This window comes from Peribacillus sp. P4_D6 (genome assembly GCF_056401795.1).
On sequence record NZ_JBFUIQ010000027.1, the window covers coordinates 1 to 51,304 of the forward strand.

The 51,304-nt window shown below is 41.4% G+C and carries 44 protein-coding genes, 4 tRNA genes and 1 rRNA gene; 38 read left to right on the forward strand and 11 right to left on the reverse strand.

The features are described from left to right. The 8 genes from AC1DVB_RS11095 to dnaA form a co-directional block, all read right to left on the reverse strand. Positions 1-309: ribosomal RNA gene (locus AC1DVB_RS11095) — 16S ribosomal RNA — on the reverse strand; the annotation flags it as partial. A 742-nt stretch (positions 310-1,051) separates the two neighbouring features. Continuing rightward, the gene (gyrA, locus tag AC1DVB_RS11100; RefSeq protein ID WP_057278287.1) at positions 1,052-3,604 is read right to left on the reverse strand and encodes a DNA gyrase subunit A; all 2,553 of its coding nucleotides are present in this window, start codon (positions 3,602-3,604) and stop codon (positions 1,052-1,054) included. A 95-nt stretch (positions 3,605-3,699) separates the two neighbouring features. Next, the gene (gene gyrB / locus AC1DVB_RS11105) at positions 3,700-5,625 is read right to left on the reverse strand and encodes a DNA topoisomerase (ATP-hydrolyzing) subunit B (protein ID WP_057278321.1); all 1,926 of its coding nucleotides are present in this window, start codon (positions 5,623-5,625) and stop codon (positions 3,700-3,702) included. Positions 5,626-5,700: 75 nt separating this feature from the next. Then, positions 5,701-5,964 (reverse strand): extracellular matrix regulator RemB, encoded by a 264-nt coding sequence (gene remB / locus AC1DVB_RS11110; RefSeq protein ID WP_034316197.1) that lies wholly within the window; start codon positions 5,962-5,964, stop codon positions 5,701-5,703. Positions 5,965-5,976: 12 nt separating this feature from the next. After that, positions 5,977-7,095 carry a DNA replication/repair protein RecF gene (recF, locus tag AC1DVB_RS11115; RefSeq protein ID WP_034316194.1) on the reverse strand — a complete coding sequence of 373 codons (1,119 nt, stop codon included), beginning with the start codon at positions 7,093-7,095 and terminating at the stop codon, positions 5,977-5,979. Between the two features lie 21 nt (positions 7,096-7,116). Beyond that, the gene (yaaA, locus tag AC1DVB_RS11120) at positions 7,117-7,329 is read right to left on the reverse strand and encodes a S4 domain-containing protein YaaA (RefSeq protein WP_034316192.1); all 213 of its coding nucleotides are present in this window, start codon (positions 7,327-7,329) and stop codon (positions 7,117-7,119) included. Positions 7,330-7,548: 219 nt separating this feature from the next. Then, positions 7,549-8,685: a DNA polymerase III subunit beta gene (gene dnaN / locus AC1DVB_RS11125; protein WP_054398443.1), complete on the reverse strand. Its 1,137-nt coding sequence runs from the start codon at positions 8,683-8,685 to the stop codon at positions 7,549-7,551. A gap of 192 nt (positions 8,686-8,877) precedes the next feature. Beyond that, positions 8,878-10,227: a chromosomal replication initiator protein DnaA gene (gene dnaA, locus AC1DVB_RS11130; protein ID WP_034316187.1), complete on the reverse strand. Its 1,350-nt coding sequence runs from the start codon at positions 10,225-10,227 to the stop codon at positions 8,878-8,880. 931 nt (positions 10,228-11,158) lie between these two features. Between dnaA and rpmH the strand changes: the two genes are divergently transcribed. The 11 genes from rpmH (at position 11,159) to AC1DVB_RS11185 (ending at position 21,555) form a co-directional block, all read left to right on the forward strand. Then, complete coding sequence (rpmH, locus tag AC1DVB_RS11135; RefSeq protein WP_034316183.1) at positions 11,159-11,293, forward strand: 50S ribosomal protein L34; 135 nt, start codon at positions 11,159-11,161, stop codon at positions 11,291-11,293. An 80-nt stretch (positions 11,294-11,373) separates the two neighbouring features. Continuing rightward, the gene (rnpA, locus tag AC1DVB_RS11140; RefSeq protein ID WP_057278285.1) at positions 11,374-11,730 is read left to right on the forward strand and encodes a ribonuclease P protein component; all 357 of its coding nucleotides are present in this window, start codon (positions 11,374-11,376) and stop codon (positions 11,728-11,730) included. Positions 11,731-11,904: 174 nt separating this feature from the next. Further along, entirely contained in the window at positions 11,905-12,693 is a 789-nt protein-coding gene (gene spoIIIJ, locus AC1DVB_RS11145; protein ID WP_053537000.1) for a YidC family membrane integrase SpoIIIJ, read from the forward strand. Continuing rightward, complete coding sequence (gene jag, locus AC1DVB_RS11150) at positions 12,690-13,310, forward strand: RNA-binding cell elongation regulator Jag/EloR (protein ID WP_230135005.1); 621 nt, start codon at positions 12,690-12,692, stop codon at positions 13,308-13,310. The genes spoIIIJ and jag overlap by 4 nt, the downstream gene beginning before the upstream one ends. 335 nt (positions 13,311-13,645) lie before the next feature. Then, on the forward strand, positions 13,646-15,031 hold the full coding sequence (gene mnmE, locus AC1DVB_RS11155; protein ID WP_239859897.1) for a tRNA uridine-5-carboxymethylaminomethyl(34) synthesis GTPase MnmE: 1,386 nt from the start codon (positions 13,646-13,648) through the stop codon (positions 15,029-15,031). Between the two features lie 21 nt (positions 15,032-15,052). Continuing rightward, positions 15,053-16,939, forward strand: a complete 1,887-nt coding sequence (mnmG, locus tag AC1DVB_RS11160; RefSeq protein ID WP_230135002.1) for a tRNA uridine-5-carboxymethylaminomethyl(34) synthesis enzyme MnmG — start codon at positions 15,053-15,055, stop codon at positions 16,937-16,939. A 29-nt stretch (positions 16,940-16,968) separates the two neighbouring features. Beyond that, positions 16,969-17,685, forward strand: coding sequence for a 16S rRNA (guanine(527)-N(7))-methyltransferase RsmG (rsmG, locus tag AC1DVB_RS11165; RefSeq protein ID WP_230135001.1), 717 nt, complete (start codon positions 16,969-16,971; stop codon positions 17,683-17,685). Positions 17,686-18,065: 380 nt separating this feature from the next. After that, positions 18,066-18,926, forward strand: coding sequence for a nucleoid occlusion protein (noc, locus tag AC1DVB_RS11170; protein WP_034316169.1), 861 nt, complete (start codon positions 18,066-18,068; stop codon positions 18,924-18,926). Positions 18,927-19,186: 260 nt separating this feature from the next. Further along, complete coding sequence (locus tag AC1DVB_RS11175) at positions 19,187-19,948, forward strand: ParA family protein (RefSeq protein ID WP_034316249.1); 762 nt, start codon at positions 19,187-19,189, stop codon at positions 19,946-19,948. Beyond that, positions 19,941-20,801, forward strand: coding sequence for a ParB/RepB/Spo0J family partition protein (locus AC1DVB_RS11180; protein WP_477589258.1), 861 nt, complete (start codon positions 19,941-19,943; stop codon positions 20,799-20,801). The genes AC1DVB_RS11175 and AC1DVB_RS11180 overlap by 8 nt, the downstream gene beginning before the upstream one ends. 52 nt (positions 20,802-20,853) lie before the next feature. Then, complete coding sequence (locus AC1DVB_RS11185; protein WP_057278279.1) at positions 20,854-21,555, forward strand: DUF554 domain-containing protein; 702 nt, start codon at positions 20,854-20,856, stop codon at positions 21,553-21,555. Positions 21,556-21,604: 49 nt separating this feature from the next. Here AC1DVB_RS11185 and yyaC read toward each other — a convergent pair whose 3' ends face one another. Then, complete coding sequence (yyaC, locus tag AC1DVB_RS11190) at positions 21,605-22,240, reverse strand: spore protease YyaC (protein ID WP_053536995.1); 636 nt, start codon at positions 22,238-22,240, stop codon at positions 21,605-21,607. Positions 22,241-22,611: 371 nt separating this feature from the next. Between yyaC and AC1DVB_RS11195 the strand changes: the two genes are divergently transcribed. The 25 genes from AC1DVB_RS11195 (at position 22,612) to rlmN (ending at position 45,047) form a co-directional block, all read left to right on the forward strand. Next, positions 22,612-23,448: a mechanosensitive ion channel family protein gene (locus tag AC1DVB_RS11195; RefSeq protein WP_034316160.1), complete on the forward strand. Its 837-nt coding sequence runs from the start codon at positions 22,612-22,614 to the stop codon at positions 23,446-23,448. Between the two features lie 20 nt (positions 23,449-23,468). Next, the gene (locus AC1DVB_RS11200; protein WP_034316158.1) at positions 23,469-23,666 is read left to right on the forward strand and encodes a DUF951 domain-containing protein; all 198 of its coding nucleotides are present in this window, start codon (positions 23,469-23,471) and stop codon (positions 23,664-23,666) included. A 166-nt stretch (positions 23,667-23,832) separates the two neighbouring features. Then, positions 23,833-24,933 (forward strand): redox-regulated ATPase YchF, encoded by a 1,101-nt coding sequence (gene ychF / locus AC1DVB_RS11205; protein WP_034316156.1) that lies wholly within the window; start codon positions 23,833-23,835, stop codon positions 24,931-24,933. A 194-nt stretch (positions 24,934-25,127) separates the two neighbouring features. Continuing rightward, the gene (gene rpsF, locus AC1DVB_RS11210; RefSeq protein WP_034316153.1) at positions 25,128-25,412 is read left to right on the forward strand and encodes a 30S ribosomal protein S6; all 285 of its coding nucleotides are present in this window, start codon (positions 25,128-25,130) and stop codon (positions 25,410-25,412) included. A gap of 69 nt (positions 25,413-25,481) precedes the next feature. Beyond that, positions 25,482-26,006: a single-stranded DNA-binding protein gene (ssb, locus tag AC1DVB_RS11215; RefSeq protein WP_057278276.1), complete on the forward strand. Its 525-nt coding sequence runs from the start codon at positions 25,482-25,484 to the stop codon at positions 26,004-26,006. 48 nt (positions 26,007-26,054) lie between these two features. Next, entirely contained in the window at positions 26,055-26,294 is a 240-nt protein-coding gene (rpsR, locus tag AC1DVB_RS11220; protein ID WP_053348323.1) for a 30S ribosomal protein S18, read from the forward strand. A 237-nt stretch (positions 26,295-26,531) separates the two neighbouring features. After that, on the forward strand, positions 26,532-27,479 hold the full coding sequence (locus AC1DVB_RS11225; protein WP_477589261.1) for a YybS family protein: 948 nt from the start codon (positions 26,532-26,534) through the stop codon (positions 27,477-27,479). A 41-nt stretch (positions 27,480-27,520) separates the two neighbouring features. After that, entirely contained in the window at positions 27,521-29,491 is a 1,971-nt protein-coding gene (locus tag AC1DVB_RS11230) for a DHH family phosphoesterase (RefSeq protein WP_053536992.1), read from the forward strand. Continuing rightward, positions 29,488-29,937 carry a 50S ribosomal protein L9 gene (gene rplI, locus AC1DVB_RS11235; protein WP_034316140.1) on the forward strand — a complete coding sequence of 150 codons (450 nt, stop codon included), beginning with the start codon at positions 29,488-29,490 and terminating at the stop codon, positions 29,935-29,937. Before AC1DVB_RS11230 ends, rplI begins: the two co-directional genes overlap by 4 nt. Before the next feature lie 140 nt (positions 29,938-30,077). Beyond that, positions 30,078-31,442, forward strand: coding sequence for a replicative DNA helicase (dnaB, locus tag AC1DVB_RS11240; protein WP_034316139.1), 1,365 nt, complete (start codon positions 30,078-30,080; stop codon positions 31,440-31,442). A 281-nt stretch (positions 31,443-31,723) separates the two neighbouring features. Next, complete coding sequence (locus tag AC1DVB_RS11245) at positions 31,724-33,016, forward strand: adenylosuccinate synthase (protein ID WP_034316136.1); 1,293 nt, start codon at positions 31,724-31,726, stop codon at positions 33,014-33,016. 278 nt (positions 33,017-33,294) lie between these two features. Beyond that, positions 33,295-33,370, forward strand: a tRNA-Lys gene (locus tag AC1DVB_RS11250). 8 nt (positions 33,371-33,378) lie between these two features. Then, a tRNA-Glu gene (locus AC1DVB_RS11255) sits at positions 33,379-33,450 on the forward strand. Positions 33,451-33,473: 23 nt separating this feature from the next. Next, positions 33,474-33,549, forward strand: a tRNA-Asp gene (locus AC1DVB_RS11260). Between the two features lie 29 nt (positions 33,550-33,578). Continuing rightward, positions 33,579-33,651, forward strand: a tRNA-Phe gene (locus AC1DVB_RS11265). A 409-nt stretch (positions 33,652-34,060) separates the two neighbouring features. Continuing rightward, entirely contained in the window at positions 34,061-35,479 is a 1,419-nt protein-coding gene (locus AC1DVB_RS11270) for a peptidoglycan DD-metalloendopeptidase family protein (protein WP_477589264.1), read from the forward strand. Positions 35,480-35,760: 281 nt separating this feature from the next. Next, positions 35,761-36,468 carry a response regulator YycF gene (gene yycF / locus AC1DVB_RS11275; RefSeq protein WP_034316131.1) on the forward strand — a complete coding sequence of 236 codons (708 nt, stop codon included), beginning with the start codon at positions 35,761-35,763 and terminating at the stop codon, positions 36,466-36,468. Between the two features lie 5 nt (positions 36,469-36,473). After that, a complete protein-coding gene (gene walK / locus AC1DVB_RS11280) occupies positions 36,474-38,300 on the forward strand; it encodes a cell wall metabolism sensor histidine kinase WalK (RefSeq protein WP_249594637.1) in 1,827 nt (608 codons plus the stop codon). Beyond that, a complete protein-coding gene (locus AC1DVB_RS11285; RefSeq protein WP_454861991.1) occupies positions 38,297-39,634 on the forward strand; it encodes a YycH family regulatory protein in 1,338 nt (445 codons plus the stop codon). Before walK ends, AC1DVB_RS11285 begins: the two co-directional genes overlap by 4 nt. Continuing rightward, positions 39,621-40,415 (forward strand): two-component system regulatory protein YycI, encoded by a 795-nt coding sequence (locus AC1DVB_RS11290; RefSeq protein ID WP_454861990.1) that lies wholly within the window; start codon positions 39,621-39,623, stop codon positions 40,413-40,415. Before AC1DVB_RS11285 ends, AC1DVB_RS11290 begins: the two co-directional genes overlap by 14 nt. Positions 40,416-40,421: 6 nt before the next feature. Beyond that, on the forward strand, positions 40,422-41,216 hold the full coding sequence (locus tag AC1DVB_RS11295) for an MBL fold metallo-hydrolase (protein WP_034316123.1): 795 nt from the start codon (positions 40,422-40,424) through the stop codon (positions 41,214-41,216). A 271-nt stretch (positions 41,217-41,487) separates the two neighbouring features. Beyond that, a complete protein-coding gene (locus AC1DVB_RS11300; protein ID WP_187050312.1) occupies positions 41,488-42,708 on the forward strand; it encodes a S1C family serine protease in 1,221 nt (406 codons plus the stop codon). Between the two features lie 176 nt (positions 42,709-42,884). Then, positions 42,885-43,046 carry a CxxH/CxxC protein gene (locus AC1DVB_RS11305; protein WP_065310847.1) on the forward strand — a complete coding sequence of 54 codons (162 nt, stop codon included), beginning with the start codon at positions 42,885-42,887 and terminating at the stop codon, positions 43,044-43,046. A 372-nt stretch (positions 43,047-43,418) separates the two neighbouring features. Then, positions 43,419-43,898, forward strand: a complete 480-nt coding sequence (gene rlmH / locus AC1DVB_RS11310; RefSeq protein WP_034316119.1) for a 23S rRNA (pseudouridine(1915)-N(3))-methyltransferase RlmH — start codon at positions 43,419-43,421, stop codon at positions 43,896-43,898. 81 nt (positions 43,899-43,979) lie between these two features. Then, positions 43,980-45,047 carry a dual-specificity RNA methyltransferase RlmN gene (gene rlmN / locus AC1DVB_RS11315; RefSeq protein ID WP_095678798.1) on the forward strand — a complete coding sequence of 356 codons (1,068 nt, stop codon included), beginning with the start codon at positions 43,980-43,982 and terminating at the stop codon, positions 45,045-45,047. Positions 45,048-45,106: 59 nt separating this feature from the next. Here the strand turns inward: rlmN and AC1DVB_RS11320 are convergent, their stop codons facing one another. Further along, positions 45,107-45,439 (reverse strand): heme oxygenase, encoded by a 333-nt coding sequence (locus AC1DVB_RS11320; protein ID WP_057278265.1) that lies wholly within the window; start codon positions 45,437-45,439, stop codon positions 45,107-45,109. A gap of 293 nt (positions 45,440-45,732) precedes the next feature. On the opposite strand from AC1DVB_RS11320, the gene AC1DVB_RS11325 reads away from it, so the two are divergent. Continuing rightward, a complete protein-coding gene (locus tag AC1DVB_RS11325) occupies positions 45,733-47,181 on the forward strand; it encodes a DEAD/DEAH box helicase (RefSeq protein WP_477589268.1) in 1,449 nt (482 codons plus the stop codon). Positions 47,182-47,688: 507 nt separating this feature from the next. Further along, complete coding sequence (locus AC1DVB_RS11330) at positions 47,689-49,758, forward strand: catalase (protein WP_278089001.1); 2,070 nt, start codon at positions 47,689-47,691, stop codon at positions 49,756-49,758. 64 nt (positions 49,759-49,822) lie between these two features. On the opposite strand, the gene pepT is transcribed toward AC1DVB_RS11330, so the two are convergent. After that, a complete protein-coding gene (pepT, locus tag AC1DVB_RS11335; protein WP_477589271.1) occupies positions 49,823-51,058 on the reverse strand; it encodes a peptidase T in 1,236 nt (411 codons plus the stop codon). Positions 51,059-51,304: the final 246 nt, after the last annotated feature.

The window sequence follows — 51,304 nt, forward strand, 5'->3', positions numbered from 1 at the left end:
CCCTCTCAGGTCGGCTACGCATCGTCGCCTTGGTGAGCCATTACCTCACCAACTAGCTAATGCGCCGCGGGCCCATCTATAAGTGACAGCGTAAACCGTCTTTCCATCTTCTCTCATGCGAGAAAAGAACGTATCCGGTATTAGCTCCGGTTTCCCGAAGTTATCCCAGTCTTATAGGCAGGTTGCCCACGTGTTACTCACCCGTCCGCCGCTAATCTCAGGGAGCAAGCTCCCRTCGATTCGCTCGACTTGCATGTATTAGGCACGCCGCCAGCGTTCGTCCTGAGCCAGGATCAAACTCTCCGAAGAAATGTTTGACTTGCTCATTTGCTTTTTTGATAGTGTGTGCTCACTTAAAATTTAACGTTGGCGCTTTGTTCTGTTCAGTTTTCAAAGAGCGATTTATCGTCGTTACTTCGTAAGCGACTTTAATAATATATCATTTATATTATTCCTTGTCAACAACTTTATTCTTTCGCTGTCGACTTAGTTATTATATCTAGTATCAGGAATAAAAGCAATAGTTATTTTAAAATAAATAATATTCATCCATTCATAGATTTCAAATACTATGACTTTACCCCTGATCAAGAAGAAAAAGCTTAGATTTCAAGAGTGAATTTTTTCTTTAAACATTATAGTACTTCTTTTATATATAATTCACGATTAATCCCTAAATTGATAATTTGCCCACTATCCATCACCTTTATGACCGGTCATGTTTGCGAGCCAGCATCAATAAAAATGATTTCAGCGATGAATCCATTGTTCAGTTTGACCCGGCTTCCCATGGAAAAATTAGCGAAGCTTATTTGGGAAGTAACTTGAAGCCAACGAGTCTTTACCCAAACCCGAACACTCTGATATCATTTGAAACCGAGCTAATGCAAAAAAGACCCAGCTTTATTGCTGGGTCTACAATTTTTTTACGGTTTATACAATTTGAGCGTTGCTTATAGATACCCCCGCTGTCTCATTGTTTCAAAAAAAATCAAAGGGAATTTCAAAAGGGGTTCGGAATTAAAATCCGAACCCCTTTTTTAGTAAAAGATTATTCTTCCGTATCTTTTTCAGTTTCTTCATTTTCTTCATTTACCGTAGGTTCAGGATCAGAATCCGGATCTAGAGTTGTTACCGCCTCTATTTCCAGGTCTTTTTCTTCTTCTTCTTCCCTTCCTACGATGGCCACCGTAGAAACATATTCATTATCTGCAGATTCGAGTCGGATGAGCTTAACACCCTGTGTATTACGGCCCGTTTTAGAAATGCCTTCGACTTCCATTCGGATCAATACACCAGCTGCTGTAATCAGCATCAAATCTTCATCTTCACCCGTAACTGTTTTCACGGCTATAAGTTCACCATTTTTCTCAGTGACATTACATGTTTTTATTCCTTTGCCTCCACGGCTTTGAATACGGTATTCTTCCGCAGAGGTCCTTTTTCCATAACCGTTTTTCGTAACGATCAGGACTTCTTCATCATCTTCAAGAATTTCCATTCCGACAACTTCATCATTTGTCCCTAAGGAAATTCCTTTTACTCCTGCTGCAGTACGTCCCATTGTCCGTACATCCGTCTCTGGGAAACGAATCATCATACCGGACTTCGTTCCAATTATGATCTGTTTCTCTCCATTCGTAAGCCGGACAGAGATCAATTCATCGTCTTCACGTAAACCTAGGGCAATTAAACCGTTATTACGGATATTTGCAAAGGACGATAAAGGTGTACGCTTTGATATCCCATGTCTGGTCGTGAAGAATAAATACCAATCGTCCGCAAATTCCTTCACAGGTATGATTGCATTGACCCACTCGCCTTTATCGACTTCCAACAAGTTGATAAGCGGCAATCCTTTTGCCGTCCTGCCATATTCAGGTATTTCATATCCTTTTGAACGATAGACTTTACCTTTGTTGGTGAAGAATAATAGAGTGTCATGAGTCGAAGTGGTTAACAAGTGACCGACAAAGTCATCTGTATTCGTTCCCATACCCTGTATTCCGCGCCCCCCGCGTTTTTGACTGCGGTATGTGGTTGCAGGCAAGCGTTTAATATAACCGTTATGCGTAAGTGTCACGATTATATTTTCCTCTGGGATTAAATCTTCATCTTCCAGGCTTTCAAAGCCGGCTAATGTGATTTCAGTTCTCCGTTTATCATCAAAACGTTCTTTAATTTCAAGAAGCTCTTCACGGATAATTTCAAGAACCTTTTCTTCATCAGCAAGAATCGCTTTATATTCTGCAATTATAGCCATTAATGCCTGATATTCATCTTCAATTTTTTCACGTTCCAGACCTGTCAAGCGCTGTAAACGCATATCCAGGATAGCTTGCGCCTGTTTTTCGGAAAGTGAGAATTGTGTCATTAAGCCTTCACGGGCAATATCTGTCGTTTGGGAACTGCGGATCAACGAGATGACTGCATCCAAATTATCAAGTGCAATACGCAAACCTTCTAAAATATGGGCACGGGCCTCCGCTTTCCGCAGTTCAAATTCAGTCCTGCGACGTATGACTACCTGCTGATGCTCCAAGTAGTAGCGCAGGCATTGTTTTAAATTCAGCACCTTTGGCTGACCGTCCACCAAAGCAAGCAGATTGATTCCGAAGGTGGTCTGCATCGCGGTGTGCTTATACAGGTTGTTTAAAAGGACATTCGCATTAACATCCTTTCGAAGCTCCATGACAATACGCATACCATTGCGATCCGATTCATCCCGTAAGTCGGTGATGCCTTCGATTTTCTTATCTCGGGCAAGTTCTGCAATTTTTTCAATCAATCTTGCTTTATTCACTTGATAAGGGATTTCCTTAACAAGGATTACCTGTTTACCATTCGGTTTCTCTTCAATCTCGACTTTCGCCCGTTGAATGATTGACCCTTTACCGGTTTCATAGGCCTTTCTGATTCCGCTTCTCCCTAAAATCAAACCGGCTGTCGGAAAGTCCGGACCAGGAATATATTCCATCAACTCTGGAATTGTAATCTCAGGATTCTTGCTTAAAGCCAATACGCCGTCAATTACCTCACCTAATTGATGGGGCGGAATATTGGTTGCCATTCCTACCGCTATTCCTGATGAACCATTCACCAATAAGTTCGGGAAACGGGCAGGCATGACGGCTGGTTCTCTTTCTGAACCATCGTAGTTATCCTGGAAATTGACCGTATCTTTATTTAAGTCCCTGAGTAACTCCATCGAGATTTTCGACATTCTCGCTTCGGTGTACCTCATTGCGGCAGCTTGGTCACCATCGACCGAACCGAAATTCCCATGTCCATCTACAAGCATATAGCGATAGTTAAAAGGTTGCGCCATCCGTACCATCGTTTCATATACTGCCGAATCACCATGGGGGTGATATTTACCGATAACTTCCCCGACAATACGGGCTGATTTCTTAAATGGTTTATCCGAAGTCATTCCAAGATCGTTCATTGCATAAAGAATTCTTCGGTGTACCGGTTTCAAACCGTCCCTTACATCAGGCAAAGCCCGCGACACGATAACGCTCATCGCATAATCCAAAAACGATGTCCGCATCTCGGTACTTATATTTATTTCTTTAACACCTGATCTTTCATTTTCTGACATGGAGCCAACCTCCTATTAAAAGCTTATATCTCATTTAAGTTTAACTGTTCGTGCACTATGTAAAGAACAGGATGTAAAAAGCATCCTGTCAAAAATCAGATATCAAGATTTTTTACATAAATTGCATTTTCTTCAATGAAGTTACGTCGCGGTTCTACCTTGTCGCCCATCAGCATCTCGAAAGTTTCATCTGCCTCGGCGGCATCTTTCAAACTGACTTGAAGCAGCGTTCTCGTTTCTGGGTTCATGGTCGTTTCCCACAATTGCTCCGGATTCATTTCCCCCAGCCCTTTATAACGCTGCAGGTTAGGCTTCGGAGTACTTGGCAGACTTGCCATGATTTCTTCAAGCTCGCGGTCATTATAAGCATAATCCACTTTTTTCCCTTGCTGAATCTTGAAAAGTGGCGGCTGAGCAATATATATATATCCATACTCGATGATTTTTCGCATATACCGGTAGAAGAATGTCAACATCAGTGTTCTGATATGGGCACCATCCACATCCGCATCGGTCATGATAACAATTTTATGGTATCTGGCTTTTTCAGTATTGAATTCATCACCAATGCCCGTTCCAAGTGCTGTGATGATCGTACCTATTTCTTCATTGTGCAGGATTCTGTCCAATCGCGCTTTCTCAACATTCAGGATTTTACCCCTTAGCGGCAATATGGCTTGGAAATGGCGGTCCCGCCCTTGTTTTGCCGAGCCTCCCGCAGAGTTTCCTTCAACGATGTATAATTCGCTGATACTCGGGTCCTTAGAAGAACAATCTGCCAATTTACCTGGTAGATTGGATACTTCCAAAGCACTTTTCCTCCGGGTCAATTCACGTGCTTTCTTCGCTGCCAAACGGGCTCTCGCTGCCATTTGCCCTTTATCCACTATTTTTCGGGCCACGGCAGGATTTTCGTATAAGAAGGCATCAAGTCGTTCCGAAAGAATGGAATCAGTAACCGTTCTTACCTCAGAGTTTCCGAGTTTGGTTTTCGTCTGACCTTCAAATTGCGGATCAGGATGCTTAATCGAAATGATTGCCGTTAAACCTTCCCGGACATCTTCACCTGAGAAATTGGTATCCGCTTCTTTTAAAAGACCATTTTTCCGTGCATAATCATTGATGACACGGGTCAAAGCAGTCTTGAATCCCGATTCATGTGTACCGCCTTCATAGGTATGAATATTATTGGCAAAAGAAAAGACATTGCTGATATAGCTGTCATTATATTGCAGGGCCAATTCAACGGAAATTCCATCTTTCTCGCCTTCCATGAAAATCGGTTCCTCATGCAATACCTCTTTAGAACGGTTCAAATGCTCAACATAAGATTTGATACCGCCCTCATAGTGGAACTCCCTGATTTTTTCTTCTTCTTCACGTTTATCTTCAATGATCAGCTTCAACCCTTTATTCAGGAATGCAAGCTCGCGGATTCGTGTGGCTAATGTATCAAAGTCATATTCCAAGGTATCCGTGAAGATTTCACCATCAGGAATGAAGTGTACAGTCGTTCCGGTATGATCGGTTTCCCCGATGATTTTCAAATCTTCTTTTGGGATACCGCGGTTAAATTGCTGATAATGGATTTTACCTTCACGATGAACGTAAACTTCCAATACCGTGGATAAGGCATTAACTACTGATGCCCCCACACCATGCAGACCGCCGGAGACCTTATAACCTCCGCCTCCAAATTTACCGCCCGCATGAAGGACCGTCATGATTACTTCTACAGCCGGACGTCCCATTTTTTCATGGATCCCCACTGGAATCCCCCGACCATTATCGACTACGGTTATGCTATTGTCTTCTTCGATCGTCACTTTGATTTCCGTACAGAAACCAGCCAGTGCCTCATCAATACTATTATCGACAATTTCCCAAACAAGATGGTGAAGTCCTTTTGCAGAGGTAGTGCCGATATACATCCCCGGACGTTTACGAACTGCTTCTAAGCCTTCTAAAACCTGTATCTGATTCTCATCGTATGCCTGAGCTTGTACTTCTTTTTGTTCCATTGTCATACGTATCACCTACACTTTTCTTTTGGCATTTATCAATTTTCAGGAGTAATTATAACGTTTAGCTACAATTCAAAGAATATCTATATCATCGATTAAGAGCGATGGCTGAAGTGAACGCTTTTTCAAGGTGGACGACGCGAGCGGTGAATAATAAACCTGTTTGTCCGTCACTACAATCGATTTAACCGAGTTTTTTGCTAAATGGGAAGTTACATCGGACTTTTTCTCCAAAAATTCACTCATGATTGGAGAGGCCTGAAGCAGCTTCTTATCTAAAATGGCTATGACATCGTCCGTTTTCACAAGAATGTCTTCACCAATGTGGAGATACATACATTCACCTCATCATTTAACCTTTTTTATACTTCCTTGACTAACATAAAAGGTGGACGCTTCTCGTAGGGTTTGATGATCGATTCCATCAACGGAGGGTGTCGTCACAAATGTTTGCACTTTCCCCTGTATCGTATTCAGTAAATGGGATTGACGGAAATCGTCGAGTTCCGATAACACATCATCCAATAATAAAATGGGATACTCGCCGATTTCTTCATGGATCAGCTCAATTTCGGCAAGTTTCAAAGACAAGGCAGTCGTACGCTGTTGTCCTTGTGAACCGTATGTCTGGACATCACGGTCATTCACAAAAAAAACCAGGTCGTCACGATGAGGACCTACCAGTGTAACACCCCGTTCAATTTCCCTTGTTTTTATTTTATCAAATTTTTCTGTGTATACTTCTATCATTTTCGTCAAATCCATAGATTCTGATACATCAAGCGACGGTTTATATTGGATTTTCAATACTTCTAGATTTCTGGAGATCCCCGAATGAATAGGTTCTGCCCATTGCTGGAGCTTTAAAAGAAACTCGTACCTTCTTTCGACAATTTTCGCTGCATACTGAATAAATTGATCGGTCAGCACGTCAAGCATCGTCGTATCCGTTTGTTTCCGGGTCTGCAGAAGCTTTAAGTAATGATTTCTTTGTTGAAGTATTTTATGATATTGGCTCATATCATGAAGGTATACGGGAGAAACCTGGCCAATTTCCATATCTATAAAACGGCGTCTGACTAGAGGACTTCCCTTTACAAGGTTAAGATCCTCAGGCGCAAACATGACCACATTCATATTTCCGACATATTGACTCAACTTTCTTTGTTCAATATGGTTGCACTTCGCCTTTTTCCCTTTTTTTGAAATGGTCAGCTCAAGTGGTATTGAGGTATTTCTCTTTCTAACTCTTCCTTCTATTTTAGCATACTCTTCATCCCAGCGAATAAGTTCTTTATCATTTGAGGTCCGATGGGATTTTGCCATTGCTAAAACGAAAATGGATTCCATGACATTTGTTTTTCCTTGAGCATTTTCGCCGAGGATTACATTGACTTTATTCTCAAAAGCCAGATTCAATTCGGTATAGTTGCGGTAATTTTTCAAACTTATATTTTCAATATACATATTCCGCTCTTCCCTTATGTTTTAGCTTGTAATTGTGTAGGTGCCAAATCCAGGAATCTCTATTTTATCACCTGATCTTAATTTTCTGCCTCTTCTCACGTCTAATTCGCCATTAATGTAAACCTCGTATTCACTTAAGAACCATTTCGCCATTCCGCCGCTTTGGATCAAATCGGCCAATTTCAGGAATTGTCCAAGCGTAATATATTCAGTATTGATTTTTATGGAGTCCATTCATGCTTCACTCATTTCTAAGTAGTCTTTAATATTTCATTTTACTAAATTAATCCCATTAAGACAAAGTATAGCTTTTTCAGTTCTTGTTTTTAGCGATTGAGAGTCTCGTACAGCATTGAAAAAACGCCAAAGACCCTTTGGAAACCTATGTTTAAATATAAAAAAATTAAAGACCTGCTATACAAGCCTTTAATTTTTTTGAAATATTATTTTAGCTTAATAAGTCCTTACCGGGAGAATTAATTGCAGCATGGAATCGTCATGTAGCGGACGAATGACAAACGGACGCATTGCACCTGTGAAATTAATTTTTATATCGGATCCTTCCAATGCCTTTAGAGCATCCATTACGAATTTGGCACTGAATGAGATCTTCAGGTCTTCGCCTTCAATGGCTTCTGCCTGAACTTCCTCAATTACTTTACCAATTTCAGGAGTATTGGAAGAGACTTCGATTATACGGCCTTCTAGGGTTGTCAATTTAACGACATTATTTCTTCCTTCTCTCGCCAATAAAGAAGCCCTGTCGATCGCTTGAAGGAAATCCTTGGTATGAACAGTCACATCGGTTTTGCTATCTGATGGAATCAAGCGTGATGTATCGGGATAATTCCCTTCAAGAAGTCTTGAGAAGAATAATAAATTTTCAGCTTTGAAAAGCACTTGGTTTTCGGTAATGACGATTTCAATGAGTTCGTTTGTATCATCAAGGATTTTACTTAACTCATTCAGACTTTTACCTGGGATGACAACGCTATAGGTCCCGTTAATTTTATTTTCTATTTTGGCTGTTCTCATTGCAAGCCTATGGCTATCTGTTGCAATACAGGTCAATTCGTCATCTTGAACCTTCAAGTTTACACCTGTTAAGATGGGGCGTGTTTCTGACGTGGACACTGCAAAGCCAGTTTGGCGGATGAGGGTCTTTAAAAGGTCCGTTGGAAGTTTGAAAATATTTTCTTCTGCAATGATCGGAAGATGAGGATATTCCTCAGGATCCAGTCCATTTAGATTAAATTCAGCTTTTCCCGAGCGAATAATCGTTTGAAAGTTATTCTCCACTTCAATTTCTACAGTATCCATCGGCAGCTTTTTGACAATTTCACTGAAAAAACGGGCATTCAGGACTATACCGCCGCTGCTTTTAACTTCAACTATCTCATCTCCGTCAACCTCAGCGGGAATGAATGATTGGATGGAAATATCTGAATCACTACCTGTTAGAGTGACCCCCTCACTAGTAACGCTTATCTTTATCCCTGTTAGGATCGGAATCGTCGTTCTTGATGTGACTGCTTTCATTACTTCTTGGACACTATGAACTAATCGATCTCTTTGGATTATAAATCTCATGTTTCATCCTCCAATTTTTTATTGCCGAATAGGCATATTTATTAATAATTTTTATTAAAAAAGATAGTAGTAATAGTAGTAGGCCCTGTTGATATGTGGATAAGTCCACTCAACCTAAGGAAAAACAGTCTATCCACATGTGGACAGACTGTGTGTAAGTAGTCGCCAGTTATTCACATTATCCAGAATCCATTATACCCTCAGCTGGTCTTGGATTTCTTTAACCTGACGTTGAAGCTGGGTGTCCGTTTGCATGAGTTTGGAGATTTTTTCATGCGCATGGATGACGGTCGTATGATCGCGGCCTCCAAATTCATCGCCTATCTTGGGCAGGGATGAGTCCGTCAATTCCCTGGAAAGATACATGGCAATCTGTCTTGGAAAGGCCACGGATTTAGTCCGTTTTTTCGCCTTGAAATCCTCAAGTTTGACACTATAATGTTCACCGACCGTCTTCTGGATTTCCAAGATGGTGATTATTTTAGGTTTTGAGCTAGGAATGATGTCTTTTAATGCTTCAGCTGCCAAATCGGCATTTATATCTTTATTGATCAATGAAGAATAAGCGACGACACGAATAAGTGCACCCTCAAGCTCACGAATATTGGAATCGATTTGGTTGGCTATATAGAGCATGACTTCGTTCGGGATATCAAGACCCTCAGCTTTTGCCTTTTTACGCAATATGGCAATCCGCGTTTCCAGATCAGGTGGCGTGATATCCGTGATCAAGCCCCACTCAAACCTTGAACGGAGACGATCCTCTAGTGTAGGTATCTCTTTTGGCGGGCGGTCACTCGAGATGACGATCTGTTTGCTTTCTTCATGCAGCGCATTGAATGTATGGAAAAACTCTTCTTGAGTTTGTTCTTTTCCCGCAAGAAATTGAATATCATCAATTAATAAAACATCCACGCTTCGGTATCTATCACGGAATTCCCCAGCTTTATTGTCCCGGATCGAGTTGATGAATTCATTCGTGAACTTTTCAGACGATAAATAAACGACCTTCGCATTCGGATTATGCTCTAGAACATAATGCCCGATTGCATGCATTAAATGAGTTTTTCCAAGGCCGACGCCCCCGTATATGAATAAGGGATTATAGGCTTTGGCCGGAGCTTCTGCGACAGCGAGAGACGCGGCATGGGCAAAACGATTGCCGGAGCCGATGACAAATGTATCGAATGTATTTTTCGCATTAAGCATATGCTGTGGAAATGCAGCATGCTCTTTATCCTGTTTTTTTATCTTTTTAGGCTGAACAGGAACGGCAAAATCATCATCTTCTTGATTGGGGGGAATGATGAATTTTGCTTCCAATTCCTCACCGGTAAGTTCAAACAATACATCGGAAATAAGATGGGAATAGCGTTCTTCAAGCCAATCCCTGGCAAATTCATTGGGAGCGGTGACTGTTAATGTATCACCTTGCAGTAAATAAGCCTTGGTTGATTTAAGCCAAGTTTCAAAGCTTGGTTTACTGATTTTCTTTTCGATTTTTCCGAGCGCCTGGTTCCAGAGGCTATCGATGTTATCCAAACTTATCCCTCCTTTGCAAAAAAAATTTTAATCATTGTATCTAAATGTATAGGCACAAATAAACTCATCGATTGCCGTCTTCATATTAATTTTGACAGCAAAGGTTCGGTGAGCTGTATTAAGGAATTTTTGTGTTGTGTAATGTGAAGTGCCCAAAACTATATCTTGCGCTGTACAACCTTTGTACAGACTACATCTGGTGAGCCAGTGCAGATTTGAATGTTTATTCATCAACAGGTATTTTAAGAAATATATAATAAAGAAGAAAAAAGGGTTTTCGACAATATCCACCATCTGTGGACAGATTAATATACACAGGTCGGATAAACTATCCACAAGTTATTCACAGTCTGTGGATAAACGTTACCTGTTGATAAAGTTATTCAGAGTGAAAACACAAATATAATATCAGAAATTCAGGCGTCTTGCAATGGGTTAGAAAACTTTATCCACAACTTACCGGGCTTGTGGGAAAAACTTTTCCACAGGCCATTGTTATGTGCAAAAGTCTCTAAAATGGGATGTGGATAGAAAAAAACATGTCGAATTTTATCCACAGACCATGATTATAGGCTCGAATTAATTTGAGATGAACCAGGTGTTCAAGCCGGAAGACCTGCATGGGGAAAGATCGAAAGGGATTCAGGTTCGTTCTTATAATTTGTCGAATGGTGTGTCGTAAGGGAGGATTACTTGCGAATCTCATATTCGTGCCATGGATAAAATGATGGAAATTTCCCTTTCCCCAAAAATTTCTATATCAGTTCGGAGCAAAATCATTTACAATAGGCTAGGTAGTAAAAAAAGGCCTACTGGACATTGAGCATTAAAAAAAGAAATTTTTTATGGATGAGGTTGACAAGTAGAAACCTCCATCTATATAATTGTAAAGACTGTCTTTAACTGTTATTCCTCAGGGAGGTGTCATATAATGAAAAGAACTTATCAACCGAATAACCGCAAACATAGTAAAGTTCACGGTTTCCGTGCACGTATGAGCACGAAAAACGGACGTAGAGTAATCGCTGCACGTCGCCGTAAGGGCAGAAAAGTATTATCTGCATAGACCACTGAAAAGTCTCAGTGGTCTTTTTTCGCAAAATAAGGGATTTACTGAGACTCAATTCATGTAATGAAGGTGTAAAAATGAAAAAAAAGTTAAGGATTAAGAAAGAGGATGAATTTCAGCTTGTGTTTAAAAAAGGTGAATCTTCTGCTAATCGGCAATTCGTTGTCTATGTCCTTGAAAAGCCGGGTCAGGATCATTTTAGGATCGGCCTTTCTGTCAGTAAAAAAATCGGGAACGCCGTTATGAGGAACCAAATCAAAAGATACATACGGCAAGCGTTTTTGGAATTGAAAGAAGATATAGAAGAGGGTAAGGATTATATTGTGATTGCTCGAAAACCAGCGGCGGAGATGGACTTTTTCCAGGTGAAAAGCAGCTTGATACATGTCCTGAAACGTTCTAAATCACTAAACTTTAAAATGAAAAAACAATAAAGTCCCCTTAATATCGAATAAGACTCCTCGTATCATATGGTTACTTGAGTAAGATGACATAGAAAATTCCGATTGTAACTGTGGAAAAAGTGGATTACTTTTCCTTGAAATCTTCTAATAAACAGTTCACAATTGTTTCAAAAAAGATTGATTGCAGTTAGGAGGAAATTACGGTTGAAAAAACGAATATTACTCATTATTGGACTAGCCTCGATAATGATGCTGTTGGCAGGGTGTACGGAAATTAAAGAACCTATTACTGCGGATAGTGAAGGTTTTTGGAATTCATACATTGTCTATCCATTATCAGCCCTGATCATCTGGCTTTCCGAAGCATTCGGCGAGAACTATGGTTTGGGAATCATCGGCGTTACACTGATCATTCGCCTGGCATTGCTTCCATTAATGATCAAACAGGTGAAAAGCTCGAAAGCCATGCAGGCCATTCAGCCTGAAATGAAAGAACTTCAAGCTAAATACAGCTCAAAAGATGCTGCCACACAACAAAAACTACAGCAAGAAACAATGGCCCTATTTTCGAAATATAATGTGAATCCATTGGCGGGATGTTTGCCGATATTGGTGCAAATGCCGATTTTGATCGGATTTTACCATGCAATCAGCCGTACGGAAGAAATTGCTTTACATAGTTTTCTTTGGTTTGATTTAGGTTCCCCGGATCCTGTTTATGTTTTACCGGTCGTTGCAGGTATCACGACTTTCATCCAGCAAAAGATGTCCATGGCTGGAATGAACTCGAATCCACAAATGGCGGCACAAATGACGATGATGCTTTACATCATGCCAATCATGATTGTTGTATTTGCTATTAATTTCCCCGCTGCTCTTTCTCTTTACTGGGTAGTTGGTAACATTTTTGGTATCGTTCAAACGTATTTCATCAAAGGTCCGGATCTTAGAAAAGCAGCTGCGGAAAACGCGGGAGGGGCAAAGAAAAAGTGAAAAAAGTGACTGCTACAGGACAATCTGTCGAAGAAGCAGTAAATTTAGCTTTAGCTCAACTGAACAGCACTAAGGAACGCGTGGAGATTGAAGTAGAAGATGAAGGAAAAAAAGGATTTTTTGGTTTATTTGGTGCAAGGAAGGCAATCGTCCATGTGACATTGCCTCCGGATCCCATTGAAGAGACACTTGGATTTTTGAAGAATGTCTGCGTCGATATGGGAGTCAATGCACAAATAAATGTCACCCGTAAAGGTAAGAACGTAACATTCCATTTATCAGGTGATAAAATTGCATTATTGATTGGAAAAAGGGGTCAAACACTAAATTCACTTCAGTATTTAGCACAGCTGGTAGCAAATCGATATTCGAAGCAGTATTTGAATATTACCGTAGATGCAGAAGATTATCGAAGCCGCCGCAATGACACCTTAATCCAATTGGCTGAAAGAATGGCAAATAAAGCCACGAAAACAGGTAAAGCTGTTTCACTGGAGCCGATGCCATCCTATGAACGTAAGGTCATCCATAATGCTCTCCTGGATTATCCAAAAATAAAAACAACCTCAAGTGGGACGGAGCCATATCGTCACTTGGTCATCACTCCACTTAAATGAACCTTCTGCTTTTAAGCAGGGGTTCTTTTTTTTAGGGATGAATGTCGAATATTTTTTTTGCGAATTTTCCATTCAACAATAAGTGACAAATTTTTTATATTTTCTTGATCCTTAAAGGGGATGGAAGAAAATGAAGCGGGCGATATTTGTTATTCACATGTGGATAAGTTAAAATGGTTGTTACAGAATATGGATTAACGGCGTGTGGATAACTCTTGGAAGGAAGGAGTATCTACTTTTTTTCATGAATATACTGTGGTATTGTAGTAATTTAGGGATTCGACGATTTTATTATCAGAAAAAAATAGAACCATCAATATATAAGAGGTGAAAGCATGGAATTCGATACAATCACCGCTATCTCTACTCCCTTAGGGGAAGGGGCGATCGCCATCGTTAGAATCAGCGGTGATGAGGCCATAGAAATAGCCGATAGGATCTTTAAAGGACCAGGTGGAAAAGGATTGCTTGAAGTGAAATCACATACGATTCATTATGGCCACCTTATCCAGCCTAAAACAGGTGAAATCATAGAGGAAGTCATGGTTTCGGTCATGATGGGTCCAAAGACATTTACAAGGGAAGATGTAGTTGAAATAAATTGTCACGGTGGAATCGTTTCGGTCAATAGGGTACTGCAGCTTATTCTCTCACAAGGTGCTCGTTTAGCGGAACCTGGTGAATTTACGAAACGGGCTTTTTTGAATGGCAGGATCGATCTTTCCCAAGCTGAGGCCGTTATGGACTTAATCCGTGCTAAAACGGATAAAGCCATGAATGTTGCATTAGGTCAAATGGAAGGCCGGCTTTCGAAATTAATCCAAAATCTGCGTCAGGAAATTTTACAGACCCTCGCTCAAGTCGAGGTAAATATAGATTATCCGGAATATGATGATGTCGAAGAAATGACGCATCGTTTATTTTTGGAAAAAGGCAGTTATGTAAAGAATGAAATAGAGAAGCTGCTTCACACGGCTCAACAGGGGAAAATACTTCGGGATGGACTTGCGACCGTTATCATAGGTCGTCCCAATGTCGGAAAATCTTCATTGCTTAACAGCTTAGTTCATGAAAACAAAGCGATCGTCACTGATATTCCAGGTACAACACGTGATGTTATTGAAGAGTATGTCAATGTTCGCGGTGTACCGCTTAAACTTGTCGATACAGCAGGAATTCGCGAAACGGAAGATATCGTTGAACGAATTGGAGTTGAACGGTCTCGTGCAGTATTAAAAGAAGCGGATTTAATATTGCTTGTATTGAACTATTCCGATGAGTTCACTACTGAAGATGAGAAACTATTCCAAGCGGTTGAGGGAATGGATGTTATCGTTATCATCAATAAAACAGACCTTCCACAAAAAATCGATATGGCAAAAGTTAAGGAAATGGCTGCATCCCATAAAGTCGTTACGACTTCATTACTGGAAGATCGAGGGGTCGATGAATTGGAAGAAGCGATCGCTTCTTTATTTTTCGAAGGTTCTTTAGAAACGGGAGACCTGACCTATGTGTCCAATGCAAGGCATATAGCTTTGCTGGGACAGGCATTACAGGCTATCGAAGATGCAATTGATGCTATTGAAATGGGTACGCCGGTTGACTTGGTTCAAATCGACTTCACGAAAGCATGGGAGTTACTTGGAGAAATCATTGGCGAAAGCGTTCAGGATAATTTGATCAACCAATTGTTCTCTCAATTTTGTTTAGGAAAATAAGCGTAAAAGGAGGAAAAGGATATGCAATACGAAGCAGGTAGCTATGATGTCATTGTTATTGGTGCCGGTCATGCTGGCAGTGAGGCGGGCCTTGCAGCTGCAAGAGTAGGAGCTAAAACGTTGATGATCACCATTAACCTGGATATGGTCGCCTTTATGCCATGCAATCCCTCCGTCGGCGGACCGGCAAAAGGGATAGTCGTTAGGGAAATTGACGCTTTGGGCGGTGAAATGGGAAGAAATATCGACAAGACCCATATTCAAATGAGGATGCTCAATACGGCAAAAGGTCCGGCCGTTCGTGCGCTGCGGGCGCAGGCAGATAAATTTCTCTATCAGCAAGAAATGAAAAAGACGATAGAAGACCAAGAAAATTTGACATTGATTCAAGGAATGGTAGAGGAATTAATTGTTGAAAACGATGTATGTACGGGTGTCATCACTAAAACTGGTGCGGTGTACCGTGCGAAAACTGTCGTAATCACGACGGGAACATATTTACGCGGTGAAATCATTTTAGGGGAACTGAAATATTCAAGCGGCCCTAATAATCAGCAGCCTTCCATCAGGCTTTCTGAACACTTGGAGCAGTTAGGATTTGATTTGGTCCGTTTTAAAACAGGAACGCCTCCACGTGTGAATAGTTCTTCCATAGACTACAGCAAAACGGAAATTCAGCCTGGCGATGAAGTGCCTCGTGCCTTTTCTTATGAAACGACAAAGTTCATAACGGATCAATTGCCATGCTGGTTAACGTATACGAATGAGGGTACACATCAGCTCATTGATGATAATCTACACCGTTCACCAATGTATTCCGGAATGATTAAAGGAACCGGACCGCGTTATTGTCCATCGATAGAAGATAAAGTCGTTCGTTTTAATGATAAACCACGGCATCAAATCTTCTTGGAACCTGAAGGTCGCAATACAAAGGAAGTTTATGTGCAAGGTTTATCCACCAGTCTTCCTGAAGATGTGCAAGTGAAAATCCTGCAAACAATTCCGGGACTTGAAAAAGCGGAAATGATGCGTGCTGGATATGCAATTGAATATGATGCCATCGTTCCTACACAGCTATGGCCTACACTTGAAACGAAGAAAATCAAAAATCTATATACTGCAGGTCAAATTAACGGGACATCCGGCTATGAAGAAGCAGCAGGACAAGGATTGATGGCCGGTATTAATGCAGGATTGAATGCAATGGGTAAAGAAGAACTGATTTTAAGCCGTTCGGATGCCTATATTGGTGTTCTCATTGATGACCTTGTAACGAAAGGCACGAATGAACCATACCGATTGCTGACTTCACGTGCAGAATATCGTTTATTATTGCGTCATGATAATGCCGATCTACGCTTAACGGAAATTGGATTCAATATCGGAATGATCAAAGAAGAACGCTACAAACGTTTCCTTATGAAAAAAGAAGCGGTTGAAATGGAAAAGGAACGATTGAAATCAAACTTCATCAAACCGACCAAAGAGGTGCAAGAAGTCATTACTGCAAGTGGCGGCAGTGAATTAAAGGATGGAATCCGTGCCTCCGATTTATTGAAAAGGCCTGAAATGGATTATTCCCATATTCAGAAGTTGGCGCCAAGTGATGTCGAACTGAGTGAAGAAGTGACGGAACAGGTCGAAATCCAGATCAAGTATGAAGGATATATCGAAAAATCCTTGCAGCAAGTCGATCGCCTGAAAAAAATGGAGAACAAAAAGATTCCAGAGAATATCGATTATGATGCAATTTCTGGTCTTGCAACGGAAGCACGTCAAAAATTAAAGCAGGTCCACCCGCTATCAGTAGCTCAGGCTTCAAGAATTTCCGGTGTGAATCCCGCTGATGTTTCCATTCTGCTTGTTTATTTGGAACAAGGTAAGATTGCCAGAGTATCTCAGTAACGGAAATACCCGAAAAGGATTGAAAAAACATGAATATTGAACAGTTCCAACAAGCACTGCTGGAGAAAGGGATCGAGCTCTCTCCTCAACAGCTTGATCAGTTTGACACGTATTATCGATTATTGGTGGAATGGAACGAAAAGATGAACTTAACAGCCATCACAGATAAAGAAGAAGTTTATCTAAAGCATTTTTATGATTCAATCAGTGCAGCCTTCTATTTTGACTTTGACGAATCCTATCGAATTTGCGATGTTGGGGCTGGAGCTGGATTTCCGAGTATTCCATTGAAGATTTGTTTCCCTGATATCCACGTCTCGATTGTGGATTCCTTGAATAAGCGAATTTCTTTTTTGAATCACCTTGCGGATTCATTGCAATTAAAGGGAGTTTCCTTTTATCATGACCGGGCGGAAACCTTCGCTCAAAAACCGGAGCATCGCGAATCCTATGATATTGTCATGGCGAGGGCGGTAGCCAGGATGTCGGTTTTAAGTGAACTATGTTTGCCGCTTGTTAAACTGGATGGGACGTTCATTGCCATGAAAGCGGCTAGTGCACAAGATGAAATGGACACAGGGAAGAAGGCCATTTTTACATTAGGTGGAGAAATCGAAGAAATTCATCCTTTCACATTGCCAGAGGAAAATAGTGAAAGAAACATCATTACTGTAAAAAAAGTGAAGAAGACTCCTAAAAAATACCCAAGAAAACCAGGGACACCGAATAAGCAGCCTATTGAATAACCTCTGTACGATAAAGTATGTTTTCATAGTAAGAGCAGAGGATTCAGATATATATGGCTGGTACTTGCCCTTATTTTCTTTTACTATAAATGTATGACCTTATTATTTTCACTTAATACTGCATTTGCCAACAAGAAGGCATTTTCGGTTCAGGTTAAGACGTGTGCCCTTAGCTTGCTGATTCGGGAAATAATTTTGGGAAAGCCGGCCGATATATATAAAAACTGGCCGTCGACCCTCATTATTGCCTTGATGGCGCCAGTCGACATGTTTTTTACAGTGAAGGGACATATGTATAACCATGTCGGGAAATGTATGCAGGACTTGTCCTTTAAATAGAGAATATGTTATTTGGGAGTTTTAAAAGGTGGTGTAGGAAGATGAAGCATCCTTTTTCGCGGTTCTTTGGGTTTGGCGAAAAAGAAGAAGAGCAACTAGAGATGGAGACACCTAGCAATAATAATGAAGAAATAAGAAAAATTTCCATTTCCGACATTGTGCCTAATCGATTTCAACCAAGGACCGTTTTTAATGACGATAAAATTGCCGAATTGGCTCAAACGATCCATACACATGGGATCATTCAACCAATTGTAGTAAGGGCTTATGGTCAGGGAAAATATGAAATCATTGCAGGTGAGCGTCGTTTCCGGGCCATGCAAAAGCTTGGCTGGGAATTGGCACCTGCTATAATCAAAGATTTCACCGATACAGAAACGGCTTCCGTTGCGCTGATAGAAAACCTTCAGCGTGAAGAACTGACACCGATTGAAGAAGCTTTGGCTTACGGAAAACTATTGGAGCTGCATAGTTTAACCCAAGAAGCCCTGGCACAAAGACTGGGAATTGGTCAATCCACCGTGGCGAATAAGCTTCGGCTGCTTAAGCTGCCGCAGGAGGTTCAGGATGCACTTCTTCAAAAGCAAATTACGGAACGCCATGCCCGCTCGTTGATACCGTTAAAGAGTCCTGAAAAGCAGTTGAAACTGCTTTTGGAAATCATCGAAAAAGGGTTAAACGTCAAGCAGACTGAAGAGCAGGTCGTCAAGCTCTTAACGGGTACTGTGCAGAAGCCGAAACCTAAGCGAAAAGCGTTTAGTAAAGACATGAGGATTGCCGTGAATACTATCCGCCAATCACTCAGTATGGTTACAGACAATGGAATAAATCTGGATGCAGAGGAAGAAGAATTCGAGGAGTATTATCAGTTCACGATTAAAATACCCAAGAAAAAAACTTGATTCCCCATCCTTAGCCCGCTTGGTAGTCTCCGATTACCAAGCTTTTTTTATTTTCTCTCCAAAACTGGCATTTTCCACTTTTAAAACACTCAAATTTTCCTGGATTTTCAATGCTTTTAGAAGTATTTCAAATTTTAAGAGGAATTTCAGAAAACGATTTCTTCCAGTAACATTCATGATAAAATAGAAAGAAATAATTGGATTCACGGTAAAAATCAATAGATAAAGCGTCATGAAGATAGTTGAAAGCGGGTGAATTCGTGGGTAAGATTCTCGCCATTGCCAATCAAAAGGGCGGTGTTGGAAAAACGACAACTTCTGTCAGTTTAAGTGCTTGTCTTGCATACATTGGACAGAAAGTCTTAATGGTCGATATTGACCCGCAGGGAAATGCGACAAGCGGTGCAGGTATTGACAAAGCAGATGTGGAACAATGTATTTATGATGTATTGGTTGATGATGTTGAGGCCAGTACCGTTATCATGGAAACAAAGGTGGAAAACCTATATGCTATACCTGCGACAATTCAACTTGCAGGTGCAGAAATTGAACTTGTTCCAACCATCTCAAGGGAAGTCCGATTAAAAAGGGCGTTAGAAGAGGTGCAAAGCCAGTATGATTACATTGTGATTGACTGCCCTCCATCATTGGGTTTGCTTACGCTTAATGCCTTAACGGCTGCCGATGCTGTTTTGATCCCAGTACAATGTGAATATTATGCATTGGAGGGTTTGAGTCAACTATTGAATACGGTCCGCCTCGTCCAAAAGCATTTGAACCATGATTTGAAAATCGAGGGTGTGCTATTGACGATGTTGGATGCAAGAACAAATTTAGGTCTCCAGGTCATAGAAGAAGTCAAAAAATACTTTCAGGATAAAGTCTACCAAACCATCATTCCCCGCAATGTCCGTTTGAGTGAAGCACCGAGCCATGGAGAACCGATAATTATATATGATCCAAAGTCACGAGGGGCGGAGGTCTATCTAGAATTGGCAAAGGAAGTGGTATCAAATGGCTAAAGGGCTTGGCAAAGGACTTAACGCACTTTTCAACAGTGGGGAGATCAGTAAAGATGAAATCGTGCGCGAAATCAAATTAAGGGAATTAAGGCCAAATCCTTATCAGCCCCGAAAGAGCTTTCGGCTAGAAGCTATAGAGGAATTAAAGCAATCCATCATGGAGCATGGGATATTACAGCCGATTATTGCCCGGAAAAGTATTAAGGGATATGAAATCGTGGCTGGGGAAAGGCGTTATCGTGCTGCCAAGGAAGCTGATTTAAAGACAGTTCCAGTCGTTGTGAGGGAATTGAGTGAACAGCAGATGATGGAACTGGCCATTTTGGAAAACCTGCAACGGGAAGATTTGAATCCGATCGAAGAGGCTACCGCTTATCAAACGCTTCTTGAAAAATTGGAATTCACCCAGGAGCAGCTGGCCAACCGGCTGGGGAAAAGCCGACCCCATATTGCGAACCATGTTAGATTACTATCTTTGCCAGAAGGAATTAGGAGATATATCTCCGACGGGGAAATTTCCATGGGACATGGCCGGGCATTGCTGGGTTTAAAGAAAAAAGAGATGCTCAAGCCGGTAGCGGATAAAGTCCTCAAGGAAGGGATGAATGTCAGACAGCTGGAGCAGTATATACATCAATTGAATGATACCGTTTCACGTGAAACCAAACCTAAGAAACAAGAGAAAAAAGATATCTTCATAAAGCAAAGGGAGACAAGTCTGCGTGAAAGACTAGGAACGAGCGTAACGATAAAACAAAGCAAGAAAAAAGGAAAAATAGAAATAGAATTCTTTTCAAAAGAAGATTTAGAGAGAATTTTGAACTTGATCGATCAAGAAAACCTTTCCTCTTAGATCCCCTTATGAAAAGATCATGAAGACATATGCAGAAAATTAGGTGGATGAGATGGTATTATTAGGGGCTTTGGTGAACGGTGCCTGCATTTTAATCGGCTCGATTTTAGGAAGGTTTTTACAACATATACCTGAGAAGATTAAAGAAACGGTCATGAGTGGTATCGGTTTAGCCGTGATGGTTTTAGGTTTGCAGATGGGGTTTAAAAGCGATAATTTCCTTGTTGTCATTTTAAGTATTGTCGGCGGGGCGGTCCTCGGTGAATGGATGAATCTTGAGGGCAGGCTTAATTCTTTAGGCAATTGGATTGAACGCAGGATGAAAGCGAAGGAAGGAACCTCGATATCTCAGGGGTTTGTAACAGCTACGCTCATATTTGGAATTGGGGCGATGGCCATTATCGGTGCCCTGGATAGCGGTATCCGGAATGATCATGACGTTTTGATAACAAAAGCGATAATCGATGGATTCACAGCACTTGTCCTCGCCAGCACGTTAGGCATAGGGGTACTTTTTTCAGCATTTCCTATCATTCTTTATGAGGGATTCCTGGCGGTTTTTTCAAGGCAAATCAATACGATGATCCCATCTGCATTAATGGATTCCTTCATATTGGAAATGACTGCAACTGGTGGAGTCATGATTTTGGCGATTGGTTTGAATATTATCGGTGTCACCAAAATCAGGGTGGCGAATCTGCTTCCGGGCATAATGATCACTGCCATTCTGGTTACTTTCATGTATTATGCATAAAAAAGAAGGAAGGGGCTGGCCCCTTCCTTCTTTTTTATGAAAAAACCGATCAAAGGGTTTTTTCTTGCTTGAATGACCATGTGAAAGGAGTGATGGAAGGTTTTATTGGATAATGATTTTGTGCTTCATAAATCCCCTCGGCAATGGTTTTCGCCATTTTTAGCACAAGATTAAGACGCGTGTTCTGCAAGACCATGAACTCCATGAATCCACTTACATTCACGATTCCTGTAATATGGGCATTTCCGACGGAAGGAAGGTCTTTATTGACCCCGGCACCCGGCTTAACTGGTCCCTGGCCGATCTGAACGATGCCGACGCTTTTCATTTTCCCCAAGCAAGCATCGATTCCGACTATAAAGGCATTGGCATGTAGCTTTTTAATTTCATTTAATTTTTCCTGTAAATTCATCGCATGTATAGGGTCATCCAGAGTACCATAAACATGGAATGAAGAAGAACTGTTTTCAGCCTTTTCACTGAGCAGAGTGCCGACAAGTGGTCCGAGTGAATCGCCTGTGGAACGGTCTGTGCCTATGCAGACGATGACGATTGGTTGAAGCTTTCCTGTTGGGAGGAGGTTGATTAATTCCTGGGAAATTTGTTTGGATGCATCCGTATCTTCATGCAGGATGCGACTTAATCTATTTTTATTATTATTAAATAGACTAGAATTCAGATTCATCGGCTCAACTCCTTTACTTTATTTGGTATTACAGTATACGGATAAAAAGGGGAAAATATACGGTATTTAACATGATGGGTGAGGGAATTTTTTGCAAAACATGCAAACAGGTGAAGGGGATATGAATCGACGTTATCCTCTACCAATTGCTTTCATCTATACTTTCTAGTAAATAATCATTTGAATGTTCGGGATAAAATTTCTAAATTCTATTAACTATATACCCATAATTTTTTTGTACAGAAACCATTATTTATTGATAAAATAGAGAAAATCTCGCTATTTCATGGTTACCTCCATGCATGGAGGGTAGAGGAATACGTCGAAGATATAATAGATTTGCTGTTATTTGCATTAGGCAGGAGGAAAATATGGATCGTATTTATGATAACGTTGCAAAAGAGATATTGGATGAAAAGATATGGCTGCTGATGGGCGAGGGTATTATTAAAATCTTCCTTGTTCTGCTGTTATCGCGTATTATTATTACAATAGGAAAGACTATTCTGAATAAATTTTTCAAAGCACGTTTAAGAAGTCCCATTCGGGTAACGGAACGCAGGGAAGCGACACTCATTAAATTGCTGGAAAATATCATTACCTATGTCATCAATTTCATTGCCTTGTTGATGATTCTGGAGATTCTTGGTCTTCATGTAATGCCATTACTCGCTGGTGCCGGTGTTCTCGGTTTGGCCATTGGATTTGGCGCACAAAGTTTGGTCAAGGATATAATTACCGGGTTTTTCGTTATCTTTGAAGATCAGTTCTCGGTTGGGGATTATATTAAAATCAATACTTTTGAAGGGGAAGTCATTGAAATCGGGCTTCGTACGACGAAAATTAAAAGCGGTGCAGGTGAATTGCACTTCATACCCAACGGCAGCATCATCCAGGTTACGAATTATTCCATTTTAAATAGTATGGCAATTGTTGATGTGACCATACCTAACGATGGATCGACCGAGCGTGCTGAGAAGGTGCTGATTGATCTTTTAAACAGTATGGAAGGCAAATACGAAGCCTTGATCAAAGCACCTGAATTTTTGGGAATTGAAAAAATCAGTCCTGAAGAAATCGTCTTTCGGATTAAAGCGGAAACAAAGCCGATGCATCATATTGAAATCAGTAGGATATTAAGAAAAGAAATAAGTGCTGCGCTTGATGCAAGTGGGATTAAATCTACGTACAATGGCAGCGAGTCATAGGAATTGGGGGGCTCATGATTATGGAAGAAAAGGAATTTGCACTTAAGGATATTGTGGAAATGAAGAAACCACATCCCTGTGGAGTGAATAAGTGGAGAATTATACGGCTCGGAATGGATATCCGGATAAAATGTGAAGGATGCGGTCATAGCGTGATGCTGCCTCGACGTGAATTCGCGAAGAAAATGAAAAAAGTTCTGCAAAAGCATGAGGAGTGATCATGCTTTTTTTTTGGAGTGAAAGTAGTCCGGCGTTTCTTATGATTTACTTGTCTTTTTAGGAAGCGAAATCTATAATTGGGAAAGGTTTAGGTATTGGATGGTCTTTATAGAAGATCAGTTCTTTTCCCATATGTACGAATCATCTTGAAGGAGTGAAATATAAATGGCTTTAACAGCTGGTATAGTCGGTTTGCCTAACGTAGGTAAATCCACTTTATTTAATGCAATAACTCAGGCAGGTGCGGAATCTGCCAACTACCCTTTCTGTACGATCGACCCGAATGTAGGGATTGTGGAAGTGCCAGATCACCGTCTGCAAAAATTGACTGAATTGGTAAAACCGAAAAAAACGGTTCCGACAGCATTTGAATTCACGGATATCGCCGGGATTGTAAAAGGGGCAAGTAAAGGAGAAGGTTTAGGTAATAAATTCCTTTCCCATATCCGTCAAGTGGATGCAATTTGTCAAGTCGTCCGTTGCTTTGCAGATGATAACATTACCCATGTTTCCGGAAAAGTAAATCCAATCGATGATATCGAGGTCATCAATCTTGAATTGATCCTTGCCGATTTGGAATCTGTTGTCAAACGCATCGACCGTGTCGGAAAAATGGCCAAACAAAAAGATAAAGCCGCTGTGGCAGAACATGAAATCCTTGTGGCTTTAAAAGAAGCATTGGAAGATGAAAAGCCTGCACGTTCCGTCGAGTTTACCGAAGAACAGCAAAAAATCGTGAAGGGCATGCATTTACTTACAGCTAAGCCGACGCTTTACGTGGCGAACGTGAGCGAAGATGAAGTGGCGAATGCTGACGATAATGAATATGTACAGCAAGTTCGTGAATATGCCGCTAAGGAAAATGCTGAAGTAATCGTGATTTGTGCCAAAATCGAGGAAGAAATTGCAGAGCTTGAAGGTGAAGAAAAGGAAATGTTCCTATCTGAACTTGGCATCGAGGAGTCAGGTCTAGATCAGTTGATCCGTGCTTCTTATAATCTGCTTGGATTGGCAACATACTTTACAGCTGGCGTACAGGAAGTGCGGGCTTGGACATTCCGCAAAGGAATGAAAGCCCCTCAATGTGCCGGCGTCATTCACACGGACTTCGAACGCGGTTTCATTCGTGCCGAAACGGTTTCTTATACCGATTTACTTGAAGCGGGCAGTCATGGTGCCGCAAAAGAAGCGGGTAAAGTTCGTTTGGAAGGTAAAGAATACATCGTTAACGATGGCGATGTTATCCATTTCCGTTTCAACGTATAAGAATAAAGGACCCTACCATTCCATATGTAGGGTCTTTTTTATAGACTTAAATCATTAGATTACATTTAATTGTAATAAGTCGAACCGTTCGTTGCAAAGCCTCTTTAACTATGCTATAATTTTATCTTGTGAGTAATTATAAATAATTGCTCCTTGCCCAATTGGGCCGCTTAGACCAAAAGGAGGTGACAGTGATGAGAAAATACGAAATTATGTATATCATCCGTCCAAACATTGAGGAAGAAGCTAAAAAAGCTTTAGTTGAACGTTTCAACACAATCCTTTCTGATAATGGTGCGGAAGTAGAAGCAAAAGAATGGGGTAAACGCCGTCTAGCATATGAAATCAATGATTTCCGTGATGGTTACTACATGCTTCTTAAAGTTAACGCTGAAAGTGCTGCGATTCAAGAATTCGATCGTCTAGCTAAAATCAGTGAAGACATTATTCGCCACATGGCTACTAGAGAAGAAGTTTAATTCGATAATTAATATAAATTCTAATCTTGTTTCACATGAAACAAGCTTGAAACCTAGGGGTTGATTCTGATGATGAATCGCGTAGTTTTGGTAGGACGCTTAACTAAAGATCCTGAATTACGATATACACCTAATGGAGTTCCCGTAGCTACCTTTACTTTAGCTGTCAACCGTAGTTTTACGAATCAGCAAGGTGAACGTGAAGCGGATTTCATTAACTGTGTAGTTTGGCGTAAACCGGCAGAAAATGTAGCTAACTTCTTGAAAAAGGGCAGTTTAGCTGGCGTGGATGGACGTGTCCAAACACGTAATTATGAAGGACAAGACGGCAAACGCGTATATGTGACGGAGATTCTGGCTGAGAGCGTTCAATTCCTTGAACCACGAAGCAGTTCAGCGGGTGAAAGAAATGAAGGCGGTTCTTACGGTGGAGGTCAAAGAAGTTATGGTAATAACGGAAATGACAACAATTCGTATGGACAAAATCCTAATCAGAATCAACGAAGCAATAACAACTACACTCGTGTAGATGATGATCCATTTGCAAATGACGGTAAAACAATCGACATTTCAGATGACGATCTTCCGTTTTAAACAGCCGTTTAAAATGAAAATTCAAAAAAGCAGGGAGGGAAATATATTATGGCAATGGGTGGACGTAAAGGACGCGGTAAGCGTAAAAAGGTTTGTTATTTCACATCTAACGGAATCACTAAAATTGATTACAAAGATACAGATCTTCTTAAAAAATTCGTCTCAGAACGCGGTAAAATTTTACCACGTCGTGTAACTGGCACAAGCGCTAAATATCAACGTAAATTAACGATTGCTATTAAACGCTCACGTACTATGGCATTACTACCATACGTATCTGGTGAATAATAAATTGGCACGTTGAGGAGTTATCCTTAATGTGCCTTTTTTATATGTTATCGCTCATGCCTGAAAACTGCTGAATTGCGGTTTTTTTTTATTTCAGAAGGAAGTTATCCGCGCGTTTTCCTTAGAAAAAATAATCATATCCCAAAAAAGACTGTGATGTTTGAAATATCCTGGCCGTAACGGATACAATATAAAGATGGAGATAAGACATCAATCATAACAGGGGGTGAAATAAAGATGAATAGCGGGAGACGAATTGCCGAGGGCGGAGCACTTCTGGCACTATATTGCATTTTATTGTTCATCACCATTCAAATCCCACTATTGGGTATTTTCACTACTTTCTTTTTACCCATTCCATTCATACTGGTCACAATCAAACAAAAGTTATCGTGGAGCCTTGGTTACTTATTTGTAGCCTCGTTATTGTCGATCCTCATCGGGACGATATTGTCTGTTCCGCTGACCTTGCTCATGGGGGCAACGGGAATTGCGATCGGCTATTTTTTGAAAAAGGACAAACCGATGGCACCTATGTTCATATGCGCAGTCCTTGTCTTTCTGGGGGGCATTTTATTAATGTATGCAGCTTCAGTTTTGATTACGGATGTTAATTACATAGAAGAATCGATGAACATTCTTGAGGGGTCCATTGAAAATTCAATCGGCATCATGGATACCTTTGGACAGGCACCGACGGAACAAGTCAAAAAGCGGATGTATGAATCGATCGATATGATGAACACGCTGATGCCAAGTTTGTTCGTCTTGATGTCCGTCATCATGGTTTTATTGATTTTCTTTGCAGCGCATCCCATTGTGAAGAGGTTCAGTGATAAGGCGTTAAAATGGCCTCATTTTCGAGATCTGCGACTCCCGAAAAGCCTTTTATGGTATTATTTAATTACGATGCTTCTTGCTCTTTTTGTGAATACGGACAAGAACAGTTTTGTATATATGGCCATAACGAACCTATTTTTCATACTGCAGTTCTTCATTTTATTACAAGGATATTCCCTGATATTCTATATCGCTCATGTTAAGTCATGGGTTAAGGCGATACCTGTTTTAATTGTGGTTTTTTCTTTGCTTCTGCCGATTCCGATTATAACGACGGCCGTCCGATTTTTAGGTATAATAGATTTAGGCTTTCCTTTTAGGGAGACAATCAAGAAAAAGGAATAGAAGACTTTTTTGTAAAACAGATGCTTTTAGGAGCTGAAACTATGCCATCTTATTTGAAAGAATACTCGATTAAGTCCCCATTGTATGGGGTGCTGGCCGCAGTCGTTTTACTTTTGGGCGTACTGGCTTATTATAATTGGGTTATTGCACTTGTTGGACTATTGATTCTTGCTGGTTTATTTTATTTAACATTAAGAATGGTAGAAAAAAAGCAACGGAAGACAGAAGAGTATATAACGACTTTATCCTACCGTTTAAAGAAGGTGGGCGAGGAAGCGTTATTGGAAATGCCGATTGGGATCATGCTCTTTAATGAGGATTATTACATTGAATGGACCAATCCATTCCTGGCTTCTTGTTTTAGTGAGGATTCCTTGGCAGGAAGATCGCTATACGATGTTGCGGACTCGATAGTACCGTTAATCAAGCAAGAGATCGAGACAGAGACACTTACGCTCCACGATCGGAAATTCAAGGTGGTCCATAAGCGTGATGAAAGGCTTCTTTACTTTTTTGATGTGACGGAGCAAGTGGAAATTGAGAAATTATATGAAGATGAGCGAACGGCAATTGCGATTATTCTTCTTGATAATTATGATGATTTGACACAGGGTATGGATGATCAGCGTAAAAGCAGCATTAATAGCTTGGTTACCTCACTTCTCGATAAGTGGGCAAGGGATAATGGCGTTTTCTTTAAACGGGTTTCCTCGGAACGATTCATCGCTGTCTTTAATGAGCATATCCTTCAGCAGCTTGAAAAGGGGAAATTCTCGATTTTGGATGAAATCAGGGAAACGACGGCCAAGCAAAATGTACCACTGACCTTGAGCATCGGGGTCGGCTCGGCCGTGTCATCCTTGCCGGAACTAGGTACGCTTGCCCAGTCCAGCTTGGATCTCGCTTTAGGGCGGGGCGGTGACCAGGTGGCCATAAAGCAAGCGAATGGAAAAGTTAAATTCTATGGCGGCAAAACCAATCCGATGGAAAAACGCACGAGGGTCCGTGCCCGTGTGATTTCCCATGCTTTGAAGGATATAGTCCTTGATAGCGATAAAGTCATTGTCATGGGCCATAAAAACCCGGATATGGACGCAATCGGTTCAGCGATCGGCATCTTGAAAGTTGCCCAAATGAATGAACGTGAAGGCTATATTGTCATAAACACCCAGCAGCTCGACAGCAGTGTCCTTCGTCTAATGGAGGAAATCAAAAATAAAGAAGAGCTGTATGCCCGGTTCATAACACCTGATGACGCATTTGAAATGATTACGGATGAGACCTTGCTGGTTGTGGTCGATACCCATAAACCTTCCATGGTGATTGAAGAGCGGTTATTGAATAGAATCGATAAGGTTGTGGTTATTGACCATCATCGGCGGGGTGAGGAGTTCATCAAAAATTCATTACTCGTCTATATGGAGCCATATGCATCTTCAACGGCAGAGCTTGTGACCGAATTGCTTGAATATCAGCCGAAACGCTCAAAAATTGATATGCTGGAGTCGACGGCGCTTCTTGCAGGTATCATCGTCGATACGAAAAGCTTCACCTTAAGAACAGGATCACGTACTTTCGATGCAGCCTCTTATCTAAGGGCGCATGGAGCTGATACGGTACTTGTCCAGAAATTCTTAAAAGAAGACGTGGACACCTATATCAAACGATCGAAGCTCATTGAAGAAGTCATCTTTTATAAAAAGGGAATTGCCATTGCCGCGGCAAAAACCGATCAGGTTCATAATCAGGTGCTCATTGCTCAGGCTGCGGACACCCTATTGACGATGGATGGCGTTGTCGCTTCCTTTGTAATGGCTAAGCGGTCTGATGATACGGTGGGGATAAGTGCGCGTTCTCTTGGTGATATCAATGTACAGGTGATCATGGAAATGTTGAATGGAGGCGGACATCTAACGAATGCCGCCACTCAACAGGTATGCTCCATTGATGAAGCCGAAAGTCGATTGAAAGCAGCTATTGATGAATATTTAGAAGGGGGATATAAAGAATGAAAGTGATATTTCTTAAAGACGTTAAAGGTAAAGGGAAAAAAGGGGAAGTTAAAAATGTTGCGGATGGTTATGCACATAATTTCCTGCTTAAACAAGGATTGGCCGTTGAAGCAAATAATTCAAACGTGAAAACTTTGGAAGCACAGAAAAATAAAGAAGAATCACTTGCAGCAGAAGAGCTGCAGCAGGCTGAAGAATTGAAAGTGCAGCTGGAGAAATTAACGGTTGAACTATCTGCCAAAGCCGGTGAGGGCGGGCGTTTATTCGGTTCCATCACGACTAAACAAATTGCATCTGAGCTTCAGAAAAAACACGGTATCAAGGTTGATAAACGTAAAATGGAGCTTGCTGAAGGCATCCGCACTTTAGGGCATACAAAGCTTCCGGTGAAGCTTCATCCTGAAGTCACTGCAACACTGACTGTGCATGTGAAAGAAATTAACTAATTTTAGCTGTTTCATATCTGTGAAAAATTGATAAAATAGAGATAGACGAAAAATGTGATTGGGCACGTTGTCCTTTCACTTTTTTCTTTTTTACTAGAAACATATAAAAGGTATCCTCTTAGAATGGGAGGTTTTAAGATATGATAGAACAATTTCAGGATAGGATTCCACCTCAAAATATAGAAGCTGAACAGGCTGTGCTAGGAGCCATTTTTCTTGAGCCCTCTTCATTGACCGTAACATCGGAAGTTTTGATTCCGGAGGATTTTTATAGAAGCTCTCATCAAAAGATCTTTAATGTGATGCTTAAATTGAATGACGAAGGAAAAGCTGTCGATTTGATTACGGTGACAGAGGAATTGGCTGCGACAAAAAACCTTGAAGAAGTTGGCGGGGTTTCTTATTTAAGTGAATTGGCCGGATCGGTGCCTACCGCGGCCAATATTGAATATTATGCCCGCATCGTCGAGGAGAAGTCATTGCTGCGCCGTTTGATCCGGACTGCGACGAACATCGCTCAGGAAGGCTACAGTCGCGAGGACGAGGTCGAGGAGCTGCTCGGTGAAGCAGAAAAAACGATCATGGAAGTGGCCCAGCGTAAAAATTCCGGGTCTTTTCAAAATATTAAGGATGTATTGGTTGCGACTTACGATAACATAGAAATTTTGACTACCCGTAAAGGGGATGTCACTGGAATACCGACAGGGTTTGCTGAACTGGATCGAATGACAGCGGGGTTCCAACGTAATGACCTCATCATAGTTGGTGCCCGCCCTTCGGTTGGTAAAACCGCTTTTGCATTGAACATCGCTCAAAACGTTGCGACCAAAACGGAGGAGAATGTAGCGATTTTCAGTCTTGAAATGGGTGCAGAGCAGCTCGTTATGCGTATGCTCTGTGCTGAAGGGAATATCAACGCCCAGAATTTACGGACAGGTTCCTTAACTGATGAGGATTGGCGTAAACTGACGATGGCGATGGGAAGCTTGTCGAATGCCGGCATTTATATCGATGATACGCCAGGTGTCAGGATTGGTGAAATCCGTTCAAAATGCCGTCGTTTGAAGCAGGAACATGGCCTTGGCATGATATTGATCGATTACCTGCAGTTAATTCAAGGCGATGGCCGTTCAGGCGACAACCGTCAGCAAGAGGTATCCGAGATTTCACGTTCACTCAAAGCGCTTGCTCGGGAACTTAAAGTGCCCGTCATCGCCCTTTCCCAGCTATCGCGGGGAGTGGAGCAGCGTCAGGATAAGCGCCCGATGATGTCTGATATCCGGGAATCCGGGAGTATCGAGCAAGATGCTGATATCGTCGCATTCTTATACCGTGATGATTATTATGATAAAGAATCCGAGAATAAAAATATCATTGAAATCATTATAGCGAAACAGCGTAATGGTCCGGTGGGCACGGTTTCGCTTGCATTCGTAAAAGAATATAATAAATTCGTCAATCTCGAACGCCGCTTCGATGATGATTCGATGTCTCCCGGCGCATAGGGGACTGCCTGCCATTCATGCAATGGCGGGCTTTCTCTGTTTCGGGAAAAAGAAAGGCCCTAATGATAATAGAAAAAGAAATCAGAGGGTACAATAATGTTTGACAATCCTAAAAAAACCGGAAAGAAATTTCTCATATTTACGAACAAAGAATTTTTTAAAAAGTGTATTGTTCGGATTTTGTATTGACTTCCAGTTTGGATTATTGATAAAATAGGTTTGTTTGATAAGAACCGGTTAATGATCGGTATTACGTGAACCTTTGGAGGTGCTTTATTCAGATGTCATCAGTTGTAGTAGTCGGTACACAATGGGGAGACGAAGGTAAAGGTAAAATAACAGATTTTCTATCCCAGAATGCGGAAGCCATCGCTCGTTATCAAGGTGGGAATAATGCAGGGCATACAATTAAATTTAACGGCGTTACCTATAAACTGCATTTAATTCCGTCAGGGATTTTTTATAGTGATAAGATTTGTGTCATTGGAAACGGTATGGTAGTTGATCCAAAAGCTCTTGTAGAGGAGCTTGCTTATTTACATAGCCATGGGGTGAGTACGGATAATCTTCGTATCTCGAACCGTGCACATGTCATTCTTCCTTACCATATCAAATTGGATGAAGTCGAAGAAGACCGTAAAGGCGCCAACAAAATTGGAACAACTAAAAAGGGAATCGGCCCTGCATATATGGACAAAGCTGCTCGTAACGGAATCCGCATGGCAGACCTTTTGGACCGTGAAATTTTCGAGGAAAAATTGTCTCAAAATCTTGTCGAAAAAAACCGTATGTTCGAACGCTTCTATGAAACGGAAGGTTTCAAAATCGAAGATATCTTGGAAGAATACTATGAGTACGGACAACAAGTGCAGAAATATGTTTGTGATACATCCGTTGTATTGAATGACGCACTTGATGAAGGAAAACGGGTATTATTCGAAGGGGCACAAGGTGTCATGCTTGATATCGATCAAGGAACATACCCATTCGTCACTTCTTCCAACCCGGTTGCAGGTGGAGTTACAATCGGTTCTGGTGTAGGTCCTACGAAGATCAACCATGTGGTTGGAGTATGTAAAGCCTACACAAGCCGTGTGGGCGATGGTCCTTTCCCTACAGAATTGCATGATGAAGTCGGTAACCAAATCCGGGAAATTGGCCGTGAATATGGTACAACTACAGGCAGACCGCGCCGTGTAGGCTGGTTTGATGCTGTTGTCGTTCGCCATGCTCGCCGTGTCAGCGGGATTACCGATTTATCATTGAACTCGATTGACGTATTATCAGGTCTTGATACGGTCAAAATTTGTGTGGCCTATGAATACAAAGGCGAAATCATTCATGAGGTACCAGCGACTTTGAAAGCGATTGGCGAATGTAAACCAGTCTATGAAGAGCTGCCAGGCTGGTCAGAAGACATCACAGGCTGCAAATCATTGGATGAGCTTCCAGAGAACGCTCGCCACTATGTAGAGCGCGTATCTCAATTGGTAGGCATTCCTTTGACCACTTTCTCTGTCGGTCCTGACCGTAACCAAACAAATGTCGTGAGAAGCCCTTGGCGTCTAGCGTAATTCATGAAAAAGGAGCTGGCTTTTTTTGCCGGCTCTTCTTTCATTTTTAAGATCGATGCATTATATGTCACGTTCGGGAGGTCCGGGATACCGAGTGAATGTAGATAAAAACTATAGGGAAAATAAAAAAGATAAGAAAAAAATAATTTTATTTCAAAAAACTATTGCCTAAACTATAAGAACCATGATATTATCAAAAGCGTCGTCACAATAGAACAAGCCATTAACAAGCTGCAGATGGTAAGTTAACATCCAGCAAAGAAACATTTCATTAGAACGAGCCATTAGCTCAGTTGGTAGAGCATCTGACTTTTAATCAGAGGGTCGAAGGTTCGAATCCTTCATGGCTCACCATTTTTTTCGGCCCATTGGTCAAGCGGTTAAGACACCGCCCTTTCACGGCGGTAACACGGGTTCGAATCCCGTATGGGTCACTTCTTTATATATATGCTTTACTGGTCCCGTGGTGTAGCGGTTAACATGCCTGCCTGTCACGCAGGAGATCGCGGGTTCGATTCCCGTCGGGACCGCCATTTTATTTTTATTCTAAAATAGAATATTTGGCTCAGTAGCTCAGTCGGTAGAGCAAAGGACTGAAAATCCTTGTGTCGGCGGTTCGATTCCGTCCTGAGCCATCCTTGTATAAACGCCTTTCCTTTAGGGCGTTTTTTTGTTATGCATCCAGAGGATTATGAATGAAATCTTGTTAATAGATTGTTAACGATTTGTAACATACCATTTTCGGCCAATTCGGAATATAACTCGCTTTTACCCTTGCTGGGCTTAGGCCCACTCCTTTTTCCGCAGTTTATTGAACTGTCCCCATTACCATATCTATTGGTACATGTTGTCACCATTTATACAGTTCTATTACATTATGAAGTCTGTTTCTTGTTTTTTTTCTTAATATGGTAGAGTTATGAGTGATAAAAATCATTATAGAAATCAGTCATAAGCATCTGGATATTTAAATTGGACTAATAAATCTCAAATAAATTTGATTAGTTTCTTAATTGGTGACTGAGCCGTTAAGGAGGACAATATATGTTTAGCTCAAAAGGCAAGGGGATCATCCTGTTGATGGTTTCCGTCATTTTGGTGCTTGCGGGCAATCGGGTAACTGCTGCTGGGATACCGGAAACTACAACCATACAGCATGTTTATCTTAATGATGAGTTCGTCGGCAGTGTGACGGATGAAACGGAAATCGAAAACATCGTAGCCGATAAGGTAGAGGAAGCACAGGAAGATTATCCTGACTTAACATTCGATAAGGAGACACAGCTGAAGTTCGTACCTGAAGAGGTATTCGATGAAGATGTTAAAGAGGATCAGGCTGTTAAGGGAATTCAAGATCAGTTGAATGTGAAGGCCGAGGCGTATGAAATCGACATAGATAACCAGGCGGTCGCTTATGTTGCGTCAAAGGAAGATGCAGAGGACGTTCTGGAGAAAATCACTTTATTATATGTAAATGAAGAGGAATATGCTGAATACGAATCAGGTAAAAAAGAAAGTGAAAAAGATGCCGATTCGTTAAAAGAGCCAGGAAGCAGAATTCTGGATATCGAATTTTCACTTCCCGTTACGTTTAAAGAGACAATGGTATATCCAGACGAAATCAAGAGTGTCGATAAAACCCTTTCCATGATAGAAGAAGGAAAGGAAGAAACGACGATCTATGAGGCTAAGGAAGATGAAGATCTTGAAGCCATTGCCAATAGCCATGATATGGACCTGGATCAACTGCTGGAGCTGAATCCGGGACAGGATGAGGACAAAGGTGTTAAAGAGGGCGAGCGTCTCTATGTGACCCAACGTACCCCCTATGTGAACGTAATGGTAGAAAGAGAAGTATTAAAGGAAGAGAGAATTCCTTTTGAAAAGAAAGTGAAGGAGGATGACGAACTTCCAAAGGGCGAACTCATTACTGAACAAATGGGGAATGAGGGGATTCTTGCGTTCACCTATAATGTATCTGAAACAAATGGAAAGAAAATCAGTGAATCGATCGTAAAAAAAGAAGTCACGGAAGAAGCGAAAACGGAAATCACCAGAAAAGGCACCAAGGTCATACCTTCACAGGGCAGCGGTACATATTCATGGCCTGCAGATGGGGGCTATATTTCCAGTAAGCAGGGCCAGCGCTGGGGGAAACTTCATAAAGGTATCGATATTGCAAGGCCAGCCACCAGGACCATAACGGCAGCAGATCATGGGATCATCGAAACTGCCGGGAATTCCGGAGGATATGGAAATAAGATAACGATCAATCATAATAATGGGTATAAGACAGTGTATGCCCATTTGGATTCAATAGATGTAAAAGCGGGACAAAAGATTGAAAAAGGCATGAAAATTGGCATGATGGGTTCAACAGGTCACTCGACCGGTGTCCACCTCCATTTTGAAATATATAAAAACGGGTCTCTCGTTAATCCGCTAAACTATATAAGTCAGTAATTGATGGAAGTCTTCGAAAATTATTCGAAGACTTCTTCTGCTTTATTAATAGATGAGAATAATAGGAAAAAGGTGATTTAATGCCTATAAAATGATAAAGTAGAATAGAGACAATTTGCTTTCATTCCGGTGTTCAGCCCCTTTTATTGGGTATATATATGTAACTTTGCCGAAACTAGGTTGCGAAGCTTTGTGCAAGCAGAAGGAAAAGTGAATAAGGTCCCGGATAAGGACACGGTTTTTAATAGATTCAGTTCAGTTATTAAAAAGGAGATAAGTACATGGATAAAAAGATTTTGGTAGTGGATGACGAAAAGCCAATTGCTGATATATTACAATTCAATCTAAAAAAAGAGGGCTACGAAGTTTTTTGTGCTTATGATGGCAATGAAGCTCTCAAAATGGTGGAAGAACGGCAACCTGATTTGATTTTACTTGATATCATGCTGCCTCAGCGCGATGGGATGGAAGTATGCAGGGAAGTAAGGAAAAAGTATGAAACCCCGATCATCATGCTAACGGCAAAAGACTCGGAGATAGATAAGGTGTTAGGATTGGAGCTTGGTGCAGATGACTATGTGACAAAGCCATTTAGTACCCGGGAAATAATTGCCCGCGTTAAGGCGAACCTTAGACGTCAGCAAGCTGTTCCGGTTCCCGATCAAGAAAATGAACCGAAGGAAATTACGATAGGCACGCTCACTATCCATCCGGATGCCTATGTGGTATCCAAGCGCGGTGATACGATAGAATTGACGCATCGTGAATTTGAGTTGCTTCATTACTTAGCGAAGCATATCGGTCAGGTCATGACAAGGGAGCACTTATTACAAACCGTGTGGGGCTATGATTATTTTGGTGATGTACGGACGGTCGATGTAACGGTCAGACGTCTTCGTGAGAAGATTGAAGACAATCCAAGCCATCCTGGCTGGATTGTAACTAGAAGAGGGGTCGGTTATTACCTGCGTAACCCTGAACAGGAGTAGTTTCTATGAAAAAGGTTGGTTTTTTTCGCTCAATTCATTTTAAATTTGTTCTGATTTATGTATTGCTCATTTTCGTGGCGATGCAAATAATCGGGGTATATTTTGTTGGGGAATTGGAAGAAAATCTTGTTGGGAACTTTACGAAATCAATAAAAGGTCACGTTAACCTGCTTACCTACAGTATTGGTGAAGAAATGGAAAAAGAGAGGGGAGAGGAAGATCCGACCCTCGAAGAAGCGATTGATGCGATATTGAAAGACCGGGATAATTCATCGAATGATATTTCGGAAGTACGTGTCATCGACACCCGCAGCAGACGCGTGATCGGAACTTCAGCCCCAGGTAACCAGGATATTGTAGGGAAGAAAACGACAGAGGTCCTTATCAAGAATACGCTCACTTTTGGAAAAGAAGATAGTGATGTATTTCGCGATAAAGGCAGGAGGCTCTGGGTCCTTTCGACACCCGTTGAAGCAAATGGGGAGGTCATTGGCGCCGTCTATGTAATAGCCGAGATGGAGAATGTCTTTGAGCAGATGGATGAAATCAATAGCATCTTCATGACGGGTACGGCCATCGCTTTGGTCATTACGGCCATCTTGGGGATCTTGCTCGCACGAACGATCACCAGACCCATGTCTGATATGAGAAAACAGGCCCTGGTGATGGCAAAAGGGAATTTCTCCAGAAAAGTCAGGGTATATGGCGATGATGAAATTGGCCAGCTTGCCGTCACTTTCAATAATTTGACCAAAAAACTCCAAGAGTCGCAATCAAGCACAGAAGGAGAGCGGCGTAAGCTTTCATCTGTCCTTGCCAATATGACGGATGGCGTAATTTCAACGGACAGGCGCGGTCGGGTGAACTTGATTAATGAACCGGCGGCACAATTATTGAATGTCTCGAGTGAAACCGTCATGAACCAACCGATCATTGAGGTTTTGGGTCTTGAAGAAGAATATAAATTTGAGGATTTATTGGAAGAGCGAGAGTCCATTATCCTTGATTACAGCAAAAAAAACCGGCCTTTCATTTTGAGGGGGAATTTTTCGGTCATTCAAAAGGAAACGGGATTCGTTAATGGTTTGATCACTGTTTTGCATGATATAACAGAGCAGGAAAAAATCGAGAGCGAACGCAGGGAATTCGTTGCCAATGTATCACATGAACTGCGAACTCCGCTAACGACGATGAGAAGTTACCTGGAGGCATTGGCTGAAGGTGCATGGAAGGACGAGGAAATCGCTCCATCGTTTTTAAGTGTGACTCAAAATGAAACGGAGCGAATGATCAGGCTTGTTAATGATCTGTTACAGCTTTCGAAAATGGACAGTAAAGATTACAGGCTTAAAACCGGCTGGGTGAATTTCAATAAATTCTATGACCACATCATCGATCGTTTTGAAATGTCGAAAAATGATGACATCACGTTTAAGCGTGATTTGCCGAAGGAAGCTTATTTTGTGGATATTGATGAAGATAAAATTACCCAGGTTCTCTATAATGTAATCTCCAACTCATTAAAGTACTCACCTGAAGGGGGTCAAGTGACTTTCCGCGTCAGGGCATCTGATGGCTTTATCATTGTGAGCATTACAGATCAAGGCGTGGGTATCCCGAAAAACGTCATTGATAAAATTTTCGACCGCTTCTACCGTGTGGATAAAGCAAGGGCCCGTAACTTAGGCGGGACAGGGCTTGGTTTAGCGATTGCAAAAGAGATGGTCGTGGCGCATGGCGGGAAAATATGGGCGGAAAGTGTGGATGGAAAAGGAACTACCGTGTTCTTTACACTTCCTTACGAACAGGAAGAAGAGGATGATTGGTCATGAATTTTGAACGTGCAAAAAGTATCATACTGATTATTTTGGTTGGGACAAGCATATTTTTGACATGGAGCATTTGGACGTACGAGCCTGAGTATGATCCATTTGAACAATCGTCGGAATTTATAAAGATTAAAAGCGATGTCCAGATTGTCAGTGATGTCATTAAACCAGTCAGTATCCTTTTCCATGGCAATGGGCAGCATTTCCAGACTTCCAGCCCAGTAGAAATCAATGAAATGGAAAATGAATTTTTACAATGGCGTTTTAGAGGCCTAAAAGAGATATCCGTAAACAGGCTGCAAAGGAAATTTGACGATTTTGTTCATGAAGATGGATCGATCGAAATCGAATTCTCCGATGATATCCCCATCTCTCTTTATAAAACGGTATTGAATATAAGGGATAAGGAAGTGCCTAAATTTTCGTTTGATCGAATCATCATTAAACAAAAGGATATCAGCGGTAATGAATCTGCCGTTTATTTTGTTTCCTACGATCGGAGGAAGATTTATCAAGGTTTGGTCGATTCTAAAAAGCTAAGGAATTTCATGGATTCATTTTATAGGGGTTCCTATGATAAGCATCCTGAATACGTTGCTGAAACGATAAACAGCAAAAGGACGCTGTTCGTCCCGGAAAACCCAGTGGAAATCAACAAACTTGAATATTATATTGACTATTTGGATATTGGAAACTTGAAAAATGCGTTATTTAGTTTTCCGAAGTTCGTTCGCCAGGAATCGGTTTCGGTCGGTGAGGAATATACGGATGGAACAAGACTTATGACGGTCAATAAAGAGAATTACTTAATTTCTTATATAAATCCGGCACAAAAGAGCAAGTTATTTGACAGTTCCAGTGACCTTTTGCAAAAAAGCATCGATTTCATCAATGATCATGCCGGTTGGGAAAATAACAATTACCGCTTTGCCTATATGTCGGAGAATGAACAACGAGTGGTATTCCGTTTATTCGTAAATGGTTATCCGACCTTCAATGAATCTGGAATGACAGAAATCGAGCAAATTTGGGGGAAAGAAGAAATTTATAGCTATGACCGCCCATACTTTTCACTTGACTCAGTCCTCCCGTCAGTAGGATCGCCAGAGACTTTACAAAGCGGTATAGAAGTAATTAATCAGCTGAAATCGAAAGATAATATCGATTTCAAAAGTGTGGAGGACATCTCGATTGGCTATAAACTGAATAAATCCCTCGATTCCAAACTTGTAACTCTAGTTACACTCGAGCCCACTTGGTATTATCGTATCGGCGATAAATGGTTTATTGTGCCTTTTGATGAAGATACGGGAGGCGATCAAAGTGGATTGGAATAATACAAAGTCGATTTTCATCATGGTTTTCTTCGTTTTGAATATTTTTCTTCTTTATCAATTCCTGGAAAAGATTAATGACTCCCAGTATGAAAGTTTCACGGAGTCATCAACGGAAGAACTGTTGAAAGAAGATGAGATTTCAATAGAGACCCCACTTCCGAAACAAAAGTCGGATCAATTCCTGATTGCCAAAAGCAAGACTTTCGAGAAGAAAGATATACAGTACCTGAAAAATCAAAAAGCAAAGATCATCGATGATAAGAAGCTTGTTGGTACATTTAAAACACCGGTTGGCATGAAATCGGAAATTAATGCTGCAGACCTTGATATATTCCTGAAGGAGTATATATTAAAAGGAAATGAATATCGTTTTTGGAGCTATGATGAAATAAGCCAGACCATCACCTGCTATCAAGTGGCAGATAAAAAGATGTTTTATAATAATAGTAAAGGGAAGGTCACTTTATATCTGAACAAGAAGGGTGAAGTCGTTTCCTATGAACAAATGTATTTAGAGGGGATCGAAAAATTCAATAAACCTAAAGTATTGACATCTGCTGTAAATGCTATCGGAGCATTATATCAGAATGGTGATATTGATCCCAAAAGTAACGTCACGAATGTAAAATTGGGATATTACAATTCGCTGCAGACGACATCTGTGTCACATTTACTTGTGCCAACATGGTGGGTGGTCATTGATGACGAAACGGATCTCTTCGTGAATGCTTTTGATGGAGAGGTCATTGAATTGAATACAGAAGAAAAAATACTGGAGTGAGTATAGATGACAATGCATTTTAGTGTTCTCGCAAGCGGGAGTACAGGAAATGCCTTTTTCGTGGAAACGGAGGATCAATCATTCCTCGTCGATGCCGGCTTAAGCGGTAAAGCCCTGGAAGCATTGTTTCAGGATATAGGCCGTGATATGTCCAAGCTATCCGGTATCCTTGTTACCCATGAACACAGCGACCATATTAAAGGTCTTGGCGTAGTTGCCAGAAAACATAAACTCCCGATATATGCGAATGCAAAAACATGGAATGCCATGGAGCGATCGATCGGTGAAATTGCAACCGAACAAAAATTCACATTTGAAATGGAACAGGTCAAAACGTTCGGCAGCCTTGATATAGAATCTTTCGGCGTTTCACATGATGCGGCAGAGCCGATGTTTTACGTCTTTCATCATGAAGATAAGAAACTTGTGGTCATTACCGATACAGGGTACGTAAGCGATCGGATGAAAGGAATCATCTCAAATGCCGATGCTTATGTATTCGAAAGTAACCATGATGTGTCCATGCTGAGGATGGGAAAATATCCATGGAGCATCAAGCGCCGGATTTTAAGTGATGTCGGACATGTTTGTAATGAAGACGCTGCCCTTGCAATGAGCGAAGTGGCCGGTGATAAGACCAAGCGGATTTACCTGGCCCACTTAAGCCTTGATAACAATATGAAGGATCTAGCAAGAATGTCGGTGGAACAGACGTTAAAGACAAAGGGGATCATCGTGGGTGAACAATTTTCCTTATATGATACTGACCCGAAAAGACCAACGGAACTTGTTACATTATAAATGAAAGGAATGGATGAGGGATACCTTGTTCATTCCTTTTTTATTTTTAAAAATTTCGATTCGTAAGTTACGAATCGGATTAAAAGGGGTATCGTTTGGTTAGAACTGTATAGGTAAAAGGAAAAGGGCTGATATTAGTCAATTTTATGTTGCCCCTTAAATTCAGCATGCATTTTTTTAGAAAAATTTCGGTAATTGAGTATAATTGAGGGAGGATACCAAACAATAGAATTGCTATAATACATTACTAAAATGAGAGGATGGGGCGGTCTTGGGTTATTATGATCAGAATGATGAGAACCAAAATAAACGGAAAAAAAGCCATACGAGCTATTTTCTAGCAGGCTTGGGGGGCGCCATCATCGGGGCCTTACTTATTTTATTAGCCTTTCCGGGAAGCGGACTGTTAAATAACGATGAAAAAGAAAGTACAACGGAAAAACCAACGGAGAGAAGGACCACGGAGCAGTCCCAGCAAAACCTTACTCTTGATGTAACAAGTGCCGTCACCAATGCCGTTGATAAAGCCAGCGACGCAGTGGTCGGCATCACTAACATTCAGGAAACGAACTTCTGGGGTCAAGGGGGCAACGCCGAGGACAGTTCGGCAGAAGCCGGCACTGGATCTGGAGTCGTCTACAAGAAAGATGGCGGCAAGGCCTATATCGTCACGAATAATCACGTCATTGAAGGAGCTAATGAACTTGAAGTGACATTAAGTGATGGCACTAAATTGCCAGCTGAACTACAAGGCAGTGACCCATGGACAGATTTAGCCGTCATTGTCGTTAATGGTGAAAAAGTCAAAACCATTGCTGAATTCGGAAACTCCAGCAAATTGAAACCTGGTGAGCCCGTCATTGCCATTGGCAATCCATTAGGCCTTCAATTCTCCGGGTCGATCACACAAGGGATCATCTCCGGTTTGGAGCGCACGATAGAAGTAGATATCAACGAGGACGGACAAGTGGATTGGAATGCGGAGGTCATCCAGACCGATGCGGCGATTAATCCAGGTAACAGCGGAGGGGCACTCGTTAATATGTCAGGGCAGGTCATCGGAATAAATTCGATGAAGATTGCAGAAAATGCAGTGGAAGGAATCGGTCTTTCCATTCCGATCGATTCAGTAATCCCGATTATTAATGATATAGAGGAATTTGGTGAAGTGAAACGTGCCTTCTTGGGTGTTAACCTGGCATCTGTAGAAGAAATTTCCCAATACCATCAACAAAATACATTAAAGCTGCCAAGGAAAGTTACTTCAGGCGTTGCAATAACAGGCGTTCAAAGCAACTCTCCAGCATCCAAAGCAGGATTGAAGGAATTTGACGTCGTAGTTGGAATGGATAATGAAAAAATCCATGATGTCGTGGAATTAAGAAAATACCTTTACAATGAAAAACAAGTCGGTGATAAAGTTAAAATCATTTATTACCGTGACGGAAAGAAAGAAACAACGGAAGTCACGCTTTCAAGCAGCGAAATTTAAAGAACAAAAGGACAGGGGGCAGAAAATGCCTCCTGTCCTTTCTATTTCCTTGCGCTTTTCTTATTTTTTGTTACGATTACCTGTGGATATATACCGAAATTAAAAATCTCAAGTGACTTGTGGATAATTGGGAATGGAAGTACTGGGAATAATGAATGGGAAAGGAGTTATGAAAGATGAAATTATATTGCTGTCAGGAACACGTGGACATGGCGCTGGATGAAGTGGTATACGAATGTGAAACCTATCCTGTTTTAACGCTTGTTCCCGAAGAAAATCAGTTATCAACAACCTGTGAATATTGTCGAAACGTGGCAATATATCTAGTAGGGAACTAATATTCCCATACAAGATGTGGATAGATTTTGTGGATATGTGGATAACTTTTGTGGATAACATGTTTGTAACCTGTTCTTAACCTGTTCTTAACATTTTCCGAAGATTAAAGCGGCGGGTGGAATCGTTTAGATCCAAGCATTAGGTAGTATGAATAATCAAGATAATTGTTCGGATTGGAACTAAGTCCAGCCGAATATCTTCAATAATGAAAGTTACCGTTGCCGCTTTCAGGGGCAGCGGTTTTTATTATAAAAGCATTAAAAATTGGAAAGGATATGCTTGTTTTGCTTATAGGTCACTGTAAGGTATGATAATAGGTAGGCAAATCCAACAATTGATAGTAAAAACATAATGAAAGCTAGAGGATATATATGAAAATAACGATTATTACTGTTGGCAAGCTAAAGGAAAAATACTTAAAGCAAGGAATTGCTGAATATACAAAAAGGTTAAGCGCCTATGCTAATATAGAACTTGTGGAAGTACCGGATGAAAAGGCTCCGGAGAACCTGAGTACAGCGGACATGGACATTGTAAAGCAAAAGGAGGGTGAACGAATCCTGGCCAAAGTCAGCCCGGACACCTACGTAATAACGCTTGAGATCAATGGAAAACAGCTTACCTCAGAACAGCTGGCCACTCATATGGATCAGCTCGCCACGTATGGAAAGAGTAAAATTGCCTTTATTATTGGCGGGTCGCTTGGACTTGGCACCGAGGTGTTATCAAGAAGCGATTATGCCCTTTCCTTCTCGAAAATGACCTTTCCGCATCAATTAATGAAATTGGTTCTTGTGGAGCAAATATATCGGGCTTTTCGGATAAATAGAAATGAACCATATCATAAATGATAGAGACTGATCCCGGGGGAGTTCCCCTTAATGTAATGGGTTAAAGTATTAAATCTTACTGTAATGAAAAGAGGGTAACGAATGAATAAAGAGTCCATTTATGGTTTAACATTCGAACAATTGACAGCGTGGCTTTCGGACCATGGCCATAAAAAATTCAGAGCTTCCCAAGTCTGGGAGTGGCTTTATAGAACACGTGTGACGAGTTTCTCTGAAATGACGGATGTTAATAAAGAGTGCATAAAATTACTTGAAGAGCACTTTGTCATCCAGACTTTGACTGAGCACGTCAAGCAAGAAGCAGCGGATGGCACGATCAAGTTTCTGTTTAAATTACAGGATGGCAACCTTATCGAAACGGTTATGATGAGACATAAATATGGAATTTCGGTTTGTGTAACCACCCAAGTGGGCTGTAATATTGGCTGCAGTTTCTGTGCAAGTGGATTATTGGCCAAAAGCCGTGATTTATCCAGCGGGGAGATAGTGGAACAAATCATGAACGTTCAACTGCATCTTGATAAATTGGAAAAAGGTGATGTTGTAAGCCATGTTGTTGTAATGGGTATTGGCGAACCGTTCGATAACTTTGAAAATATGTTAGACTTTTTGAAAGTGCTCATGGACCATAAGGGTCTTGCTATCGCGGGCAGGCGCATTACTGTTTCGACAAGCGGTCTTGCCCATAAGATCTATGAATTCACCGATACTCAATTACAGGTGAATCTGGCCATCTCATTGCATGCGCCGAATAATGAGCTCAGGACACAAATCATGAAGATAAACCGAGGCATCCCAATAGAAAAATTGATGAAATCTCTTGATTATTATTTAGAGAAAACGAATAGGAGAATTACGATCGAATATATCCTATTGAAAGATGTCAATGACCATAAAGAAGAAGCCGAGCAACTTGCCGATCTTCTTGATGACAAAAAACATCGTCTCTATGTCAACCTGATCCCATATAATCCTGTAGATGAGCATAGCCAATACCAAAGAAGTGACAAAGAGTCCGTTCTCTCGTTTTATGATACGCTGAAAAAGAGAGGCATCAATTGTAAAATCCGCCAAGAACATGGAACGGATATAGATGCGGCTTGCGGTCAGCTTAGAAGTAAACAAATCAAAAAAGCCGAAGCTAAGTAAATTCATTAAAAAACAAAAAGAGGACGCATATTTTGCGGCCTCTTTTTTGTGTAATTTCATTATTTAGCTATTTCCTTTACCGAGGCGACTTCATACGTTGTAAGCTCGCTGCCTAGAATTGGAGATTCTTTTTTTGCTTCACCGGAACCTGGTTCAGGTCGTTTATGTGCAGCTTTGAATGCATCGCTATTTCTCCAAGCCGTAAAGTTATCAAGGTTTTCCCAGTACATATTAACGCTAAGCTCATCGTGATCCGTCAAATTCTGCGTTAATAATACTTCAACTTTTACGAAGCCTTCCATCGTATCAAGTGGACCTGGTGCAGTAAATCCTGGGGCCATGACTGCACCCATCCCTTTTTTGACTCTGATTCTATTCGTTACGATTATCATAATGAGTCCTCCTTTTGGCCATCGGTTTGGAATATACACCCTTTATTTCCGCAATTTCATACATATTTTAGCATATTGAAAGAAGCAGGGTCCATTTTGATTAACTTCATTCATGGGGCATTGAAGACATTGTTTCAATGAAGACGGACGTTTCATTATATTGAAATAGAACAATTGAATTTGGATATTACAAGGTTTATCGATGCATATCGCGTATAATAGAACTCTGTATAAGGAAATTACGATTATGGGAACAATAAAGCAACATACTAAACAACAAAAGAGGCTGTTATATGAATGAATTGAGTTTTACTGATTATACATTAAGCGATGAAATTGTTAGGGCATTAGAAAGCTTGGGATATCAACGTCCAACCGAAGTACAGCGCGAAGTGATTCCAGTGGCGCTGAAAAAGCGGGATCTTGTCGTTAAATCGCAAACAGGAAGCGGCAAGACCGCTTCATTCGGCATACCGATCTGCGAAATGGTCGATTGGGAAGAGAATAAGCCTCAGGCGCTTATTCTAACACCGACACGTGAGCTCGCCGTGCAGGTAAAAGAGGATATTACGAATATTGGCAGATTTAAGAGGATAAAGGCTACTGCAGTTTATGGAAAGCATCCATTCGCACTGCAAAAAGCGGAATTGAAACAAAAAAGCCATGTAGTCGTCGGAACCCCGGGTCGTGTTCTGGATCATATCGAGAAAGGGACATTCGCCTTGGAACGCTTAACTCATTTAGTTATAGATGAAGCGGATGAAATGCTGAATATGGGCTTCATCGAACAAGTGGAAGCCATTATTAAGGAGCTTCCGAAAGATCGAGTAACCATGCTGTTCTCTGCTACATTACCTGAGAGTATAAAAAAACTATGCAAGCAATATATGAAAGATCCTTTGGATATTGAAATCAAAGCAAAGGGTTTAACGACGGAGAAAATTGAACATGCCCTTATAGAAGTGAAAGAAGATGATAAGTTTTCCCTGCTTAGAGACGTAACCATCATTGAAAACCCCGATAGCTGCATCATTTTTTGCCGGACGAAAGATAGGGTGGATCAAGTATGTGAACAGCTGCTGGAGCTGGAATATCCGTGTGATATGATTCACGGCGGCATGCTTCAGGAAGATCGCCTTGCAGTGATGAATGAATTCAGAAGAGGTGAATTCCGCTATTTGGTTGCAACAGATGTTGCTGCCCGTGGAATTGACATCGACAATATAACCCATGTAATTAACTATGACCTGCCATTGGAAAAGGAAAGTTACGTACATCGAACGGGAAGAACGGGCCGTGCCGGTAAAAAAGGAAAAGCCATTACTTTTGTGACGCCGTACGAAGACAAATTCCTTACCGAGATCCAAGGATATATCGGTTTTGAAATCCCTAAGATGACTGCTCCATCTAAAGAGGAAGTTTCCAATAAAAAAACGGAATTCGAAGCCAAACTGGAAGCCCGTCCAAAAATCAAAAAAGATAAAAGTGAACAATTGAATAAACAAATCATGAAGCTGTATTTTAATGGCGGCAAGAAAAAGAAACTCAGGGCTGTGGATTTTGTCGGAACCATCGCAAAGATTGATGGAGTGAATGCAGAGGACATCGGGATCATTACGATCCAGGATAATGTTTCTTATGTGGAAATATTGAATGAAAAGGGACCGCTTGTCTTGAAAGTGATGAAAAATACGAAAGTGAAAGGCAAGCTTTTGAAGGTTTCAGAGGCCTTTAAGAACTAAAGATGTCGAATAAAAAGAAGCGGGAAGACCGAAAATCGGTCTTCCCGCTTCTTTTTATTCAAAACTGGGGACAGGAAGAATTCGACCTACCGGGGGAAAATTCGACCTACACACAGATAATTCGCCCTCCCCCGAAATGATCCGTCCTCACTGAAATAGTAGTTTTTTTGTTTATGAGGAGGTTAAGATTCTTTCTCCAAATTCTGTTTAACCGTCAAAACAGAGTGGTATATGAGGAAGGATAATGCGATTATTTCGAAACAATAAATACATCTGTTTGTAGAAAAAAGGGGTTTATCTAATTTTAAAACAAAGTTGATTGGAACGTAAGGTGCAGGACTCCTGCGGGAAAAGCGAGTCCAGGGGAGACCCCGCAGGCGCAAAGGCGCCGAGGAGGCTCACGGACCGCCCGCGGAAAGCGAGTGCCTGGAGTCGAAGTCAACGACCCTGTAGACAATAAACAACGCGATTTAATCTGAATTCTTAGACATGGAGGGATTGAGTGGGATGACGAAAGCAAATGAAAGCGGAAGAATCAATGGGCAAAGTAAGCAGCGGCAGCTGGATCAATATCGAGTGGACGATAATGGGAAAAAGATGACGACTAACCAAGGTTTGCGTGTTTCTGAGGATGAGCATTCTTTGAAAGCGGGAACCCGTGGTCCAACTTTGATGGAGGATTTTCATTTTCGTGAAAAAATGACTCATTTTGACCATGAGCGTATTCCTGAGCGGATTGTCCATGCGCGTGGATCTGGAGCACATGGATATTTTCAGGTATATGAACCGATGACCGAATATACAAAAGCCAAGTTTCTTCAAGACCCTTCAGTCAAGACACCAGTATTCGTTCGTTACTCCACGGTGGCAGGTTCCCGCGGATCGGCAGACTCGGTCCGTGATGTAAGGGGATTTTCCACAAAGTTTTATACGGAGGAAGGAAACTATGATTTGGTCGGAAATAATATTCCGGTATTTTTTATCCAGGATGCCATTAAGTTCCCGGATTTAATTCATGCGGTTAAACCGGAGCCTCATAACGAAATACCTCAGGCGGCATCTGCCCATGATACGTTTTGGGATTTCGTCGCCAACAATGAAGAAACGGCACATATGGTCATGTGGCACCTATCTGATAGGGCCATACCGAGAAGTTTCCGGATGATGGAAGGGTTTGGTGTCCATACATTCCGTTTTGTAAATGAACAAGGCGTGGCCCATTTTGTTAAATTCCATTGGAAGCCTGTACTGGGAGTAAAATCCCTTGTCTGGGATGAGGCACAGAAAATTGCAGGGAAGAATCCTGATTTTCACCGCCAAGATCTGTGGGAAGCGATAGATACCGGGAATTATCCTGAATTTGAATTTGGCGTCCAAATGATTAAGGAGGAAGATGAATTCAAATTCGACTTTGATATCCTTGATCCTACTAAACTATGGCCGGAAGAACAAATCCCGGTTAAAATAATCGGAAAAATGGTTTTGAACCAAAATACGGATAACTTTTTTGCAGAGACGGAACAGATAGCTTTCCATCCGGGGCATGTTGTACCGGGTATTGATTTTTCAAATGATCCGCTGCTTCAGGGACGTTTATTCTCATACACCGATACCCAGCTATCCAGATTGGGAGGACCGAACTTCCATGAGCTACCGATTAATAGGACGGTTGCCCCCGTTCATAATAATCAGCGCGATGGCATGCACCGGATGTCAATAAATCCAGGGCCGGTCAGCTACCACAAAAACTCCCTTGCAGGCAACTCTCCTGAACCTGCTTCGGAAGGGGAAGGCGGCTATGCACATTACCAGGAGAAGGTCGATGGCAGGAAGGTCCGGCAGCGCAGTGAAAGCTTCAAGGATCATTACAGCCAGGCTAAACTATTTTGGAATAGCATGACGGAAGTGGAGAAGGAGCATATTATTCAGGCTTTCCACTTTGAAGTGGGAAAAGTGAAAAGTAAGGATGTTCAGCAGCAAATTGTCGAGATGTTCAGCAATGTGGATGTTGAACTGGCCAAAACGATCGCCATGGGAGTGGGCGTGAATCCTCCAGCCAACAAAATTGAGGTTCAAATGGACTTGGCTTCTCCGGCTTTAAGCCAGGAGCAAATGAAAGTGAACACGGCCGCAACAAGAAAAGTGGCAATCTTGGCTGCAGATGGTTTCAACGGTTCAGAGGTTAATCAAGTCTTGGAATCATTTAAATCGGCAGGTATAACGGCTGAATTCATCAGTCATAATCGTGGAGTGGTTACAAGTTCTGAAGGACAGCAGGTCGAGGTGAACCAGACATTCCTGACAGCCGATTCGGTACTTTTCGATGCTGTATATGTGGCAGGGGGGCAGGGGAGTGTCGATGCTTTAATGGCATCCAAGGAACCCATTTACTTTGTTGATGAAGCCTACAATCATTTCAAAGCGATTGGTGCGGGAAAAGAAGGGGCCATGATCTTATCGAAGGCAGGCATCATTTCCAATGATCCAGCTTCAGGCATTGTAGCTGTTACGGATCAAAATAGCGGTTCTGCCTTTATCGAGGCAATTGCCAAGCACCGTCACTGGAAACGCGCTTAATATCTATTGAAAACCCCCAGACTTGAAGTCTGGGGGTTTATTTCAATAGATATTTCGTATCAAGCTACTTTGCTTTTTCTTCAAAAAGTGATGCAATGCCAACGATCACTTTAGTGGACAATATCATATTATCAACGGAAATAAACTCATATTTTCCATGAAAGTTCTCCCCGCCCGTAAAGATGTTGGGTGTTGGCAGGCCCATATACGATAATTGAGATCCGTCCGTACCACCGCGTATTGGCGAGATTTTCGGTTTTATATCGAGTTTCTCCATTGCTTCATGGGCGATATCCACGATTTCCTTCACAGGCTCAATTTTTTCCTTCATGTTGAAGTATTGGTCGTGTAATTCGAGCTGGAATCGGTTTTGCCCATATTTTTCTTTTAAATCTTCGATTCCTTTTGTTATATATTCCTTGCGTTCATTGAATCTTTGGCGGTCGAAATCCCTGATGATGTAAGAAAGCTTGGTCTCTTCCACATCACCATGAAAGGAAAGCAGGTGATAAAATCCTTCGTAACCCTCCGTATATTCCGGTGCTTCTGCCGCTGGGAGCATATTATGGAATTCCATGGCGATTTTTGCCGAATTCACCATTTTTCCTTTAGCCGTACCAGGGTGAATATTCGTCCCTTTGATCAGGATTTTGGCCGATGCTGCATTGAAGCTCTCATATTCAAGTTCCCCAAGCGGGCCACCGTCCACGGTGTAGGCAAATTGGGCACCAAAAGCATCTACATCAAACTTATGGGGTCCCCTGCCGATTTCCTCATCGGGGGTAAAAGCAACACGGATTTTTCCATGCTTGATTTCCGGATGCTTGATCAAATAATCCATGGCAGTCATGATTTCGGCAATTCCAGCCTTATTATCTGCTCCCAACAGGGTTGTCCCATCCGTCGTAATCAAGGTATGCCCTTTATAGTTCTTAAGCGAAGGAAAATCATCAGGTGAAAGAATGACATCCAATTTTTCATGTAAAGTAAGATCTTTGCCATCATAGTTGTCGACGATTTGCGGTTTTACATCTTTTCCGGTGAAATCCGTTGCTGTATCGACATGGGCCAAGAAACCGATTGTCGGAACATCCTTATTTGAATTGGCTGGCAAGGTTGCCATGACATAGCCGTTCCCATCAATTGTCACATCCTTCATCCCAATGGATTGAAGTTCCTTGACCAATGCATTTGCCAAGGTCAGCTGTCCGGGTGTAGAAGGGCATGAGGGATTTTCCTCATTCGATTGGGTATCCACTTTCACATAAGAAGTGAATCTTTCAATGATTTCATTTTTCACTTTTCCTTCAACTCCTTTTCCCCTTATCTTACCATGATTGACTGTAATGGAAAAATTATCTTTTTCCAAATCTTCTTGGGTGGTGTAATCAGCAAAGAACAGCATATCTGCAAAAGACATGCCGTTCCTTGCTATCTCTTTTTAGAGTGGATTATTCAAGGCCCATACGGATACGCTTTTTCCATGAACGGGGAAGGTAGCGAACCCATCTTCTTCAATGGTGATGTGGTCATCTCTATGATAGGT

What these genes read in the sequence shown, in the direction of transcription:
- AC1DVB_RS11200 (WP_034316158.1), top strand. Translation starts at nt 23,469, where the DNA reads ATGGAAGAAAAGGAATTTGCACTTAAGGATATTGTGGAAATGAAGAAA.
- rpsF (WP_034316153.1), top strand. Translation starts at nt 25,128, where the DNA reads ATGAGAAAATACGAAATTATGTATATCATCCGTCCAAACATTGAGGAA.
- rnpA (WP_057278285.1), top strand. Translation starts at nt 11,374, where the DNA reads ATGAAAAAAAAGTTAAGGATTAAGAAAGAGGATGAATTTCAGCTTGTG.
- yycF (WP_034316131.1), top strand. Translation starts at nt 35,761, where the DNA reads ATGGATAAAAAGATTTTGGTAGTGGATGACGAAAAGCCAATTGCTGAT.
- gyrA (WP_057278287.1), bottom strand. Translation starts at nt 3,604, where the DNA reads ATGTCAGAAAATGAAAGATCAGGTGTTAAAGAAATAAATATAAGTACC.
- remB (WP_034316197.1), bottom strand. Translation starts at nt 5,964, where the DNA reads ATGTATCTCCACATTGGTGAAGACATTCTTGTGAAAACGGACGATGTC.
- rlmN (WP_095678798.1), top strand. Translation starts at nt 43,980, where the DNA reads ATGAATAAAGAGTCCATTTATGGTTTAACATTCGAACAATTGACAGCG.
- AC1DVB_RS11195 (WP_034316160.1), top strand. Translation starts at nt 22,612, where the DNA reads ATGGATCGTATTTATGATAACGTTGCAAAAGAGATATTGGATGAAAAG.
- mnmE (WP_239859897.1), top strand. Translation starts at nt 13,646, where the DNA reads ATGGAATTCGATACAATCACCGCTATCTCTACTCCCTTAGGGGAAGGG.
- dnaN (WP_054398443.1), bottom strand. Translation starts at nt 8,685, where the DNA reads ATGAGATTTATAATCCAAAGAGATCGATTAGTTCATAGTGTCCAAGAA.
- rpmH (WP_034316183.1), top strand. Translation starts at nt 11,159, where the DNA reads ATGAAAAGAACTTATCAACCGAATAACCGCAAACATAGTAAAGTTCAC.
- dnaB (WP_034316139.1), top strand. Translation starts at nt 30,078, where the DNA reads ATGATAGAACAATTTCAGGATAGGATTCCACCTCAAAATATAGAAGCT.
- rpsR (WP_053348323.1), top strand. Translation starts at nt 26,055, where the DNA reads ATGGCAATGGGTGGACGTAAAGGACGCGGTAAGCGTAAAAAGGTTTGT.
- noc (WP_034316169.1), top strand. Translation starts at nt 18,066, where the DNA reads ATGAAGCATCCTTTTTCGCGGTTCTTTGGGTTTGGCGAAAAAGAAGAA.
- recF (WP_034316194.1), bottom strand. Translation starts at nt 7,095, where the DNA reads ATGTATATTGAAAATATAAGTTTGAAAAATTACCGCAACTATACCGAA.
- AC1DVB_RS11305 (WP_065310847.1), top strand. Translation starts at nt 42,885, where the DNA reads ATGAAATTATATTGCTGTCAGGAACACGTGGACATGGCGCTGGATGAA.
- AC1DVB_RS11270 (WP_477589264.1), top strand. Translation starts at nt 34,061, where the DNA reads ATGTTTAGCTCAAAAGGCAAGGGGATCATCCTGTTGATGGTTTCCGTC.
- AC1DVB_RS11230 (WP_053536992.1), top strand. Translation starts at nt 27,521, where the DNA reads ATGCCATCTTATTTGAAAGAATACTCGATTAAGTCCCCATTGTATGGG.
- ychF (WP_034316156.1), top strand. Translation starts at nt 23,833, where the DNA reads ATGGCTTTAACAGCTGGTATAGTCGGTTTGCCTAACGTAGGTAAATCC.
- ssb (WP_057278276.1), top strand. Translation starts at nt 25,482, where the DNA reads ATGATGAATCGCGTAGTTTTGGTAGGACGCTTAACTAAAGATCCTGAA.
- AC1DVB_RS11185 (WP_057278279.1), top strand. Translation starts at nt 20,854, where the DNA reads ATGGTATTATTAGGGGCTTTGGTGAACGGTGCCTGCATTTTAATCGGC.
- gyrB (WP_057278321.1), bottom strand. Translation starts at nt 5,625, where the DNA reads ATGGAACAAAAAGAAGTACAAGCTCAGGCATACGATGAGAATCAGATA.
- AC1DVB_RS11325 (WP_477589268.1), top strand. Translation starts at nt 45,733, where the DNA reads ATGAATGAATTGAGTTTTACTGATTATACATTAAGCGATGAAATTGTT.
- mnmG (WP_230135002.1), top strand. Translation starts at nt 15,053, where the DNA reads ATGCAATACGAAGCAGGTAGCTATGATGTCATTGTTATTGGTGCCGGT.
- AC1DVB_RS11320 (WP_057278265.1), bottom strand. Translation starts at nt 45,439, where the DNA reads ATGATAATCGTAACGAATAGAATCAGAGTCAAAAAAGGGATGGGTGCA.
- yyaC (WP_053536995.1), bottom strand. Translation starts at nt 22,240, where the DNA reads ATGAATCTGAATTCTAGTCTATTTAATAATAATAAAAATAGATTAAGT.
- AC1DVB_RS11295 (WP_034316123.1), top strand. Translation starts at nt 40,422, where the DNA reads ATGACAATGCATTTTAGTGTTCTCGCAAGCGGGAGTACAGGAAATGCC.
- AC1DVB_RS11245 (WP_034316136.1), top strand. Translation starts at nt 31,724, where the DNA reads ATGTCATCAGTTGTAGTAGTCGGTACACAATGGGGAGACGAAGGTAAA.
- AC1DVB_RS11285 (WP_454861991.1), top strand. Translation starts at nt 38,297, where the DNA reads ATGAATTTTGAACGTGCAAAAAGTATCATACTGATTATTTTGGTTGGG.
- rplI (WP_034316140.1), top strand. Translation starts at nt 29,488, where the DNA reads ATGAAAGTGATATTTCTTAAAGACGTTAAAGGTAAAGGGAAAAAAGGG.
- AC1DVB_RS11225 (WP_477589261.1), top strand. Translation starts at nt 26,532, where the DNA reads ATGAATAGCGGGAGACGAATTGCCGAGGGCGGAGCACTTCTGGCACTA.
- rsmG (WP_230135001.1), top strand. Translation starts at nt 16,969, where the DNA reads ATGAATATTGAACAGTTCCAACAAGCACTGCTGGAGAAAGGGATCGAG.
- rlmH (WP_034316119.1), top strand. Translation starts at nt 43,419, where the DNA reads ATGAAAATAACGATTATTACTGTTGGCAAGCTAAAGGAAAAATACTTA.
- AC1DVB_RS11180 (WP_477589258.1), top strand. Translation starts at nt 19,941, where the DNA reads ATGGCTAAAGGGCTTGGCAAAGGACTTAACGCACTTTTCAACAGTGGG.
- AC1DVB_RS11330 (WP_278089001.1), top strand. Translation starts at nt 47,689, where the DNA reads ATGACGAAAGCAAATGAAAGCGGAAGAATCAATGGGCAAAGTAAGCAG.
- walK (WP_249594637.1), top strand. Translation starts at nt 36,474, where the DNA reads ATGAAAAAGGTTGGTTTTTTTCGCTCAATTCATTTTAAATTTGTTCTG.
- yaaA (WP_034316192.1), bottom strand. Translation starts at nt 7,329, where the DNA reads ATGGACTCCATAAAAATCAATACTGAATATATTACGCTTGGACAATTC.